Here is a 57,671-nt window from a genome sequence, read left to right as displayed (position 1 = left end):
TCCATTGCGTCTCCCGACCATCCCAGCGAATCCGCGGTTTCTACCTCCGCTGGCGCAAGTCGCGCGCGCAGCATGCGCAGCACTGTCAGGTTGCGGGCGCCGCCGCCGGTGATGATCCAGCTCAGAGGCGGGTTCGGCAGCAATGGCCCGATGCTGGCAATCGCCGCGGCGGTGAACGCGGTCAGCGTGGCGGCACCGTCGGCAGGCGCCATGTTGCGCAATACAAGCGCAGCAAACGCATTGCGGTCGAGCGACTTCGGCGGCGGCGCGGCGAAGAACGGCAATGCCAGCCCGCACGCCACGAATTCCTCATCGACCACGCCCTGCGCCGCCAGCCGGCCCTCGCAATCGAACGGCTCGCCCATGCTGCGGAACATGAAATCGTCGAGCAGCGCGTTGCCGGGACCGGTGTCGCAAGCGATCAGGGTGTCGCCGTCGATATAGGTGATGTTGGAGACGCCGCCGATATTGACCACGGCGACCGCCCCGCCGCGCCCAAGCGCCTGCGCCAGCGCGCGATGATAGACCGGTACCAAAGGCGCGCCCTGCCCGCCGGCCGCGACATCGGCGGCGCGGAAATCGTGCATCACCGGAATATGGATCGCCCGCGCCAGTGCCAAGCCATCGCCGATCTGCACCGTCAGCCGGTCGGCCGGACGATGCAGCACCGTCTGGCCATGGAAGCCGACGATATCGACGTTTTCGCGGGCGATGCGGTTTTGCGTGAGAAAGCCGGCCACAGCCTCGGCATGGGCCGAAGTCACCACCCGCTCGGCCTCGGCCAGGACCCCCGGCCGCGCGTCGCGGTCCGATAGCGCCGCGGCTTCGGCCAGCGCCTGGCGCAGCACGGCTCGCTCGCTTTCCGCATAGGGCCGGTAGCCGGACGGACCGAAGGCTCGCACGGCGCGGCCGTCGGTCTCGATCAAGGCGATGTCGACCCCGTCCAGCGAGGTCCCGCTCATCAGCCCGATCGCGGTCAGCATCAATGCCACGGCCAAAGCCCTCGTCAGGTGAAACTTGTGTCTAATGGCCCGATCTTATAATGCCACACGGCGCCCCGGATGGGCGGTCGCCGGTCCCGGCGCACCGCCAATCTGTCGAGTCAGCGTAAAAATATCATGATCAGAGTCTTCAACAGATGACCGCATTTAAATCAGACTTTCTGAACGTGCTGCAGAGCCGCGGCTTCATCCACCAGATCTCCGATCCGCAGGCGCTGGATGCCGCCTGCGCCAAGGGCCCGGTCACCGCCTATGTCGGCTACGACGCCACCGCGACGTCGCTGCACATCGGCAATTTGATCTCGGTGACCATGCTGCACTGGTTCCAGGAGACCGGGCACCGTCCGATCACCCTGATGGGCGGCGGCACCTCGATGGTCGGCGACCCCTCTTTCCGTGACGACCAGCGACAGTTGCTGACCGTCGAGAAGATCGACGAGAACATCCAGGGCATCAAAAAAATCTTCGGCAAGATGCTGCGCTACGGCGATGGCCTGACCGACGCGATGATGGTCAACAATGCCGACTGGCTGTTGAAGCTGAACTACGTCGAATTCCTGCGCGACGTCGGCCGGCATTTCTCGGTCAACCGCATGCTGGCCTTCGACAGCGTCAAGCTGCGGCTCGACCGCGACCAGTCGCTGTCGTTCCTCGAATTCAACTACATGATCATGCAGGGCTACGACTTCACCGAGCTCAACCGGCGCTATGGCTGCACGCTGCAGATGGGCGGCTCCGACCAGTGGGGCAACATCATCAACGGCGTCGACCTCTCCCACCGCATGGGCGGCCCGCAGCTCTACGCGCTGACCACGCCGCTCTTGACCAAATCGTCCGGCGAGAAGATGGGCAAGTCGGCCACCGGCGCGGTATGGCTGAACGGCGACCTCTTCAGCCCCTATGATTTCTGGCAGTATTTTCGCAATACCGAAGACGACGACGTCGGCAAATTCCTGAAGATCTTCACGCGGCTGCCGCTCGACGAGATCGCCCGGCTCGAGCGCCTCGGCGGCGCCGAGATCAACGAAGCCAAGAAGATCCTCGCGACCGAAGCCACCGCCATCGTGCACGGCCGCGAGGCGGCGGACGCCGCCAACGAGACGGCGCGAAAGACCTTCGAGGAAGGCGCGATCTCGTCGAGCCTGCCGACCATCGATATTCCGCACGGCGAACTCGAGGCCGGCATCGGCGTGCTCGGCATTTTCGTCACTGCCGGCTTCGTCGCTTCCAACGGCGAGGCGCGGCGCCAGATCAAGGGCGGCGGGCTGCGCGTCAACGATGTGCCGGTGACCGACGAGAAGATGCTGCTGACGCCGGCGCAACTCACGCCGGAGGGCGTGATCAAGCTGTCGCTCGGCAAGAAGAAGCACATCCTGCTCAAGCCCGCATAGGGCCATTCGCCGGGCGCACTTGTTCATGCACTGCGAAACGCGCTCCATGGTGGGCCATTCGCAAACGCCGTGAAGAAGAGCCCGATGGACCCCAAAGCCTCCCAGCGCACCGCGCTCGCCGTTCTGGGCGTCTGCTTCACGCTGTCGGTCCTGGGTCGCGGGCTACAGGAGAGCTTTACGGTCTTCCTGCTGCCGATCTCGCAGGCTTTTGACTGGGATCGCGGCGACGTGGTCTCGATCTACTCGCTGACCGCGCTTTGCATCGGGCTTGCCTCGCCGCTGGTCGGTCGGTTGTTCGACCGCTCCGGCCCCCGCGCGGTGTTCGTCACCGGACTGGCGCTGATCGGCGGCGCCTTCCTCGCCGCTTCCTTTGCACAGCAGCTCTGGCAGTTTCAGGTCACCATCGGGATCGCGCTGGGCTGCGGTGTCGCCTGCATCAGCAACGTGCCGAACTCGATCCTGCTCGGCCGCTGGTTCGGCAAAAGGCTGCCGACCGCAATGTCGGTGGTGTATTCCGCGACCGGCGCCGGCGTGCTCATCATGCTGCCCTTCGCGCAAATCCTGATCGACCGCCTGGACTGGCGCGGCGCCTATCAGACCTTCGGCTGGATGGTGCTGGCTTTGCTGCTACCGTTGGTTCTCTTGCCATGGCGTTTCTTTGCAAATGGCTCGGAGCATCTAGAGAAGCCCGAGGGCCACGATCTTGCCGACGAGGGCTGGACGCTGCCGCGGGCCATGCGCCATCACGCGTTCTGGGCGCTGTTCTCGACGTTCTTCTTCACCGCGATCGGCATGTATGCGATCGCGCCGCAGGTCGTGGCCTATCTGATCGATGCCGGCTTTCCGCCGCTGACCTCTGCGACCGCCTGGGGTTTCAGCGGCGTGGTGCTGCTGTTCGGCATGCTCGGCGTGTCGTGGCTCGACGGCGTGATCGGCCGCCGCCCCTCGATCCTGTTCAGCTACACCCTGTCGATCGCAGGCATCGTCATGTTGTGGCTACTGCAATGGTACCCGAACTATTTTCTGCTGACCGGCTTCGTGATCTGCTTCGGCAGCATGATCGGCTCGCGCGGGCCGCTGCTGACGGCGACCGCGATGAAGATATTTCGTGGTCCCCGCGTCGGCACCATCTACGGCACCATCACGATCGGCAGCGGGCTGGGCTCGGCGCTCGGCTCATGGAGCGGCGGACTGCTGCACGACTGGACGCAGAGCTACAATCCACTGATCGCCTTCGCGCTGGTCAGCGTGGTGATCGGCATGATCCCGTTTCTCGTCGTGCCTGCGCTGCGCCGTTAACTTGAAGGTGGGCGCGGTGAACAGCGCCTACCTCAGTTGATGCGCGCTGCAGGACATTACGACTGATTTCTCTATTTTAGCGTGCATGTCACGCCTGTTGCATTGAGATGCGTATTCATATAGCGCACTTTCATCTTTGGTAAGCACCTTGCAGCTACAAACTACCTCAAGTTTTACCGACTGGAGGTCCAGATGAGTCTGCTCAGCCGCTTCACGATCCGCACCAAGCTCGCCAGCATCGTGGTTGTTTCCGCCATATCCGTTTGCGCGATCATCGCGGTGTCCGCCTCGCTGAGCCAGAAGCGCATGCTGGAAGACCGCATGGGCCAGTTGCATACCGCCGTCGACCTGATGGTCGGCATGGCGCAGACGCTGCAGGACGAAGTCGCGGCCGGCAAGCTCACGCTCGCTGACGCGCAGGCCCAGTATCGCCAGCGCGCCAGCGGCATGACGTTCGGAAACAAGCAGGGCTACCTCGTCGCCTATCATTCCGACGGCGTGCTGCTGGTCAATGCCGGCAACCCCAAGCTCGAAGGCAAGTTCACCGGCACCAAGGACTCCAACGGCGTGCTGATCTCCAAGGCGACCATCGATGCTGGTCGCAAGTCGCCGGAAGGCGGCACGACCTCGTATCTCTATCCCCGTCCCGGCCAGACCGTGCCGCTGGAGAAGATGGTCTACGCGCGCTACTACGCGCCGTGGGACCTGACCATGAGCAGCGGCCTCTATGTCGACGATCTCGATGCCGACGTGAATGCGCTGCTCACCAGGCTCGGCCTGCTCGGCGCCGGCGTGCTGGCGCTGATGGCGCTGCTGTCCTGGCTGATCGCCCGCGACGTGCTCGGCGCGCTGCGTCGGCTGCAGGGCCGCATGCACAACATCGCCACCGGCTCGCTCGACACCGCGGTCGACGAGACCGACCGTGGCGACGAAATCGGCCGCATGGCCGAGCAGTTGGAGATGCTGCGGCAGACCTCGATGACCGCGCGTACGCTTGAAGCCGAACAGGCCCGCCTGAAACAGACCGGCGAGGCCGAGAAGCGTGATGCACTGATCCAGCTCGCCAACCGTTTCGACCAGTCGGTCGGCGCGCTGGTCGGGCTGATGGCCTCCGGCTCGACCGAACTCGAAGCCACCGCCCAGTCGATGTCCGGCACCGCGGCGCGCACCAACGACCAAGCAACGATCGTCGCGACCGCCGCCGCCGAAGCCAGCAGCCGCGTCCAGACCGTCGCCGCCGCCGCCGAAGAATTGTCGTCATCGATCGTCGAGATCAGCCGGCAGATGGCGCAGTCCGCAAAGATCACGAGCCATGCGGTCGATAGCGCGCGGCGCACCGATAGCATCGTCCGCGCTTTGGCGGATGGTGCGCAGCAGATCGAGCACGTCGTCGAACTGATCAACAGCATCGCCAGCCAGACCAACCTCTTGGCCCTCAACGCCACCATCGAGGCGGCACGCGCGGGCGAAGCCGGCCGCGGTTTCGCCGTCGTCGCCACCGAAGTGAAGAGCCTGGCCGGCCAGACCGCCGACGCCACCAAGGAGATCGGCACCCGCATCGCGCAGATCCAGGCGGCGACCAGGGAAGCGGTCGATGCGATCCAGGGCATCACCGCGACCATCGAGGAAGTCAGCGCCATCGCCACCACGATCGGCTCGGCGATCGAGGAGCAAGGCGCCGCCACCGCCGAGATCGCCCGCAACGTGACGCAGACCGCGCAGGCGACCCAGGAGGTCACCACCAATATCGGCGGCGTCAGCTCGGCCGCGCATGAAACCGGCGGCGCTGCCAGCATGGTGCTGAGCGCGGCGTCCGGCCTGTCGAAACAGGCCGAGCAATTGTCCGGCGAAGTCAGCACCTTCCTCGCCGGCGTCCGCGCAGCGTAAAGTTCCCTAGCAACAAAAAAGGGCGCGGTCAGCAATGACCGCGCCCTTTTTCTTTAAGCCCGGCATGGACTAGTTGTTCGAGCCGCTCGGGAACTCGACCGGGTTGTTCTGTTTGCCAGTGTTGAACTCGAAGATCTTGCGCACCAGGCCCGGCGCTAGCGCCGAGATAGGGTTGACGCGCATGACGGGCGCGCCGGGCGTGCCGATCACCTCGTAGGTGACGCCGATCAGCCCTTCATTGCTGCCGCCGCCGAGAAACAGCCCGATCACCGGCAACTGGCCGAACATGTTGTTGAGCCCGTACATCGGCACGAAGGTGCCGCTCATCCGCACCGTGTTGGCGGGATAGTCGATGCTGCCTTCGATGGTGGCGCCGACGACCGGGCCTTTCACGACGCCTTCGCGGATGGTGAGCTGGCCGTTCTGCCGGGTGAATTCGGCGCGCAGCCGCGAGAAGGCGATGCTGTTCTGGGTGCCGCCCTGCCCGCCGCCGGCCACGCTGGCGAGCTGCGCTTCGCCCTTGACGGCGAAGTCGCGCAGATTGACCAGACCTTCCTTCGGACGGTTGTCGGAGCTCGGCGTATCCATCGCCAGCGACAACTGGCCGCCGCTGACCTTGGCGTAGGTGTCGGTGACGCGCAGCAGCGCGCCGGCGTCATTGGTCTCGATGTAGATGATATCGCGCGCGGCACCCTGCGCGCGACCGCGCATGTCGCCGGTCAGCGGCGTGTCGCGTCCGAGCTTGCCATTCAGCGTGAAGCTCTTGATCGTCCCCCCGCGCCTGGAGATCTTGACGTCGAGGCTGCGGATGGCCTCGCCGTAGAAGCCCGCGACCGCCCCCAGCTTGACGTCGATGTCGAAATCGATCGCCTTGGTCTTGTTCTTGGGGTCGGTCTCCTTGCCGGAGATCACCGACTTCAGGAAGCCGCGGCCATCAAACACGTCGCCGCGCATCACCACCTTGAGCGTGCCGTCCTGACTGCGATCGGCCTTCAGCGAGGTCTTGTCGCCTTCCGACGGCGAGAAGGTCGGGAAGTTGGCGCTGACCAGATCGCCGCTCTGGTCGACCTCGACCGCGCCCCTGATCGAGGCGCCGGAGCCGTCGACCACGATGTCCTCGAGCCTGGTCGATTGGCCCTTCTGCACCACGTTGAACACCGCGCGGCCGGCCTTGCCCGGCTGCTTGGTCCAGCCCGGGAGGATGTTGTCGATCTTCATCGGCGTCAGATCGGCCTCGATGCCGAACTTGCTCTCGCGGTCTCCGGACCCGATCCGGCCCGCCAGCTTGAGCGGCAACGAGCCGCTGACGGCGGGGCCGAGATCGAAGCCCAGCCGGGCGCGGCTGGCGTCGTCGAGCGTGGCCTGCAGCCGCACGTCGGCATCGCCGTCAGTCGGCTTGCGGTAGTCCAGCGCGGCGGGCTGGCCGTTGATCCGGACGTCGCCCTTGACCTGATAGCCCTGGTTGTTGGCGGTAATCTTCAGGGCGTTGGCTTCCAGCTTCTGGCCCATCACCAGCTTGTCGCCGGCGAAATCCTTGAGGTCGGCATTGATCGTATAGGTGGTGTCGGCCTTGGTCAGTTCGCCCTTGATCGGCATGCCCATGGTGACGAACGCCGAGGCATTGCCCTTGGTGGCGTTGGGATCGAGCGTGTTGCCGGTGACGTCGCTAAGGCGGTCGGAGGCCAGGATTTCCGCTACCGCAGGCACCGGCCCCTCGACCCTGAACTTGACCCGCGCCGGCATAGGCTTCGGCACCATGTCCGGCACCTCGAACACGACGTCGGTGAGATTGAGCTTGCGCCCCGCGGGCGTATCGACACCGGCCTGCCCGATCGTCACCGTGGCGGTGCGGCCGGTGATGCGGGCCTTGAGGTCGGCGTCGCGGATCAGCGGCAGGTCATCGACCGGGCGCAGCGTCACGCCATTGGCGAGGATGGTGACGCTGAGGCCGTCATCGGGGATCGGCGGGCCTCTTCGCGACAAATTGCGTACCGGCGAGTTGAGCGCGATGTCGAGCCGCTGCACCGAGCCGCGCTCGATCCGCTCGATCACCCATTCTCGGACTTCCGGGGTCACCAGGATCGGCCACATCCGCTTCAAGGCAGACGCCGACATCGGCGTGCCGGCAAGCCCGAGCACCAGCCGCGGCTCGCCGGCGTAATCGACCGCGCCGGAACCGGCGATCCCGATCTCGCCATTGCTTATATTGGCCTGCGTCAGCAAAACCCGCTTGTTGTCGGTATCGAAACGCAGCCCGATATCGATCCGGTTGAAGATCAGCGGCGCTTCATTGCCGGTGCCGGGCAGCACGATGGTGCCGCCGCTCAAGCCGGCCTGCCAGTTCGGCACGGCGTCGTTGGGCGGCTCGACATGCGCCAAGAGCGTCACGCGGTTCGGACCGGCAACCACCTTGAACGGTGCCAGCAGCACGCGGCGGCCGGAATCCCATTCGAGATTGACCTCGGCGGAATCGATCAGCATCGGATAATCGGGCGTATCATTGTCGATGATCGGGCCGGCGCCGGCGACGATCTTGCCGCGGAAATAGGTCGGCAGGCCGTCGCGGCCAAGTTCGCCCTTCAACTCGCCGGTCAGCGGCAGGTCGGCGCTGTAGGTCAGGTCCTTCATGCGCAAGGCCAGCAGGATGTTCCGGGTCGGAACCCTGTCTGCTTTGATCTCGACCGAGCGCACGCCGTTAGACGGCGCACCGACCACGACGCCGAACGACCACGGCGTCTTGCCAGCCTCGCCAAAACTCATCGCCACGCCGCCCGTATGCGGGCGGCGCAGGTTCAGCGTGATGTTGTTGAAGGTCGAGGTGTTGCCGCGCTGCTGGTCGTCGATCACCAGCGTGCCGTTCTTGAGGCCGATCTCGTTGAGGTTCTGGCCGTCCAGTCCGGTCAGGCTGAGGCTGTCGAGCCACTCCAGCCCGGCGAGGAGGCCGCTGGGCGACGGTTTCTCGGCCGCCGGAACCGGCGGGGTAGGCAGCGCCTGGACCAGGGGGGCGACCTGACCCGGCGGCAGCGACAGCGACGGGCCGGACGGCACCGGGATGGTCGGCGGAATGACCGGCGGCGCGACCCGCGGCGTCGCCACGCCGGTCGCCAGCGGGCGCGCATTGTCGCCGGTGGAAACGGTGACCTCACCGTCCGGCATGATGCGGACCGCGAGCACGGCATCGACGAGGTTGAGGCTTTCGGCGCGCAGCCGGCCCATCAGCATCGCAGGCACCGACAATTTGACTTCGGCCTTAGGGGCACTGGCGACGATGGCGTGATCGCGGTCGCGCACCACGATGTCGCGGATCCGTACCGCGATCCGGATCCGGCCGGACCGCTCGATCTGGGTGCCGCCAACCTCGACGGTGTTACCCTCGCCGATATTGTCCTGGATCGCGTCAGCCAGCCACGGTGTCGCCATGTCGAAATTGATCGGCCCGGCGCCGAGCCGCCACCACAGCGCGCCGAAGCCGCCGGCCACGACGACCAGCAGCAGGAGCAGCACCCCGAGTGTCCGCTTCAGCCAGCCGCCGCGACGCGGTGGCTCTACGCCGTGCCCGGTGTCCGGATTGGACAGCAGCCGGCGCGCGCGATGATTGCCAACCTCTTGATGGAGCTGATCCCAATCGGAATCGTTCCATTGCGGAGACTGCTGACCGGCGTGCGGAATTGTCGCTTGGGGCGGCTTGTTACTTGGCATTGCCTCTCGGTGCAGGCGCTGATGATGAGAATGATCGCTCCGGGCATCTGCGCATCGATCGCTCGATGGCCCCTGTTCCGGCAATGCGGCTCATTCGCGGGTTAGTCATGACGTTCAGGTCGTGGCGCCGCGTTCAGGCACACGGGATCGGGTGTTGCGTCGAATCCTTTGTAACCATACTCCGGGGGCAGATCATTTGCACCGCGGCGGATTTACCCGGCAGCGCAAAGCACTTCTAATATTCATCACACTGATCCGCTGAAAGCGACGAAAGGAAGGCGTATGTCCAAGAAATCGCGCGAGAATTCCTCCAAAGCCTCGACCGAGAGCGCGGCCAAGAGCGCGGCCAGGCCAGCCGCCAAAAGCGCCGCGAAGCCGGCTGCCAAGAAGGTTGCCAAACCGGTGGTAGCCAAGCCGGTAGCGAAGGCGCGGGCAAAGAAGACCGTTGCCCAGCCCGTGAAGCCCGCCGCCACGGCGGTTGCCAAGGTTGCAGCGAAAGCGAAACCGGCTGCCAAGGCTCCGAAGGCCGTTGCCGCCGCGAAGGCCCGCAAGCCGGCGCCGGCGGCCAAAGCCGTCGCCGCACCGAAGCCGGCGAAGGCAAAGCTCGATCAGGCGCCGGCGCTCGCCGCCGAAGGCAGTCTGGCTCCGGGATTCAACCTGCCGCGCGACGGCGGCGCCACCGTTTCACTCGCCGACTTTGCCGGGCAGAAACTGGTGATCTTCTTCTATCCGCGCGCCAATACGCCAGGCTGCACCAAGGAGGCGATCGATTTCACCCGCCTCGGCCGTGATTTCAAGGCCGCTGACACAATGGTGCTCGGCGTTTCCGCCGATCCCTTGAAGGCGCAGGAATCGTTTCGCGACAAGCACGATCTGACGACGCCGCTGTTGTCCGACGAGACCCAGTCGATGCTCAAGGCCTACGGCGCGTGGGGCGAGAAATCGATGTATGGCAAGGTGTTCGAAGGCGTGCTTCGCACCACGGTTTTGATCGGCAGCGACGGCCGCGTGGCGCGAATCTGGCGCGGTGTGAAAGTCGATGGACATGCTGACGCGGTACTCGAGCAGGCCCGTCAAATTTAGCGGATCCCTTTGCTCAAAATTAACCATGAGAGGGTCAAATCCCCCGGTAATTGAGCCGGCCAGAGCGTATTTCCTGGCCGGCGCCGGGAGTACTGATGTCGAACCGCACCGCGCACCACGCCGAATATCCACAGCACCACGCCCATGATCACCACCGGGCGCAAGCGCGTCGGACCGGCCCGGCCAAGGCCCCGGCGCAGCCGGCCCGCCAGGGCGACTATACGATCGCGCATGCCGGCAAGCAGTTCCGGATCGGCCCCGTGGTGTTCTGGATCGTGGTCGGCACCGTGACCGTGCTGGGCGCCTGGTCGGCGGCGACCGCGACCTATTTCGCGTTCCGCGACGACGTGCTGACCAAGCTGATCGCCCGGCAGGCCGAAATGCAATACGCCTATGAGGACCGCATTTCCGAGCTGCGTGCCAAGGTCGATCGCTCGACCAGCCGGCAGATGCTCGACCAGGAACAGTTCGACCAGAAACTCGCCGAAGTCACCCGCCGCCAGGCCGTGCTGGAAAACCGCGCCGCCATGCTGAGCGCGATCCCCGATAATCTGGCGACCGGTTCGATCGGCAAGCCCCCCGCATCATCCGGCACGCCGAAGCCGTCGCCGATCAATACAACCGTCACGCCAACGGCGCCGCCGGACCGCCAGGCGCGGCTCGGCACCCGCATCCTCAACGCCGTGATGCCCGGCCACTTCGCCAAGATCCAGGGCGTCGATACCGTCATTACAAAATTGCAGGCCTCGCTCGACCAAGTCGAGAGCAAGCAATTATCGACCCTGAGCGTGGCGGAAGAAACGATGAACGCCAAGGTCAACCGGATGCGCGGCGTCGTCAGCGAGCTCGGCCTCAACATGGCGCAGCTCGAAGCCGCAGCACCCCGCGCGCCAATGGGCGGCCCCTACGTTCCCGTCAAGCTGACCGCCGACGCCGGCCCGTTCGAGCGCCAGCTCGTTCGCACCTATACGACGCGCGCGCAGCTCGACAAACTGAACCGCACCATGGCGCTGGTGCCCTATCGCAAGCCGGTGGTCGGGGAAATCGAATACACCTCGACCTTCGGCGTGCGCTCCGATCCGTTCCTCGGCCGCCCGGCGATGCATACCGGCCTCGACTTCCGCGCCGCGACCGGCGATCCGATCCGCGCCACCGCCAACGGCCGCGTGACCTCGGCGGCCTATGCGGGAGGATATGGCAAGATGATCGAGCTCGACCATGGCAACGGCCTCGCCACCCGCTACGGCCATTTGTCGGAGATCAACGTCCGGGTCGGCGACGTCGTCAAGATCGGCCAGGTGATCGGCCTCGCCGGTTCGACCGGCCGCTCCACCGGCTCGCACCTGCACTACGAAACCCGCATCGAGGGCGAAGCCGTCGACCCGCAGAAATTCCTGCGCGCGGGTGCACGGCTCGGTGCGGGCTAGGGATGCCGGGCATTGTTGCCCCGCCCCGAGTGTGATTGAAGCGGCAGTGAAACCCGAGGCTGCCTCTTGAGCTCTCCCCGACGCATCGGCCCGAAATATCCACGCCTCGGCCGCTTCGGCTTCCGAGCGACCCGCCGCGTCACGACCTGGCTGATGGCACTGGCCGGGTTTCACGCCAATGATTCCCGTTTCACGGCAGACCGCATCCAGGCAATCCGCGCCAAGCTTGCACGCGGCGAGACGGTGTATCTCGCCGGCCTCGGCCTGCCCGGCACGCATAATTCCGGCGTCGCCCTGGTCGAAGTGACGCAGGCGCGCGGGCCGCGGCTGATCGTCAACAATGAAGAAGAACGCTTCTCCGGCGACAAGCACACCACGCAATATCCGCGCGGCGCGCTGGATGCGATGCGTGCCACGCTGCGGACGATCGGCCGCGACGTCGGCGATATCGATGCGTGGCTGACGAGCTGGGACTATCCCGACCTGATCGGCTCTCTGCTGCGTAGCGTGATCGAGGAATTCCCAGAGAGCCTGAAACTGCTGCGCACGCAGAATTCCGTCAGCTTCGATGCGAGGCGCTTCGAGCAGATGACGCGCACGCCAAAACTGTTGCGCAAGCAGTTCGGCCTGCCCGCCCGCGTGCCGCTTCTGATGATGCCGCATCACGACAACCACGCCTGGTTTTCCTTCGCAGCCTCGCCCTTCCCCGACAACGAGCCGGTGGCGATCGCGGTGCTGGATGGCACCGGCGACCTCGGCTCGGTATCGACCTATGTCGCGCAGTCAGGCGCGATGCAAAAACTGTTCTGCAATGACAGCGTGTTCGACTCCCTCGGCGCGTTCTACAGCGTGATCGCCTCGACGCAGGGCGGCTGGACCTGGCTGTCCTGCGAAGGCCGCTACATGGGCGCCGCCGCCTGGGGCGACATGAACCGCGCCAGCAATCGGTATTACCCGCGCTTGCGCGAGGTGCTGGAATTTGCCGTGAACGGCGAAGTGCGGCTCAACCGCGCGATGGGCAACTGGTACTGCGACCCGTTCGAACATCCCTACAAGCAGCCTTTGATCGACCTTCTAGGTCAACCGCTGAAGCCCGATCAATTGTGGAATCCCGACGCGGTGCTGCGCGTCGAGGACATCGCGCACCGCGCCGATACGCAGGACCGCCTCGACAAGGCGGCCGCGACGCAACTGGTGTTCGAGGATGCGCTGATCCATATCGTCGATCACCTGCTGCGCACCACCGGGGCACGCCGGCTGGTCCTGACCGGCGGCGTGGCGCTGAATGCGCTCGGCAACATGCGGCTGTTGCAGCATTTCGACGAGACGTGGTTCGCGCAGGCGCAAGGCCGCCGCTCGAAACTGCATCTGTGGGTGCCGCCCGTACCCGGCGATCCCGGCGTCACCATCGGCGCCGCCTGGGTGTTCGCGCATCTGCTCGGCGCGCCGCGCGGAGCACCGATCACGCATGCGTTCTATGGCGGCGACGCGCCGGCCGCGGATGACATCGCGGAGGCGCTGAAGAGCGACGACATCGCCTCGACGCCGGTCGGCTCGATCTCGACGCCCGAGGGCATCGATGCCGTGGCTGATTTGATCGCTTTTATCATCGCGCAAAGCGGCATCGTCGCGTTGTACCAGAGCGCGGCGGAGACCGGCCCGCGCGCGCTCGGCCATCGTTCGATCCTCGCCAACCCCTGCGATCCCGCGACGCGCGAGCGGCTGAATGCGCGGGTAAAATTTCGCGAGGCGATCCGCCCTTTGGCGCCGATGGCGACGCTTGAGGCGGCGCAGGAATATTTCGAGCTGCTGGAAGGCGCCGCTGACGCTGATTACAACGCCTATAATTACATGGTCCTGACCGCGCAATCGAAGCCGCAAGCCCGGATAAAAATTCCGGCCGTGATCCACGCCGACGGCACCGGCCGTATCCAGATCGTCCGCGCCGACGACGACCCCCTGACCTACGCCATCCTGAAAGCGCTCGGCCGCCACATCGGCGTCGAACTTTCGGTCAACACCTCGTTCAATGTCGCAGGACCCATCGCGCAGACGCCGCAACAGGCGGTGGACACGCTGCGCCGCTCGGCCGGACTCGATGTCGTGATGATGGTCGCCTGCGACGGCGCGGTCACCGCCGCCTGGCACGGCGGCACGCGCGACAGCGGCCGGTTTACGGCGTGGCTGTCGGCGTGGCGCCGTCCCTGCGGTTAGGAATCGTAGCTCAGACCTTGCCGATCTTCTTGGCTACCGCGACCAGGCGCGCGCTGTCCTTGGCGACGAATTGCGCGAAGGCGTCGGCGTCCTGATAGGCCGGCATATTGCCGGCGGCCTCGAACGTCCGGGTCACTTCCGGATCGCTCATCGCGGACTTCATCGTTTCGCGCAGCTTTGTCACCACCGGCTGCGGGACACCCTTCGGCACGAACAGGCCGGCCCAGATGTAGAACTCGACATCGGAGTAGCCCAGTTCCTTGAACGTCGGCACGTTCGGGAAGGCGGCCAGGCGCTCGCCGCCGAAATTGGCGAGAACGCGCAGCGTGCCGGCATCGACATGCTGCTTCAGCGTGCCCGGCGCGGAGGCCAGCGCCTGGATCTGGCCGCCCAGGAGATCGCTGATCGCCGGCGAAGCACCACGGTAGGGAACGTGCAGCAGCTTGATGTCGGCGGCGATCGCGAACATTTCCATCGAGACATGCAGCGTGCCGAACGGGCCGGACGAGCCATAGGCGATGGCACCGGGCCGCGCTTTGGCGTCGGCGACGAAGTCCGCAATGGTCTTCCACGGCGCGCTGGCCGGCACGGCGAACAGCGTCGGATCGGCGAGCACGCGCGCGATCGGCTGCAGCTGATCGACTTCATAAGCGACGGGACGCTCATAGATGCGGTCGGCTTCCGGCAGCACGGCGAGCGACGACAGCGTCATCAGCATGGTGTGGCCGTCGGGCTGCGCGCGTGCTGCGGTCGCATTGCCGAGCGAGCCGCCGGCGCCAGAGCGGTTATCGATGATGACCGGCTTGCCGAGCACCTTTTGCATGTACTGGGCGATCGGACGCGCCGCGATGTCGGCCTGCCCGCCGGCCGGAAACGGCACGATCATGGTCATGTTGCGGGTCGGCCAGGCGTCCTGCGCGCGGGCGCTCTGGCCGGTCACGGCGAGAGCCGAAAGGCCGCCAAGGCCCGCGATGAAGTCGCGACGTTTCATGTGATGTCTCCCAATGTGTTTTGTGCGGCGCCATCGATGGGCCGCCGTCTCAAGGACCGACGATTTGACCGCCTTGTATCGTGTATCGCAGCATGCGGTGGCGAAGGACGCCACCGCATGTTGATAGCTCGTTCAGCCGACCGGATTTTCCAGTCTGCCGATGCCGCTGACGTCAATGGCCACCACGTCGCCCTTCTTGAGGAAGCGCGGCGGCTTGAAGCCGAGGCCGACGCCGGCCGGCGTGCCGGTGGCCAACAGATCGCCGGGCTCCAAGGTAATCACGGACGAGATACACTCGATCAGCGTCGGAATGTCGAAGATCAGATCGGCGACCGACGCATCCTGGCGCAGTTCGCCGTTGACGTAGGTCTTGAGCTGCATCTTGGTCGGGTCCGGCATTTCATCGGCCGTCAGAATAGCCGGTCCCATCGGACAGAACCCGTCGATGCCCTTGCCGATGAACCACTGCCGGTGCTTGTGCTGCAGCGTGCGCGCGGTGACGTCGTTGATGATCGTGTAGCCGAACACATGCGCCAGGGCATCCTGCTTGGTGATGCCGCGGCCGCCGCGACCGATGATCACGGTCAGCTCGCCCTCGTAGTCGGTGCTGTCGGTCGGATCCAGATAGTTCGGGATCGACGCGCCCGGCCCGATCACGGTACTCGACGGCTTGGTGAAGATCACCGGCGCTTCCGGCACCACTTCCTTGGCCGAGGAGTCGAAGCCGGAGCCGGCGAATTCCTTGGCGTGTTCGTGATAGTTCTTGCCGACGCAGAACACGTTTCGCGACGGACGCGGGATCGGCGCGAGGAGCTGCAACCCGGCGATCGGCAGCGGCGCGCCTGCGGCAGCGGCCAGCCCGTCCTTCAGGCGATCGTAATTGGCGATCAGGGTCAGCATGTCCGGCGCGATTTCGGCTGGCAGCGGCGAAACCTGCGTGAGCATCTCATCGGCGATGCCGACGGCCTGATGGCCGTTATGAAGGAACGTGACGAGGCGCATTTTCTCTCCAGTGCTCTGGTGCGTTTATTTCCGGCGACGGGTCGCCGGTTCTTCTATAGACACCTATATCTTCGATAGAAGATTTGTTCAAGGCCGCCGGTGTCTTATAACCGTTTGGCGAAGTGACACCGCGGCAAACCATGCCTAAGATCGATCACGGCAATCACGACGGAGCGACACGCGACATGGCGAACCCTGCGGCACGGAAGGTCATCGACGAAGACCCCGTCAGCCGTGACTTCGGCGACCGCGTCCGCACCATGCGCGAGCAGGCCGGCCTGACGCTGGAGGCCTTTTCGAAACTGTCCGGCGTGAGCCGCGCGATGCTGTCGAGCGTCGAGCGCGGCGAGAAGAGCCCGACGATCGGCCTGGCGCGGCGCATTGCACTCGCGCTGAATACGTCATTCTCGACTCTGCTGGGAGACGTCGATGCGCCTCGTCGCGCCTTCGCGGTCGTGCGCAAAGATCAGCGACAGGTGTTTCGCGACGCCAAGACCGGCTTCGAGCGTTTCCTGCTGTCGCCGGTGATGGCCGGCATGGCGGTGGAAGTCGTGCTGCACCATCTGCCGCCGAAGACATCGACCGGCGAACTGCCCGCCTACCCGGCCGGCACGTCCAAGCATGTTCTGGCCACGCATGGCCGCGTGACGGTCCGGACCCGGGATACCGAGACCGTTCTGGAGGAAGGCGACTCGCTGTATTTCGAGGTCGATGTCGAGCACTGGTTCGAGAACCGGACGACGCGCCGCTGCGAGTACTATCTGGTGATCGCGGCGGCGCCGAGCTATGCCCGCCGCAGCGACGCAAAAGCGTAGGAAACTCCTGCCGCTCCTGCGCCGCTGTCGATCCACGCGCGGCCGGCCTCAGCCGACCGGCGCCATCCGCGGAATCATTTCTTCAGGCACAGGCCGACGCTGGGCGGCTTGGCGCAGGCCGCGCCGTCGGGCGCTCCGCCGCTCGGGCAGAACACCGAGACCAGCGTTTCGGTCGCATCGCACGCAGCGGGGCCATCGACCTGTACGGCGCGAACGGCGACCGTCGCCGCTTCGCCCTTGTCGCCTTTTTCACCCTTCTCGCCAGCAGCGCCCGGTGCACCCTGCGGTCCCTGCGGACCCTGTGCGCCAGTCTGCCCCTGAACGCCGGGAATACCCTGAAGGCCCTGGGCGCCTTGCGGACCGGCGGGGCCCTGCGCGCCCTGCTCGCCCTTTGGACCGGCCGGTCCGGGATCGCGACCGCAGCCGGCCAGCATCAGCGCTGCACCGATAGCCAGAATGGGAATGATTTTCACGATGCCCCCCTTTTCAATGATGATGCCGCTTCCTGCGACTCTCGGAAACAAGCCGGAAGACCCCGGCGGGTTCCGGTACCGTCATCATAAGGAAAATGCGGCGGAGGAGAAGTAGTCCGCCAAGGCCGGGGCCTGAAAGTCGCACAAAATATTGAAACGGTGCGACTGCAGTCGCACCGCCTCGAAGCTGGCTTAGTCGACGTCGTCGATCGTGCCGGCGCCCGGCGAGGTGCCGAAAGCGCGCTGCGCCAGCGTCGCCGCCATGAACTCGTCGAGGTCGCCATCGAGCACGCCGGAGGTGTCCGAGGTCTGCACGCCGGTGCGCAGGTCCTTGACCATCTGGTAGGGCTGCAACACGTAGGAGCGGATCTGGTGGCCCCAGCCGATCTCGGTCTTGGCGGCCTGGTCGGCAGCGGCCTGCGCTTCGCGCTTCTTCAGCTCGATCTCGTAGAGTCGCGCGCGCAGCATGTCCCAGGCCTGCGCCTTGTTCTTGTGCTGCGATCGGCCGGCCTGACAGACCACCGCGACGCCCGACGGGATATGCGTCAGACGCACCGCGGATTCGGTCTTGTTGACGTGCTGGCCGCCGGCGCCGCCGGAGCGCATCGTGTCGACGCGGACGTCAGATTCGTTGATGTCGATCTTGATGGTGTTATCGACCACCGGGAAGATCGCCACGCTCGAAAACGAGGTGTGCCGCCGCGCGTTGGAATCGAACGGCGAGATCCGCACCAGGCGATGCACGCCGGCCTCGGTCTTCAGCCAGCCATAGGCGTTGTGGCCGGAGATCTGGATGGTCGCGGATTTGATGCCGGCTTCTTCGCCGGCGGTCTCTTCGAGATATTCGACCTTGAAGCCGTGCTTCTCCGCCCAGCGCGTATACATGCGCAGCAGGATGTTCGCCCAGTCCTGGCTCTCGGTACCGCCGGCGCCGGCGTGGACTTCGAGATAGGAGTCGAAGCGATCGGCCTCGCCGCCGAGCAGCGCTTCCAGCTCGCGGCGCGCGACTTCCTTCTTCAGCGCCTTCAGCGCCTGTTCGGCCTCGACCACGACGCCGTCATCGCCCTCGGCCTCGCCGAGCTCGATCATCTCGACGTTATCGTCGAGTTCACGCATGACCTTGCCGATACCGGTCAGCGAATCCTCCAGCGAGGTCCGCTCCTGCATCAGTTTCTGGGCTTTCTGGGGATCGTTCCAGAGATTGGGGTCTTCGGCGAGCTTGTTCAGCTCTGCGAGGCGTGCCGTGGATGCATCGACGTCAAAGATGCCTCCTCAGCAGCCCGACTGACTGCTTGATCTCTTCAACGAGGCGTTCGAATTCTGGGCGCATGACAAAGTCCGTGATTGCGCTGCCCGTTTAACCGCAGCTCTCGTCAGATGCAACCGCCGTCGCAAGCCTCCAGTGCTAGATCTGCCCTTCGCAAACGTCCGCCGCTTTCGCGATTTAATATTCCGAGCACGCCTTGGCAATACGCGCAGAATTTTCGATCTGCCGCTCGATTACGTGAGGCGCGACGGAGAATTCATCGGCAATGCTCATCAGGTCGTGCTGGTCTGCCTGCATGGAGCGAATTTCGTCTACAGGGGCCAAAAATTCAGCAGCGAAGGCTCGGCCGGCGGCCTGACGGTAGGCATTGTGAAGATCGTTGATAGGCGCAACCTGTTCATCGTCAAGAAAGCAAGCAGCATCGCCGAGCGCACGCGCCATTGCAAACAAGTGTTGCGAGCGCGCCACGTCCGATTCACCGTGGTTCCGCAGATGAATTTGACAACCCCCACTGTGATGAGTTCGCAAAGCTCGAATGCCTTCCGCTTTTGGCGCGACATTAAAGCTTGGGCCTGCACCGAGATGCTTGGCTATGTCTCTAAACGAAGAAAAGCGATCAGCCTGATCCAGATTCAACACCTGACGGACCTGCCTTGCCCGCTTGTAACCGATGGCCCAGGCTTGGGGCGTTAGGTCAGGTAACCTTGTGCCCGCAGCCTCGCGAACAATGGACTCAAGATCCGGCACACGATAATGCGAACTCCTGTCTGCAAGCATTCGCCTCACCCAATCCAGCAGGTCAGGTCGGCGGACTCCAGCAGAGCCTGCAACAAATTCAACAAGCGCCTGCCCCCGGAATACGGACTCAGCGTCCTCGATAAAATCAGCCGTCGGCCCATCGATCTGGTAGGATCATGCCCCGCGGCGTGGTGTAGCTTCTTGATGGCCACCCCGATTGCCGGCCACGGCCGGGCTGGTCAGGTTGCCACTGCGGGCAGCCCGACGATCGGATTATCGCTGATCGGGGCGATGGTTTCCAGCGTCATGTAGCGGGCACGCTGAACCGCCCATTCATCGTTTTGTTCAAGCAGGATGGCACCGACGAGACGTCGGATGGCAGCCTCGTTGGGGAAGATGCCGACGACCTCGGTGCGGCGCTTGATCTCGCCATTGAGGCGCTCGATCGGATTGGTGGAGTGCAGCTTGGCGCGATGCGTCGCCGGAAAGCCCATGAAGGCCAGCACGTCGGGCTCGGCCTCGTGCATCAGTCTGGCCAGCTTCGGGATGGTCGGCTGCAACTGGTCGGCGACCTTGCGCCATTGCACCCTTGCGGCTTCGGCGTCGTCCTGGGCGAAGGCGGTGGCAATGAAGGCGGAGACCACGCGCCGCCCGCTCTTGCCGGCATGGGCCAGCGCATTGCGCATGAAGTGGACGCGGCAGCGCTGCCAGCTGGCGGTCAGCACCTTCGACACCGTGGCCTTGATGCCCTCGTGGGCGTCGGAGATGACCAGCTTGACGCCGCGCAATCCGCGGCGGGCGAGCTTGCGCACGAACGCGGTCCAGAATGTTTCGGCCTCGGAGGGCCCAATGTCCATGCCGAGAATCTCGCGCCGGCCGTCATTGTTGACGCCGACCGCGATGATCGCCGCTACCGGGACGATGCGGCCATTCTGCCGGACCTTCACATAGGTGGCGTCGATCCACAGATACGGCCAGTCGCCCTCGATCGGCCGCTCCAGGAATGCATTGACGCGTTCGTCAATCTCCTCGCACAGCCGCGACACCTGGCTCTTGGAGACGCAGCTCATTCCCATCGCCTTGACCAGGTCATCGACGGAGCGGGTCGAGATGCCCTGGATGTAGGCCTCTTGAATCACGGCAGTAAGCGCCTTCTCGGCCATCCGGCGCGGCTCCAGAAAGCCCGGAAAATATGAGCCCTTGCGCAGCTTCGGGATCCGCAGCTCGACCGTGCCGGCCCGGGTCTCCCAGTCGCGTTCGCGGTAGCCGTTGCGCTGCACCAGCCGCTCCGCGCTCTTCTCGCCGTGGCCGGCACCGGTCAACGCGGCCACCTCCAGTTCCATCAGCCGCTCGGCGGCGAAGCCGATCATCTGGCGCAAAATATCCGCGTCGGGGGTCTTCTCCACGAGCGCACGAAGGTTCATCATCTCGCTGGTCATCGGTGGTTCCTCGGTTGCATTGCGTGTTGCAACCCGATCCTACCGGCGAACCGCCGGTGACCAACACATGCCGCTCGCTCGCTACAGCGCCATTTGAAAGCGCGCTTCGCGAGCGGCATAAGATCAGAAACCTACACCACCACGCGGGACACGATCTCTGGTAGGGGTCAAGCGCCAGCGATCCAGCAGCTTCGCAGAACAACGCCTCCGCGGGATTGTTGAGAGAAGACTTTACGCGTGCCCATCTGGTATGTGCTCCCGACTCCGACATACCGAGACTTTTAAGGCGATCCAGAATTTCCTCGATGAACCGACCAAGGTGGGCCTCGGCCTCCTGACGCGGGATTACTTCGGCAGGCCCCGCCCAGAATCTGACGCCGGGATTGTCATAAACCCTCTGTTCAGCGGCAATTTCAAACGCTGCGCCATCAAAACGTAAACGGATATCGGGAACGACATAACCGCTTCGATAACTGATTAAGGAAACGTCGCCTTCTCGCAGTCCAAAAATCTTCCACCAATCGCGAGCCAGGCCATAAGCGAGGCCGTACATAGCGATTGTAATATGATCTTGTGGTACACGACCGTTGAGGTGTTCGGTAACGTTCACTTGATTCAGGAACAAGCGAACATCAGCCACAGTCGCGGCCTCTTCGGGCACGGCGTTGTTTTGCTGATACAGCCATTCAATCGAATATTTCACGTTTTTCTACCTCATCAACAGGCCAGCCCTTATACTCACCGGACACGCTGTTGATGCATCGTCCGATCCAAAACTGTCCTGTCGCATCCCGATACCAAATATCCTTCGGAAATGTCTTGTCGCCGTCACCGTACCTGAAATATCCGTTGGCAAGAGCCTCTTATACCCATTCCGTCGCCTGCTTCCGTTCAGCTTCGCTTGCAAGTCGGCAGATTGTTGTTTGCTGCCTGCCGGGACGGCTTGCTACTCCGCCAGCGTCCAGCCACGCTTGGGGCAATCCCCCCCACCAGCGTGTTACCTTGTGCTCGCCACTTCCAACGTAAGATGCAGAGCAAATCTCGTGTTCGGTCAGTTCGTCGCGGGTCTGAACCTGACCGGGCTTTGGCATGCTTCATTCCCCGCACTACGAGCTAAATGAAACACGCGGTGGTCCGTGACGTCAATCAATACAGCCCGCCGGTACCCGGCCGCATGAAGCTGCGGTCGGTTTCCGGCGACACCTGCAATGAGCGGCCGTCGGCATCGGCGACGCCGATCACCGAATAATTGTCCGGCGGCGCCGTGCCCGGCTTGAAGGCCTCCAGGATGGTGCGACCGCTTTCCGGACCGGCGCGCATGCCGCTCTTGGCGTCGACGCGGATCAGCTTGATGCCGGCCGGCACGCGGAACGGCACCGCGGGCTTGTCGGCCAGCGCCAGCTTCATGAAATCGCGCGCGATCGGGGCGGCGAGGCCGCCGCCGGTCGCCTTGGCGCCCAGGCTGCGCGGCTTGTCGTAGCCGATATAGAGGCCGATCACGACGTCCGGCGAGAAACCGATGAACCAGGCGTCCTTGGCGTCGTTGGTGGTGCCGGTCTTGCCCGCGATCGGCTTGCCGACATCGCGCATGATGGTGGCGGTGCCGCCCTGCACGACGCCCTCCATCATCGAGGTGATCTGGTACGCCGTCATGGCGTCGAGAACCTGCTCGCGGCGATCGACGAGTTGCGGTTCGGCCTGGTTCTTCCAGCCCTCCGGCGCCTCGCAGCCGCGGCATTCGCGCTGGTCGTGCTTGAAGATGGTATGCCCGTAGCGGTCCTGGATGCGGTCGATCAGCGTCGACTTCACCCGCTTGCCGCCATTGGCGAACATCGAATAGGCCGTGACCATCCGCATCACCGTGGTTTCGCCGGCGCCGAGCGCATAGGACAGATAGTTCGGCAATTCGTCATAGACGCCGAACCGCTTGGCATATTCGCCGATCAGCGGCATGCCGACGTCCTGCGCCAGCCGCACGGTCACGGTGTTGAGCGAGCGCATCAGCGCGTTGCGCAGCGTGGTCGGGCCGTAATACTTGCCGGTCGAATAGTTCTCCGGGCGCCAGACCCCGGCGCCCTGCCCCTGGTCGATCTCCAGAGGCGCGTCGACCACCACGGTCGAGGGCGTGTAGCCATTGTCCATCGCCGCCGAATAGACCAGCGGCTTGAACGACGAGCCGGGCTGCCGATAGGCCTGCGTGGCGCGGTTGAACTGGCTCTGGTCGAACGAGAAGCCGCCGACCATCGCCAGCACGCGTCCGGTCAAGGGGTCCATCGCCACCATCGCGCCGGACACTTCCGGATATTGTCGCAGCCGGAACTGGCCTTCGACCATGCTGCCGTCCTTGGCGAGCAGCGGATCGACATAGATGATGTCGCCGGGCTGCAGGACCTGCGTGACCGAGGTCGGCGTGCGGCCCTTGATCGGGCCCGTGGTGGGCTTGGCCCAGCGCACGCCGTCGAGCGTCAGGATGCCGGTCTGGCGGTCCTTGAGCACGGCGCCGCCAAGTTCACGACCGGGCTGGAAGCCGATCCGCGCCGACTGGTCGCTGACGTCGAGCACGACCGCGAGCTTCCAGGGCGCGATGTCGTTGAGCGCCTTGACCTCGGCCAGCTTGACGCCCCAGTCGCCGGAGATGTCGAGCTTGTTGGCCGCGCCGCGCCAGCCATGGGCCTCGTCGAAATTGACGAGGCCGTTGACCATCGTCTTGCGCGCCATCACCTGCAGCTTCGGATCCAGCGTGGTCCGCACCGACAGGCCGCCCTCATACAGCTTCTTCTCGCCGTAACGCTCGAAGATGTCGCGGCGGACCTCCTCGGCAAAATACTCGCCGGCGAAGATATGCGCGGCATTGGTGCGGCTGGTCACGCTCAGCACGTCCTTGCGCGCCTTCTCGGCGTCGGCCTGCTTGATCCAGCCGTTTTCCAGCAGACGGTCGATCACGTAGTTGCGGCGCTCCAGCGCGCGGTCGCGGTTCTTGACCGGATGCAGCGACGACGGCGCCTTGGGCAGCGCCGCCAGATAGGCCGCTTCCGACACGGTCAGTTCGTTCACCGACTTGTCGAAATACACCAATGAGGCCGCGGCAATGCCGTAGGCGCCCAGGCCCAGATAGATTTCGTTGAGGTACAGTTCGAGGATCTTGTCCTTCGAATAAGCGCGCTCCAGCCGCATCGCCAGCAGCGCTTCGCGGATCTTGCGGGTGAACGACACTTCGTTGGTCAGCAGGAAGTTCTTGGCGACCTGCTGGGTGATGGTGGAGGCGCCCTGCGGTCGCTTGTTGGAGCCGAAATTCTGCGCGTAGAGCACCATGGCGCGCGCCATGCCGGTGTAATCGATGCCGCCATGCTCGTAGAAGTTCTTGTCTTCGGCCGCCAGGAAGGCGTTGATCACCAGCTTCGGCACCGCCTGGATCGGCAGGTACAGCCGACGCTCCTTGGAATATTCCCCGAGCAACGCGCCGTCGGCGGCGTGCACGCGGGTCATCACCGGCGGCTCATAATCCTGCAGCTGCGAATAGTCCGGCAGGTCCTTGGAATAATGCCAGATCATGCCAGCCGCGGCGGCGACGCCGACCAGAAACAGGACGGTTCCGGCGGCGAACAGGAAACCCAAAAACCGCACCAGCAGACGCATTATCGAAGATCCGTTTCCATCAACGTGCCGCAGCCTGAAATGACGCGACGTCCACTACCGCGCAACAATCCTGTTCCGGCGATTGGCCGGTCAGGCAAAGCGGGATCTGACCGATTCTGGCGGCCGTGGTGAAAATTTTATAAAGCTGCCGCTGTGTCGAAACTAGGGCTTTCATTGCCGAAAGCCCTGTCTTTTCAGTTTCCCGGCCGGGTTTCCGGCACTGCCGATACAAGCTTCTTCGTGAAAAACCCGTCGATCGCCTGCGCCACCGCGCCCACCGTCCGGGAGCGCCAGTTTTCCGACAGCAGTTGCTGCAGGTCGTCCTTGTTGGAGACGTAGCCGAGTTCGATCAGCACCGAGGGCACGTCCGGCGCCTTCAGCACCCGGAAGCCGGCCGATTTCAGCGGATGCTTGTGCATCCGCGCCGTGGTCTTCATTTCGGCGGCGACCAGCCGCGCAAAACGGTTGGAAAAGGTCCGGGTCTCGCGCTGCGTCAGCTCGATCAGGATATCGGCGACGTCGGTCGGCTCCTCGGTGAGATTGACGCCGCCGATGGCGTCCGCCTTGTTTTCCGAATCCGCCAGCCGCTGCGCCTCGGCGTCCGACGCCTTGTCGGACAGCGTATAGACCGTGGCGCCATGCGCCTCGCCCTCGCCGCGCGGCAAGGCGTCGGCGTGAATCGACACAAACAGTGCCGCCGACAGGCCACGCGCCATCTTCACGCGGTCGTTCAGCGCGATGAAGGTATCGTCGCTGCGGGTCATCACCACGCGGTACTTGCCGGCCTTTTCCAGCCGGTCGCGCAGCGCCAGGCCAAAGCTGAGCACCAGGCCCTTTTCGCTCTCGCCGCCGGATTGGGTGCCGTTGTCGATACCGCCATGGCCAGGATCCAGCACCACCACCGGGCGGGGATCGTTGGCAGAAGCTGCGGTGCCGGCAGGCGCCGAGCCGGTGACCTCGATCGCCGGCCGCAGTTCGGCGTTGCTCTCGACGGCCAGTGCCTGGCTGAACGCGGCGCGATCGACCGCCTCGAGGTCGATCACCAGCCGGGCCGGCTGGCCGTTGGCCGGATCCAGCGCATAGGCGCTCTTGATTTTGGCCGGACCGGAGAGGTCAAACACGATCCGCGAACCGCCGGGCATCACCAGCCCGTAGCGAAACGCCTTGATCAGCCCGCGCGCGACGGTGCCGCCGCCAGCTTCGAGCTGGAACGAGACCTGGGGGATATCGACCACCACCCGGTACGGATCGGCCAGCGCGAAGGCACGCAGCGGGATCTTCTTGTCAAGATCGAGGATAAAGCGGGTCTGCTTGTCGTCGCCGGCGATCCGCACGTCGGAGGCGACCGGAAACGGGCTGACATTCCCAGCGGGCGCCGACTCAGCCTGGGCACGGCCGGGCGCCGGCCACCCGCAGCCGATCACGACGCCCGAAAGCGCCATCCAAAGCCCGATGAGTTGGTTTGCGCGGCCCGACAACGAATCCAGTGCCTCCGTTACAGCCCCGTTTAACGCAATAGAACCGCAGGGTTAATCGAAGCTTAACCGGGTCGCGCCGATTAGTCGGGAGTGTTGCAGCGCTGTGACGCTTCCCTTGCATGGGGCCGCCAATCGACGTATGACCGAAGGGCTGACGGTTTAACTCCCGATTGTGTCGTTTCAGCCTCCCGGTGCAGCGCCGGTTTCCTCAGGTAAATATCTGGCGGAACCAGCGTTTTTCCGATCTCCCTTCACCAGCCCGCGCAGCGCGCGGCTGATCAGAGGGGCGGTTCTAGCCCGAGCGGCGTCCGTTCCCCGGCCATCTTGTTCAGGGGCGGCTTTGAGACACGTCACGACCGATTATCCCGCTTTTACGCGCGGGATAGGCGAGAGCCGGCGACCTCTTTCGCCGGACGCCAGCAATAAAGGCGGCGCCATTGCCGCCGAGATTTAGACGGGCCGACGCTTGATGCGCCAGACTGTGATGCCGACGAAGACCTATACGGGACCTGCGCCGATGCGAAGCCTCAGCTTCGCGCGTCGCCCTGCACTGGGTCTGCGATCGGCACGGCGCCCCGGGTTGCGTTTCGGCCTTCCTTTCACCCCCGAATCAGGTGGACCGTTGCGTCACCCGGCTGCGCCCTTCGCGCTTGCCGCCACGCGCGCCCTCCGCCGCCATGAGCCCCCAAATGCCCAACAAAATGTTGATCGATGCCACCCACGCGGAAGAGACCCGGGTCGTCGTGATCCGCGGCAATCGCGTCGAGGAATTTGATTTCGAGACCGCGCAGCGCAAGCAGCTTCGCGGCAACATCTACCTTGCCAAAGTCACCCGCGTAGAGCCCTCGCTGCAGGCCGCTTTCATCGAATATGGCGGCAACCGCCACGGCTTCCTCGCCTTCAGCGAAATCCACCCCGATTACTACCAGATCCCGGTCGCCGACCGTCTGGCGCTGATCGAGGCCGACGAACGCGCCCATCGCGAGGCCGAAGAAGAGACCGACAACCGTTCCAGCCGCGGCAGCAAGCGCCCGCGTCATCGCAACTCGCGCCGCCGCAGCGGCGGCGAGCGCGTGCAGAGCGACGTCGTCGCGCAGGATCCGTCACAGGCCGAGCAGCCGCGCGATCCCGCTTTCGACGCGCCCGCCGGCGAACACGTTCATGCCCATGACGAAGGCCACCATGCCGGCGAGCATCACGAGCATGACCACGACGGTCAGCCGCACAGCCACGCCCATGACCATGCCGAGGGTGACCATTCCCACGGCGAGCCCGCTGTAACCGGCGAAGCCTTCGGCGACCACCATCACGAGAGCCACGCTGCGCCGATCGATGCCGAGGCACCCGTCGCCGAGGTTCCTGTGTCCGAGACTTCGATCGCCGAGGCGCCCGCTGCCGCGACGCCGGCCGTTGAAGCCGTGACGTCCGAGACCCCCGCTTCCGAGACCCCCGCTTCCGAAATCCACCCGGACCAGCCGGTGGCCGAAACCGCCGCGCCGGAAACGGCCGCCGAACTGGCCGAACCGGTGGCTGCCGTTGCGACCGAAGCGCATGATCACGGTCACGACGACCACGCCCATGAAGACCATCATGACGCCGCCTACGCCGCCGCGAAGAACCTGGCGCATGCCGACGACGCCGTGCACCACGACGAGCACGCGGCCGTAGAAGCCGACGAGCATGACGACGAGGAAGACGAGGAAGAAGAAGCCGAAGAGGATCAGGTCGAATCCGTCGGCGGCGACGACGTTCTGGAAGAAGTGCCCGAGCGCGCCTTCCGGCCGCGCCGCCAGTACAAGATCCAGGAAGTCATCAAGCGCCGCCAGGTGATGCTGGTGCAGGTCGTCAAGGAAGAGCGCGGCAACAAGGGCGCCGCGCTGACCACCTACCTGTCGCTGGCCGGCCGCTATGCCGTCTTGATGCCGAACACCGCGCGCGGTGGCGGCATCTCGCGCAAGATCACCTCGGCGCAGGATCGCTCCCGCCTCAAGGAAGTGGTCTCCGACCTCGACGTGCCGGAAGGCATGGGGATCATCCTGCGCACCGCAGGCGCCTCCCGCACCAAGCCGGAAATCAAGCGCGACTTCGAATATCTGATCCGGATGTGGGAAACCGTCCGCGACATGACGCTGAAGTCGCAGGCGCCCACCCTCGTCTACGAGGAAGGCTCGCTGATCAAGCGTTCGCTGCGCGACCTCTACAACAAGGAAATCGACGAGATCCAGGTCGCCGGCGAAGCTGGCTATCAGGAAGCCCGCGACTTCATGCACATGCTGATGCCGTCGAACGTTCGCGCGGTGAAGCTGTATCGCGACGGCCAGCCGCTGTTCTCGCGGATGGGTGTCGAGAGCCAGTTGGACGCAATGTTCTCGCCGACCGTGCAGCTGAAGTCCGGCGGCTACATCGTCATCAACCAGACCGAAGCGCTGGTCTCGATCGACGTCAACTCCGGCCGCTCCACCAAGGAGCATCACATCGAGGACACCGCGCTCAAGACCAATCTTGAAGCCGCGGAAGAAGTTGCGCGTCAGCTCCGGTTGCGCGATCTCGCCGGCCTGATCGTCATCGACTTCATCGACATGGATGAGAAGCGCAACAACCGCTCCGTCGAGCGCAAGATGAGCGACTGCCTGCGGCAGGATCGCGCACGCATCCAGGTCGGACGCATCTCGCATTTCGGCCTGCTCGAAATGTCGCGCCAGCGCATCCGCGCCAGCGTGCTGGAAAGCTCCACCGAGGTCTGCACGCATTGCGGCGGCAGCGGCCACGTCCGTTCGGTCTCCTCCGTTGCGCTGCAGCTGCTGCGCGGCATGGAAGAGATCCTGATGAAGGGTGCCACCCATAACATGGTGGTTCGCACCCGCACCGACGTCGCGCTCTATGTGCTCAATCACAAGCGCGGCCATCTGCGGGATCTCGAAAGCTCCTTCAAGGTCACGCTCGCCGTGATCGCCGACGCCAGCATCACCGGTCAGCAGTCCTTCGTGATCGACCGCGGCGACCAGGTGCATACGCTGGAAGCCGCCAAGGGCATCCTTGCCGCCCAGGTCGCCGCCTTCCCGCCACCGCTGGAAGAAGAGCCGTTCGACGATGAAGACCTGTTCGAGGTCGAAGCCGAAATCGAGACCGAGGAGACCGAAGGTCTGGTCGATGGTCCGGCCGATGGGTCGGCCGACGACGACAACGCCGCCGAGAGCGCCGGCAGCGACACCGATGCCGATGGCCGCAAGCGCAAGCGCCGCCGGCGTCGTCGTGGCCGTGCCGGCGAGACCCGCGAAGGCGGGCCGGTGGCCGAGCGTGACGTGAATGAAGCCGCCGCCTTCGCCAGCGAAGGTCTCGTGGAGGCCGTCGGTGACGACGCCGAAGGCGACGACGAGGAATCCGAGGACGTGCCCGGCGAAGCCCGTGCCGAGCCGGTCGATGGCGAGCGCCGTCCGCGCCGCCGCGGCCGTCGCGGTGGTCGTCGCCGGCGTGGCGGTCCGGAAGACGGTGTCGTCGGCTCGATCGCCGACGAACTCGGTCCGCTGCAGGCTTCCGAAGCCTCTGAGGCGGTCGCCGACCTCGAAGGCGGTCCGGTGCCGCACGACGGCAGCTCGCTGCGGCCGCATGACTCGACGCTGACGGAAGCGATCGCCGGACAGGCCGAGCCGGCGCAGCCGGCGTCGTTCAATGCCGAACCCGCGACCGCCCCGCCGCAGCCCGTCGCTACGCCGGAGCCGGAGCCGGCCCCGGAAGCCGTTGCGCAGGACGACGACAAGGCTGCCGCCCGCCGCCGTTCGACGGTCCGCGAGAAGGTCAGCTTCGGCTCCTCCGCTGCGCCCGTCGCCGCCCCGGTCGCTGCGGCGCCTGAACCGGTCGCTGCGGCACCTGAGCCTGTCGCAGCGCCAGCGCCCGTCCCAGCGCCGGAGCCCGCCAAGCCGGACGCCGGTACCGACACCGCGCCCCGCAAGGCCGGATGGTGGTCCCGCGCATTCGGCAACGGCGAGTAGACTCGACCCAAACGAACAATAAAAAGCCGCCCGGCCAAACCGGGCGGCTTTTTGCTGACCGGGTTAAACGATGCGTCCGTGCTCTCGCGCCGATGGCCATCCACCAATGACGGCGCGAAGAAAAGCGAGAAAGATTTTATCGCGCGGCGGGGCTCCGGCCACCACGCCTTGCACGGCAAGACCTGACCACAGCGCATAGAGCCCCATGGTGATCTGCAACGGCGGCAAGGCCGGCGCCAGGTCGTGACGCCGGACGATGTCATCGACCAGCGACGCGAACTCGGCGAAATAGCCGGTGTTGGCGTCATCATAGGCTTCTGCGAAACCGGGGTCGCGCCGGGCATGAAGCTGCAGTTCAATGGCCAGCAGCGACCATCTGGTCTGCTCTGCGAGATCAGCCAGATGCACGGCAAGCGCCGCGAGAAAATCGTCCAGCGAGTGGGTGCGGGTAACCTCAACAAGGCCGCGAAGCACTTCCACCTCGCCATGAATGTGGCTCTCCATCAGCGCAATCAACAGATCGTCGCGGCCGGCGAAGTTCGAGTAGAAGGCGCCCTGCGAAAAACCGGCCTCCTCGCATAGTCCGCGCAACGACAACGCCCCCACGCCATCGCGCACGATCGCGGCGCGCGCCGATGCGAGCAGGCGCTGACGCGTCTCCAATCGGCTTTGCTCTCTCGTCTTCCGCATTTTCCCGATCTCGATCGTGTGTACCGTGAAGGGGAAGCGGCGCGCTCCGCTTCCCCCGTCCGACGCTTTTCTACTACCGAACCTTTTTGCAGGCCCTTCGCTATTTGGACTTGCTCCGCGGCCCGTCGCGCAGCTGGTCGAACCAGCCGAACACCGCTGCGAGCGCATGACTTCCTTTGCCCAGAAGCGTCGCCATCTCGGCTTCCACACGCTCGCCGAGCTCTCCGTCTCGCTCCGGCAATGGCGGGAGGATATGGGCGAAATAGGTCTTATCGAGCAGGCGATGCAGCAGCCGTTCGCCCATGAACGGCTCGTTATTGTTGAGCACGCGGGCTGCCTTCATCAGATTGCGGATATCATATTGCGTCGGACTGATATCGGCGACCTGCCTGGGCAGCCCCAGCAGCGTGTAGACGCCGATCCGCGCCGTTCGCACCGAACATTCCATCGTGAAGATGATGTCGTTGCTGGTTTCCACGAACTGCCCCATCAAGGCGAGGTTGGTGCAGCCCGCAGGCACGACGCGGGGGCGATCGCCTGCCGCGCGCGGCATGAACTGCGCTGTAATGAACGGCATCAGCGCGATGCGGACCTTGGTGTTGGCGGCGACGGCGTCAAGCTGGTCGACGATGCCGAGATGGTAGCAAAGCTCAGCCAGGATCTCGCGGCCGTTGCAGGCCGGCATCGGCTTCTTGACGTAGTTGCCATCCTTGTCCATCAGCAGCGCATAGACCCACAGCACCAGCACGTCGTCAGGCTGTGTCGGGAAGTGCGGCTGGCGGTTGCAGGTGAAGCTCAGCACCCAGTTGGAATCCGTAAAGGTGATCACGCCACCGGTCACGGTCTTTCCCGAATAGGGATCGTTGACCGACAATTCCTTCAGCCTGTCTACCAGCGGTGAGGGCTTGCAGGTCAGCGTCGCCGATTCCCACGTCGATGCCGCGGCATTGCCGCAGAATTTTTCCGGCTTGCCGAATATCGGCGATTTGCTGGCGAGGTTCTTCCACAGCATCCAGTCGCTGTCCTCGCCCGGCTTGGCATCGCGGGCCAGAACCGGGGCCGTGTCCATGTCGCCATAGGCCGTGCCCTCGGTCATCGATCCCGTAAGCGCGAACACCATGTCGTCCGGACCGATGGCGATGCTCTCGTCGTTACCGCCGACCTTGCAGCGGATCGCGGTGACGGTGCGCTGGCCCTGCTGTTCCAACATGTCGAGGTCATAGGCCCTTGTGTCGAACTGCACCTTGACGCCCTTGTCCTTCAGCAGGCGGAGCAACGGCACGACGAAGCTGTCATATTGATTGTACTTCGGGAAAACGCAGGTCGACATGTCGGCCATCCCGTCGAGCGCATCGAGGAAGCGATGCATGTAGAGCTTCATCTCTAGCAGGCTCTGCCAGTTCTCGAAGGCAAACATCGATCGCCACAGATACCAGAAGTTGGTCTCGAAGAAGCTCTTGCTGAAATATTGCTCGATCGTGACGTCGTCGAGCTCTTCCTTGCGCTTGAGCAGAAGCTTGATGAGCTCCCACTGATGCGACTTGCTGAGGCCCAGCGTCGAAAAATCCCGGATTTTTCCCTGCTGGTGCATCAACCGGGCCTTGGACCAGTTCAGGTCGTTGTCGTTCACCAGCCGGTATTCGTCGAGCACGCTGTAGCCTTCGGCCAATTCCAGCGCCGGCACATCCTGGAACACGTCCCAGAAATTATCGTAATTGAAGTTCATCTCGCGGCCGCCGCGGACGATGTAGCCGGTTTCGGCGTCGCCGGCGCCATCGAGCGAGCCGCCGGCGATGTCCATCGAGTCGAGGATCGTGATGTCCTCGCCCTTCATGCCGCCATCCCGGATCATGTAAAAGGCGGCCGACAGACCGGCGATGCCGCTGCCGATGATCCAGGCCTTGCGTCCTTTGACCGGCCGTGTCGGCACGGCCCGGCCGCGCATGTAGGGACCCATCATATCGGGCGGCGGCAGCGGCTCGTTCGGGCCCTTGCGCCAGAAGCCTTCACCCACATTGGTTTCGATCAGGGGCATGCCGGGAGCCGGCGCGTTGGGGCAAGGGATATTGTGGGTCATGTGCATTTCCTTGGTCGGCAGCGGATATCGAAATTCGGCCTTCAAGATGTCACACGATATTCGAATATCGTTTGATATCGATCAATTCTACCGCGATGCGTTGCATGATCGAACCGCCGGAGAACACCGTCGCGGGCACCGCTGCTCGTATGAAAGAAGCGGCCCGGCCAAACAAGGCAGCTGTTTGCTGATCACAAACTGTCATTCCGGGATGCAGCAGGCGGCGAAGCCGGCTGATGGCGACCCGGAATCCCGGCATGTTCATCTTCCCACATCCAGATTCCGGGTTCGCTCACGCTGGCGCGTTCGCGCCCCGGAATGACAGCGATGGGTCAGCAAAAAGCCGCCCGGCGAACCGGGCGGCTTTTGTGCTGACAGCCATAGAGCCGAACGGTCAGCCCGTCGTCACGCCCGTCTCCAGATCCGACGGATCGATGGTCTTGTTGAGGTTGGCGTGCATCACGTCGTGATCGAGTTCGCCTTCCCACCACGACACGAACACCGCGGCGACGCCGTTGCCGGTGATGTTGGTCAGCGCACGCACTTCGCTCATGAACTTGTCGATCGAGAACACGATCGCCATGCCCGGCACCAGACGGGGATCGACGACGCTGAGCGTCGCGGCCAGCGTGATGAAGCCGGCGCCGGTGACGCCGGAGGCGCCCTTCGAGGTCAGCATCGCCACCAGCAGGATGGTGAGCTGCTGGCCGAACGTCAGATCGACGCCGAGCGCCTGCGCGATGAACAGCGTCGCCAGCGTCATGTAGATGTTGGTGCCGTCGAGGTTGAACGAGTAGCCGGTCGGGACCACCAGGCCGACGACCGACTTCGAGCAGCCGAGCCGCTCCAGCTTGGCCATCAGCTGCGGCAGCGCGCTCTCCGACGAACTGGTGCCGAGCACGATCAAGAGCTCATCCTTGATGTAGGCGATGAACTTGAAAATGCTGAAGCCGACCATTCTCGCGATCAGGCCGAGCACGACGATCACGAACAGCAGCGCCGTGCCGTAGAACAGCGCGATCAGGCTGACCAGATTGGTCAGCGCCGCCGGACCGAACTTGCCGATCGTATAGGCCATCGCGCCGAACGCGCCGACCGGCGCCGCCTTCATGACGATGGCGATGACGCCGAAGATCGCGTGCGAAACATCGTCGATCGTGTCACGCAGCGTGTGGCCGCGCTCGCCGAGCGCCATCAGCGCGAAGCCGAACAGGATGGCGAACAGCAGCACCTGCAGGATGTCGCCCTTGGCAAAGGCACCGACAACGCTGTCGGGGATGATGTTGAGCACGAAGTCGACCGACTTCTGCGCTTCCGCCTGCTTGACGTAATTCGCAACCGCCGCATTGGTGCCATCGACCTTGGTGACCAGGCCGTGGCCGACCTGGAACACGTTGCCCATGATCATGCCGAGGATCAGCGCGAAGGACGACACGATCTCGAAGTAGATCAGCGCCTTGATACCGACGCGGCCGACCTTGCGGGCGTCCTGGATGTGGGCGATGCCCGACACCACGGTGCAGAAGATGATCGGCGCGATCACCATCTTGATCAGCTTGATGAAGCCGTCGCCGAGCGCCTTGATCCAGTCGTTGGTGGCGAAGTTCGGAAAGAACGATCCGACGATGACGCCCAGCACGATCGCGACCAGCACCTGGAGATAGAGAACCTTGTACCAGGGCTGCTTGATTGCGGGCGCTGGCACGCCCGTCGTTGCGATCACTGCCGCCATTGTCGTCACTCCGAAGTAGAACTGCGGGGTGGATACACAGAACGGCCTGTACTCGGCAAGCCACCGGGCGGAATTTAGTTGAACAATTAATCAGCGAAATACCTTCGCAGCGCCATTGATACCGTTGTCACGGCTTTTGGCGGCGATCAGCCACCACGCGCAGGCCGGGCACCAGCAGCGCCCCGAGCAGAGTTTTCACCACGGCGCCCGCGAGAAACGGCCCGACGCCGACCGTCCAGGCCTTCTCCAGCCCGAGCTGGCGGCCATAGGCCAGCCAGACGAGGCCCATCGCCAGGATCACGACGTGCCCGATGGTCATCGCGACGAACATCTGGATAATCGAACGGTCCCAGCCGCGCTCGCCGAGCCAGCCGCTGATGAAGGCAGCCACCACGAAGCCGAACAGGAACCCTGCCGTCGCCCCGAACAGCGGCGCGAGCCCGCCGGTTGGGCCGGCAAATACCGCCAGGCCGGCCGCACCGACCGCGAGATAGCCAACGACCGTTGCAACGCCGAGCCGCCAGCCGTAGGCGGCCCCGATCACCAGCACGACCAGCGTCTGTAGCGTCATCGGCACCATCGGCAGCGGCACGTTGGTCTTGGCGGACAGCGCCAGCAGCGCGATGCCGAGCGCGACCAGCGCCGTCGCGCGGATGCCCTCGGCAAGCGTGCTGCCGCGTGGCGGCCACAGCACGGCGACGATCGGCGCCTGCGCTTTGCTCTTATCGTTCATCATTTGGGGCCGCCCTGCCCGAGCCATTTGCCGATCCGCGCTACCGCCTCGTGCATGTCGGCCGCGGACTGTGCATAGGAGAACCGCACATAGGACCGGCCATGGATCGGGTCGAAATCATTGCCGGGCGTCGCGGCGACGTGGGTCTGCTCCAGCATCTGCTTTGCGAAATCGAAACTGTCCGAGGTGAATTTCGAGACGTCGGAATAGAGATAGAACGCGCCGTCGGCCGGCAGGAAGTCGGTGAGCCCGGCCTGCGGCAGGCCGGCGGCGAGGATCGCGCGGTTGTCCTGGTAACCGTGCTTGATCGCCTCCATCTCGGCACGGCCCTCGAAAGCCGCCTCCGCCGCGATCTGCGACAATGTCGGCACCGAGATCGACATGTTCTGCTGCAGCCGTTCGATCGGCCGCACCAACGGCTTCGGCACCACCATCCAGCCGACCCGCCAGCCGGTCATGCAGAAGTACTTCGAGAACGAGTTGATCACCAGCGCGTCGTCGGACAGCGCCGCGGCAGTCACGGCCGGAAAGGCGTAGTCGAGACCATGATAGATCTCGTCGGAGATGAAGCGGATGCCGGCGCCATCGGCGGCCTGCATCAGCCCGGTCAGCGCCTCCTTCGACATCATCGTTCCCGTGGGATTGGCGGGGCTGGCGACCAGCACGCCCTTCAGCGGTGTCTTGCGATGCGCCTCGAGCAGCGCCTCGCCGGTCAGCGCATGGCGGGTGTCGGCATGGGTTTCGATCAGCACGGGCTCGCAACCCAGCGCCTTCAGGATATGGCGGTACGGCGGATAGCCAGGCACCGTGACGGCGACGCGGTCGCCGGGTTCGAACAGCGCCAGGAACGCCAGGATGAACGCGCCGGACGAGCCGGTCGTCACCACGATCCGCTCCGGATCGACCGCGCAGCCATAGACGTCGCGGTAATGCCGGGCGATTCGCGCCCGCAGCGACGGTGTGCCCAGCGCTGAGGTGTATTCGATCCGGCGCTGCACCAGCGCCGCCTGGGCGGCTTCGATCGCCACCTGCGGCGCCGGCGCGGCGGGCTGGCCGACTTCCATGTGGATGACGTGGCCACCCGCGGCCTCGATCCGCGCCGCAGCCGCCATCACATCCATCACCATGAACGGCGGCACGTCGCTGCGGGCCGAAGGTGTCAACAGCGACCGCGCGCGAGCGATCGAGCCAGTTCCCGGAATCGTATTGGACATCAGAATCTGCTATCTCCGCGGCGCTGCGTGACCCGGTGCGGCTGTGCCGCGCTCCTGCCGCAATATCGGGCTTGTTGGGCCCCTCTCGCGTATCCGAACCCGGCCGATGATGAAAGACCTGCGAAGGCCCTTCCGGGCCGTGTCCCGGATCCTCTCCAAGCTGACCGCGCTGGGCGCGGCAGCGGCGCTGCTGGTCGTGCCGGTTGCGGCGTCCGCGCAGAACCGCGGCCCACCGCTGCTGCGCGACGCCGAGATCGAGCAGCTGCTGCGCGAATATACCCGTCCGATCCTGCGCGCCGCCGGGCTCGAAAAGCAGAATATCCAGGTCGTCATCATCAACAACGGCACCTTTAATGCCTTTGTCGCCGACGGCCGCCGCATCTTCGTCAATTACGGCGCGCTGATGCAATCGCAGACGCCGAACCAGCTGATCGGCGTGCTGGCGCACGAGACCGGCCATCTTGCCGGCGGCCACCTGTCGAAGATGCGGCAGCAGATGGCGCAGGCCCAGACCTCGATGATCGTGGCGATGCTGCTCGGCGTCGGCGCGATGGTGGCGGGCTCGCGCAGCAACGCCGGCGGCGGCTCGAGCGCCAGCAATATCGGCGCGGCGGCACTGAGCGCCCCGCAGGCGCTGTTCCAGAGCACCATGCTGTCCTATGTCCGACAGCAGGAAGAGAACGCCGACCGCGCCGGCGTCAAGTACCTGACCGCCACCCAGCAGTCGCCGAAGGGCATGTGGGAGACCTTCCAGCGGTTCTCCAGCGACAGCCTGTTCGCCGCGCGCGGCGCCGACCCCTACCAGCAGTCGCACCCGATGCCGCGGGAACGCGTCGCCGCCCTCGAGGAGTTCGCCAGGACCAGCCCGTACTGGGACAAGAAGGACGACCCGGCGCTGCAGCTTCGTCATGACCTGATGCGCGCCAAGACCGCGGGCTTCATGGAGCAGCGCGACACCGTGATGCGGCGCTACCCGCCGTCCGACACCACTTTGCCCGCGCGCTACGCCCGGGCGATTGCCACCTACCGTCACGGCGACCTGCGCGACGCCGTGGCGCAGGTCGATGGATTGCTCGCCGTGCAGCCAGCCAACGCCTATTTCCATGAACTGAAGGGCCAGGCGCTGCTCGAAGGCGGTAAGCCGGCCGAGGCGGTGGCGCCGCTGCGCCGCGCCGTGCAGCTCTCGAACAACGCGCCGCTGATCGAGATGCTGCTCGGGCAGGCGATGGTGGCCTCCGACAACAAGGCCAGCCTCGACGAGGCGATCCGGATCCTGCGCGCCGCGGTGGCCCGCGAGAGCGAGGCGCCGAGCGGCTATGTCCAGCTCGCGCTGGCCTATGGCCGCAAGGGGGATTACGCCGAGGCGGACCTCGCCTCGGCGCAAGCCGCGTTCCTGCGCGGCGACAACAAGACCGCGCGGGATCTCGCCTCGCGCGCCAAGTCGCGCTTTGCCATCGGCTCCCCCGGCTGGGTCAAGGCCGACGATATTATCGCGGCGAAGGGGCCGGGATCGAAGGATTGAAGTCGGACGCCGGGGCCGCGTAACGGCCTGCCCTTGCGCCGCAACCTTCCAGCATCCTCGCGCTTCGTGTCACCCCGGGGAAGCAACAAGCGCCACGCCGTCGAGACCGTCTTGCGGCAGGCCGAGGTGCCGCAAGGCGGTGGGGGCGAGGTCGATGATGCGGCTTTGCATCGTCACCACGCTGCCCGCAGCAAAGCCGTTGCCGACGGCGATCAGCGTGGGATTTGTCTCGTAGCGGCCGAGCCCGCCATGCATGCCGCAATCGCGGCGCACCGCATCCTCGGTTTCGGAGAAGCGTACCGCCATCGCGGTCAGCCCGGGCACGCCGTTGCGATTGCTGCCCGGCGACTTCGCCATGTCGAGGGCGAGAACGTCGGAGGCTGGAATCTGCCCAAGGGCGGCGAGGTCTTCGCCGCGCATGATCCGCCCGGCCCAGGATTGCTGGCCGAGCCAGTCGGCCACTTCGTCGCGCCGCGCCAGCGCGTCGCCGCCGAAATGGATGAAGGCCGACGTTCCCTGGCAGGCTACGACCACGTCCGGGCTCTCCAACTCGGCCTTGAAGCCCGCTTCGAACAACCGCCGTTCGACCGGCACGGTCTCGGTGACCGATTCATGGCCATGGTCGGAGCCGACCATCAGCAGCACCTCGTGGCCGCGATCGCGTAGCCGTTCGACGGCTTCAGCCACCGCGCCGACATGGCCATCCACCACGCGCAAAGCCGCCAGATGCTGCGGCGAGCCGAGCGGAAAGGCGTGCATGGTCTTGTCGGGTTCGGACAGCCACAACGTCGCCACCGAAGGCGGCCGCTCCAGCAGCGTCGTGATAAATTGTTCGGTGAGCACGGCGTCCCCTTTGGCGCCCGCCGGCGCGTCGATCGCCGGCAACGGCTCCCTGCCCGGCCGGTAGCTCAGCTCGCGGTGATACAATTCAGCATGGCCGTCGGCATCGTGAAACCAGGCCGCGCCCGGCGAGACGTTGGAACACAGCAGCGCGCCGTGCAGGCCGCTCACCCGTGCCGACAGCGACGGCCGCATCAGCAGCCGGCCGAAATGCTGGCGATAGGTGTCGAAAAATTCCGGCATGCCGGCGTCGTGCACGTGATGACCGCCGGCGCTCGGCAATGCGACCGAATTGCCGCGGAGTCCGTGCGAGACCGGCCAGCAGCCGGTAGCGATCGACGCTGACGACGCCCGCGTCGCCGAGGGGAAAATCCCGCGGTGGTCTGCGAACCAGGTGCCTGCCTGGCGCAACCTGGCCATCTGCGGCGTCGTCGCCTCGGAGACGAAATCCGGCCGGTGACCATCGCAGATCATCGTGACCACGATCGGGTGTGACATGGGGGGGGTCCTTTACGAGCTAGTCGTCGAGCGTGGGATCGAGGCGGTCGCGCAGCCAGTCGCCGATAAGCGACACCGCCAGCGTGGTCAGCGTGATGGTCACCGCTGGCGCCAGCATGATCCACGGCGCGCTGCCGACATAGTCGCGACCATAGCCGACCATGTTGCCGAGGCTGGTCATCGGCGGCTGCACGCCGAGGCCGAGGAACGACAGGCCGGATTCCAGCAGGATGACTTCGGGAAACACCAGGGTCATCGACACGATCAGCGTGGAGACGATGTTGGGCAGAATATGGCGCAGATAGATCCGCGACGGCGTCGCGCCGAGCTGCCGGACCGCGGCGGCATAGCCCTGCTTGTTGGCGGAGATCGCCAGGCCGCGGGCGATACGCGCATAGCGCTCCCAGCCGTAGCAACCCATCAGCCCGATCAGCAGCGGCAACGAGGTACCGAAGAAAGCAAGCACGGCCAGCGCGAGAATCAGAAACGGCATGCTGGCCTGAAAGTCGGCCAGCATCAGCACCGCCTGCTCCACGAACCCGCGAAAATGCGCGGCGAGGAATCCCAGCAGCGTGCCGACCACGGCGGAGATCGCGGTCGCCCCGAAGGCGATCAACAGGGAGATGCGGATCGAATACATCAGGCGCGACAGCACATCGCGGCCGAGCTCATCGGTGCCCAGCCAGTGCAGCGTATGGCCGGGCGGCGCCAGACGATTGCGTAGGTCCATCTTGGTCATGCCATAGGGCGCCAGCGTATCGGCCAGCAGCCCCACCGCCAGCATGGCGACCAGCCAGACAATGGCGATCACCACTGCAGCCGGAATTTTCGGCCACGCCATCCCCGGCTTCGCCGTGCGTTCCTCGGGGAGCGACAGATCCGCCATTTCAATGCGCTCCGGCTGCTTGAGGGCTGCGCAGCCGCGGGTCGAGGAAGCCGTAGAGGAAATCGACGATCATGTTGGACGTCACCATGGTGGCGGCGACCAGCAGCAGGATGCATTGCACGACGGCGAGATCGCGGTTGGCGACCGCTACGACGAGCAGTCGCCCTACCCCGGGCCATGAAAACACACTCTCGACCACCACGGCGCCTGCGATCAGGCTGCCGACCATGAAGCCGACGATGGTAACCGTCGGAATCGCCGCGTTGGGCAAAGCATGCGACAGCACCACTGTGCGCCACGACAGGCCCTTGGCCGAAGCGGTGCGGATGTAGGAATGACCCAGCACTTCGAGCATGGCGCTGCGGGTGAAGCGCGCCAACACCGCCGCGCCGCCAATTCCGAGCGTGGCGATCGGCAGGATCGCGTGCCGCCAGCTTTCCTGTCCGCCCGACGGCAGCCAGCCGAGCTGCACGGCAAAGATCAGCACCAGCACCAGGCCGAGCACGAAGCTCGGAACGGTGAAGCCGATGACGGCGCTGACCATCACCACGCGATCGATCCAGCTGCCGCGATGCAGCGCGGCGGAAATTCCGGCGGGAATGCCGATCGCGAGCTTGATAAGCAATGCCGGGATCGTCAGCGCCAGCGTGGCGGGAATGCGCTCCAGCACCAGTTCGATCGCCGAACGGCCGTCGCGCATCGAGCGCCCCAACTCGCCCTGGGCGATGGCGCCGAAATAATGGATGTATTGAACCCAGATCGGATCGTCCAATCCCCACGCCTTGCGGAACGCTGCGATCACTTCGGGCGGCGCCTCCGGACCGAGAATGATCAGCGCCGGGTCGCCGGACATCCGCAACACCACGAACACGAAGGTGACGACCAGCACGATGGTGATCAGCGCCCGCAACAGCCGGATCGCGAAATAGCGGGCCATCAGTGGATCACTCCGGCGCCAGCAGGCGCCCCCGGCACGACCAGATGGCAGGCCACGCTGCGGCCAGGCGCGACCTCGGCGAGGTCCGGCGCTTCGACGCGACAGCGCGCGAATACGACCGGGCAGCGCGGGTGGAAACTGCAACCGGCAGGTTTCGCCGCAGGATTCGGCGGCTCGCCCGACAGCACGATACGCTCGGTCTTGCGCCGTCCCGGCGTCGGCGAGGCCGACACCAGCGCACGCGTGTACGGGTGCTGCGGCGAGGCGAACAGATCGTCGGCGTCGCCGAGTTCGACCACGCGCCCGAGATACATCACCGCGACCCGTTCGCTGATCTGGCGCACCACCCGCAAATCATGGCTGATGAACAGCATGGTCAGATTCAACTCGGCTTGCAGATCGGCCAGTAGATTGACCACCTGAGCCTGGATCGAGACGTCCAGCGCACTGACCGGCTCGTCGCAGACCAGAAAATCCGGTTTGGTCGTCAATGCGCGCGCCAGCACGGCACGCTGCCTTTGCCCGCCCGACAATTCGTGCGGATAACGCTGTCCGATGTCGCGGGACAATCCGACCCTGCGCATCAGATCCGCAACCCGCGCGGTGCGCGATGCCGCGTCGCCGATGCGGTGGACATCGAGCGGCTCACGCAATTGGGTGGCAATCGGCAGCAACCGGTCGAGGGCACCGAGCGGATTCTGGAAGATCATCTGCATGCGCGCCCGAGACGTTCGCCACGCCGCGCTGTCCACGGCCGCCAGCGGCGCGCCGTCAAAACCGACCGCTCCCGCATCGGGGTTCTCCAGACCGAGCACCAGCCGCCCGGTGGTCGATTTTGCCCGAGCCGGATTCTCCGACCAGGCCAAGTGTTTTGCCGCGACCGATGGCAAAGCTCACCCCGTCGACCGCACGAACCTCACGCGCATGACCGAACATGCCGGCCTTCATGCGATAGCTGCGCACCAGTCCGTCGACACTCACCAACGGCGTCATTCGGCAGCCTGGCCGAAACGAATGGTCGCGGCCGCGTACCGGTCAGTGACACAGGCGATCCGCCGGTTGTCGCCGATCACACGAAGCGGCGGCGTGGTCCGGCACGCGGCGCCGGCCAAACCGCAGCGCGGCGCGAACGCACAGCCCGGCGGCATGGCCTTGGGATCAGGCACGGTGCCGGCGATAGCCGTCAGCCGGCGCCGCGGGCCGTCCATGGTCGGCAGCGATCCGACGAGGCCCGCGGCATAAGGATGAAGGGGATCGTCGAATAGCTCCGCCGCCGGCGCTTCCTCGACGATGCGCCCGGCATACATCACGGCGACGCGGTCGCAGTTTTCCGCCACCACGCCGAGATCATGGCTGATCAGCACGATGGCCATGCCGGTCTCGCGGCGCACGCGCCAGATCAATTCGAGGATCTGCGCCTGGATCGTCGCGTCCAGCGCCGTCGTCGGCTCGTCGGCGATCAGCAGATCGGGATTCCCCGCCAGCGCCATGGCGATCATGATGCGCTGGCTCTGGCCGCCGGAGAATTCATGCGGATAGGCCGACAACCTGCGTTCCGCATCGGGAATACCGACCAGATCGAGCAGCCGTTTGGCTTCGGCGTGGATCGCCGTTCCCGACAAGCCGCCATGCAGCGCAAGGGTTTCGCTGATCTGCCGGCGGATGCTGAGCACCGGATTGAGGGCACTCGCCGGATCCTGAAAGATCATGGCGACCTTGCCGCCGCGGACCTTGGCCAGGGCGGCGGGCGATGCGCCGACAAGTTCGGCGCCTTCCAGTTTAACGCTGCCACTTACGGTGGCGGTGTTCGGCAGCAGGCCGAGCGCCGCCAGCCAGGTCACCGACTTGCCGGAGCCGGACTCGCCGACGAGACCAATGGCCTCGCCGCGACGCACTTCAAGGCTGACGCCGTCCAGCACCTTCACGCCCCTGAAGGCGACGGTCAGCGCATCGATCGCGATCAGCGGCTGCATCGCTCAGCTCCCGAAATTGCCGGGACGGAAATCCATCGCAAAGGCCGGAGAGGCCTTCCATTTGATGGATTTCGGCTTCGCGGTGAAGGTGGCGTTCTGGTGCAGCACCGTATAGGCGGGATCTTCGCGCTCGAGAATTTCGAGCATGCGGCGGAACGCAAGGCGGCGCTTCGGGCGATCGGTCGAGGTCTCCAGTAATTCGCACAGCGCATTGGCTTCGACGTTAGCGTACTCGCCGATCTGCTGCTGCTGTCCATTTGGACCGTGCTGAGCCAGGATCGACGACACCGGATCGTTGAACGGCCCCGAATTCGACCAGTCGCGCACCGCGCGCGTCGGCGTACGCTCCATGATCTGGGTCCAGTTTTCCTTGGTCTCGATCTGGACGTTGAGGCCGACGGCCTTCCACATTTCCACCAGCACCTGCGAGGTCGGCACCTGGTTAGTGTAGTAGTTGTTGAGCAGCCGGTACGGGATCGGGTCGCCTTTGTAGTTGGCCTGCTTCAGCAGATCCTGCGCCAGCTTCGGGTTGTATTCCGGGACTGTCCAGTCGGCATGGAACATGTCGCCGTAGAATTCCCACTGCAACCCGTTCGGCACCCGGGTGCGGCCGGCCCACAGGCTATCGACGATCGCCTGCCGGTCGATCGCATGGGTGAAAGCGCGGCGCACCAGCGGATTGGCCAGTTGCGCATGGTTCTTGTCGAACACCGTGAGGCGGTGGTTGGCGATGGTGCCGCCCTGCACCTCGAAGCCGGCGTTCTTTTCGATGCCGGCAATCTGGTCCGGTGGAATATCGCAGGCGAACTGGTACTGGCCGGACACCAGTCCGTTCACCCGGCTCGACACTTCTGGGACCTCGACAAAGCGGATCTGCTTGATCGGCGGGCGACCGCCCCAGTATTCGTCATGCGCCACCAGCGTCAGCGATACGTCGGGTCTGTACTCCGCCACCATGTAGGGTCCGGTGGTGATCGGCTTGCGCGCCCAATCGAGATAGCTCGCCGCATCGTCCCAGCCGCGACGGCTCATGATGTTGGATCCGGACCGCGACAGCCGGCCTTCCAGCGTGACGTCGGGCGTCGCATTAATGAAACGCACAGTGTACTTGTCGATCGCCTCGACGCGTATCAAGTCGGGCCAGATTCGGCGCGCTACTGCCGGCAGATCGCCGGGCAATTCCTTGCCGGGCCGCGGCGTCGGGATCTGTTCGCTGGCGCGGATGGTGCTGCGGTTCTTGGCTTCGGTGTTGGCGAACATGCGCTCGCGGCTGAAGCTGAACACCACATCGTCGGCGGTCATCTCGTCGCCGTTGTGGAACTTGACGCCCTGGCGAAGTTTCAACTCGACGATCTGGTCGTCGATGCGGCGCCATTCTGTGGCGAGTCCGGGCGTGATGCCGAGATCGCCGCGCCAGTCCTTGCCGATCAGCGCTTCCCACAGCGAGGAGAAGAACACCCGCTCGCCGACATTGGACTGCTCGCGCAGCACGTCGAGCGTGTTGGAATTGGCAACCTTCTGTACGGCGATGGTGATCGACGGACGGTTATCGGCCTGCGCAATCGAGATACGCGGCAGGATGAATGCACCGGCGGCGGCGGCGCCAAGGCTGAGAATCGAACGGCGGTTGGGACGAATCATGATGCGTTCCTTTGGCATCGGACAAAAACAGACGAACAGACAGGGACGACGACAGGATCAGCCTACAAAGCGAGACCGAGCGCCTCCAGATGCGCGGCGCCGCGCCGAATATTGGCCTGGTCCTTGACCTCGATCAGCAGTCGCGGCCGGTGCGACAGGCGGCCGAGCGCCTTGAACACAGCGTTCCAGTTCAAGGTGCCGTCGCCCGGCAACCAGTGACGATCCGAATAGCCGTCGGCATCCTGGATGTGCACGTGGGCAAGATCTGCACCGGCGGCATCGACATAATAATCGACCGGCGGCGCGCCGGTGGACAAGTGCGCGTAGTACGCGTGCCCGGTGTCGATCGAGACACGAACGGCGGCGCTGTCGAAACTCCGGGCCAGCAGCACGCGCGCCATCGGGTCGATGTCCTCGATGTTCTCGATCACCAGCTCGCAACCGATGCCTTCGGCGCGTTGCACCACGTCCCTGAGAGTCTGATGCACGCGTTCGGCTAGAGCCTCGCGCGCACCGGGATTGATATCCAGATTATTGTAGTCCCAGGTCGTGAACGGCGAATGGATCACCATCTGCGTCGCCCCGATCGCCTCGCAGGCATCGAGCCCCTGCAGCAGCCTTTTGGTGACGACGGCGCGAATCAGAGGGTCCTGGCTGTCGATCTTGAAACCCCAGAACGGACCGTGCATGCCGAGCCGGCCAGTATAGCCGTCAAGCAGGCGACGAACACCATCGGCCACCGCACGCCAATCGCCATCCAGTGTTTCGCTTCTGAAAAAGTCCTGGATCTCCAGATCGCGCTGCTTCTCGAGAATCCAGTCGCGATGAATGGCAAGCGTTGCCATCGACAGCGCGGCGCCAACAACTGGCAGATCTGATTTTGCGATCATGAATGTCCTCGAACCAAATCTCACTGCATCTCTCGACGCAGTAGCTAGTCTCGCGACGTGACGACCTCATGAATTCAACGTGTCACCTTGTTGATCTTGCGCTCACCGTCGCATTGCCGCGAAACCGGCGGCGAAACCATCGGGCCGCGACAGCGACGATCGCTTCGACGGCGAAAACCAGGTGCATGCAACATGGGAACGTGCCTCGATATTTTCTCCACTCAGCCTGGGGTAGCGGCAGCAAATTGCCGTTGAAGACCTTGAAGGCAGTCCGCCAGTCTGGAATGTTCTCGATTTCCAAAAGCAGCCCTCACCGCAACGCGCGACCGGCGACCGGCCATGACGGGCGAATCGCCCGTTGGCAGGTGATGCGGGTGCAGGTTAAGACGCTGCCGCTTGGCCGCGGACGGCCCGCGCACGGGCGGACTGCCCAGAGACCGGCGGATCACGGGGATTTGCGGCGATGGCATCCGTCGCCTGTTCACAAATCGAGCGTATTTCGTCTGCAAAATGCTAAATAGCTCTCTGGATATCCGCCAGCATCCTGGCTCGCTTTGCCCCAAAGGAATTTTTCCATGTTTTCGTTCCGCTTTCTTGCCCCCGCCGCCCTGGCGCTCGCTTTGTGCGGCGCGCCGGCCGTGGCCTCGGCGCAGAGCTTCAACGACGCCCAGCGCGGCGAAATCCAGAAGATCATGAAGGACTATCTGCTGACGCATCCCGAAGTCCTCGAGGAAGTCTCCGCCGAGCTGACCAAGCGGCAGGCTGCTGCCGAGGCCGAGAAGCACGCCGCGGCCGTGACCGCCAACGCCAATCTGATCTTCAATTCGCCGCGCGGCGTCACCGTCGGCAACAAGGACGGCGACGTCACCTTCGTCGAGTTCTTCGATTACAATTGCGGTTACTGCAAGAAGGCCATGACCGACATGGTCGAGATCATGAAGGACGATCCGAAGCTCAAGGTCGTGCTGAAGGAGTTCCCGGTGCTCGGACCGGGCTCGGTCGAGGCCGCGCAGGTCGCCGTCGCCGTCCGCATGCAGGACCCGACCGGCAAGAAGTACCTCGACTTCCACCAGAAGCTGCTCGGCGGTCGCGGCCAGGCCGACAAGGCCCGCTCGATGGCGGCGGCCAAGGAAGCCGGACTCGACATGGCCCGGCTGGAGAAGGATTTCTCAAGCCCGGAAGTTCGCGCCACGATCGAGGAGAACTTCAAGCTCGCCGAATCGATGGGCATGAACGGCACGCCGAGCTATGTGATCGGCAAGCAGGTCGTGATCGGAGCGGTCGGCATCGACGCGCTGAAGGAAAAAATCAGCAATGCGCGCTGCGGCAAGGCGATGTGCTGAACCGGCAACGCGTAGTCTTCAACAGAAACCGGCTGCTCTGCGGCCGGTTTTTTCGTGGGGCTGCACGATGCAGCGATCAGCTGGTTTTCGTATCCGAGTTCCTGACCGTGACCGACCGGTCGGTTGCCGTTGCCGGCGCGTCGGCAACGCGGCGTGTGCCTGCTACCAGCGGAGCTTCGGTAAACCTGAGAACAATCTTTTCCAGCAACGCCGTCATCGCCCGCACTCTAAAATTTCGTCGGTGCAAGTCGCAATTGCCGGGAATCGTTCCGCCGAACTGTCCGCAGATCCACCCGGAACATTCCGCGCGTGGCCCGCATTACCCCTGCGGAGGACGCGCATGCCCAAGTATCATTTCGAAATCGTCGACGATTACCGGCTCGAAGATCCCATTGGCCAGGAGCTGCACGACGCCGATCAGGCCATGACCGTCGCCAACGACATCGCCAAGCAGATCGCGACGGACGTTGTCAGCGAGAGCGCGCGGAACGTTGTGGTGATCGACGATTCCGGCACCGAGGTCTACCAGACACCGATCAGCTGCGAAGGCAAAGCCTGAGACCGGGTTTGTTCTTCTGGAACGAACAGGGGACGCCAAATCACCGCCGCGCGAATATTAATTTATTCCTAACGCCGACTTGATCGGTGGACCGGCCTGCCCTTCTGCAGCGGCGCCGCTCGACCGCTTCTCATCACAGGACTGCCCATGAATCACAGGCTCCTTATCGCTGTCGCCGCCGTTATAATGGCCGCCAGTGCTCCGATGCAGGCGCAAACCCCGGCAAGCGGTTCGGGCACGACGCTACCCAGCAGTGCCCCAGCGGCAGCGGCGGCTGAGACGATTCCATCGGCGGATCCCGCCGCCCCCGTCGAGCGAGCAACCCCGGTCAACCGCGACGAGGCCACCGACACCTCTGCTCCCCCGGAAGCCGGCGCCGGCATCAAGCCCGTCGCGTCCGACGACAAGGTGCAGCGCGACAATGGCGACGTGCGCGCCAGCGACGTATTGCCGGGCGGCAAGTGAGATCTTAGCGGCCCGAAAAACGGCCGTATGATCGTCGATAACGTCAGGTCGTTCGGGCCGGAAGCGACGGACGGACGGCCACGGTTAAGCCTTGAAGGCCCCTAACGCCTGCCGACATCCGGTCTGCGATTGGTTTTTCTGAACGCAATGAGGTATTTGGCTGGGGGAACTGGGCTCGTTCAGGCTTCCCCTCGCCCCCAACTCTACTTATAAACCGGGACGTTCGCGCTTGTGCGCCTGCCGGGACACCCTGATGGCAAAAATTGTTTACGTGCTCAACGGCCCCAACCTCAATCTGCTGGGAATCCGCGAGCCGGAAACCTATGGCCACGCCACGCTGGCGGATGTCGAGAGACTCTGCGTCGAGGCAGCCGCGCGCTACGGCCTGTCGGCGGATTGCCGGCAGTCGAACCACGAGGGCGAACTGATCGACTTCATCCACGAGGCCCGCAAAAATGGCGCGGTCGGCATCGTCATCAATGCCGGCGGCTATTCGCACACCTCGATCGCGCTGCACGACGCTCTGGTCGGCGTGCAAATTCCGACCGTCGAAGTCCACGTCAGCAACGTCCACGCCCGTGAAAATTTCCGCCACCACTCGTTCACCGCTCGCGCCGCCTTTGCCAGCCTGTGCGGCTTCGGCATCGAAGGCTATCGCCTCGCCATCAGCGGCCTGGCCGCGAAAATCGGCGCCACGGCGATTGCCTGACGCTCCTCTCACCTTCTTGAATTTGGATTGCACCCATGGCCCGCAAGCCTGACGAAACTTCCACTGCGACTTCGACCGCCAGCAATGACAGCGCGATGATCCGGGAACTGGCGCTGCTGCTCGACGAAACCAATTTGACCGAGATAGAGGTTGAACGCGCCGGCCTGCGCGTCCGCGTAGCCCGCAGTATCAGCGTCAACGCGGCGATGCCGGCGCAGTACCAGCCGGCGCCGCAATATGCCCCGGCTCCGGTGGCCGTCGCCGCCGCTCCGGTGGAAACCGCCAAACATCCCGGTGCGGTCCCCTCGCCAATGGTTGGTACGGTGTATTGGGCCTCGGAGCCCGGCGCCCGGCCGTTCATCGAGGTCGGTACCAAGGTCGCCGTCGGGCAGACCCTGGTCATCATCGAGGCCATGAAGACGATGAACCAGATCCCGGCGCCGCGCGCCGGCACGGTCACGCAGATCCTGGTCGAAGACGGCGCGCCCGTCGAATTCGGCGAGCCGCTGGTCATCATCGAGTAACAACGCAGCCGTCATCCTGAGGTGCTCGCCCAATTGAGCGAGCCTCGAAGGATGAGAGCCATGCGCATGCGGCCATCCTGCGAGGCGCGCAACAGCGCGCACCTCCAGCCGAAACAATCGCGTTTCGGCGGGGATGACGACGGAGCAAGACTGACATGTTCGAGAAAATCCTGATTGCCAACCGTGGCGAGATCGCGCTGCGCATCCTGCGGGCCTGCAAGGAACTCGGCATCGCCACCGTGGCGGTGCACTCCACGGCGGATGCCGACGCGATGCATGTGCGCCTGGCCGACGAGAGCGTCTGCATCGGCCCGCCGTCGTCCAAGGACAGCTATCTCAACATTCCTTCGCTGCTGGCGGCCTGCGAGATCACCGGTGCCGACGCCGTGCATCCCGGCTACGGATTCCTGTCGGAGAACGCGCGCTTTGCGGAAATTCTCAAAGACCATAATTTGCACTTCATCGGCCCGAAGTCCGAGCATATCCGGCTGATGGGCGACAAGATCGAAGCCAAGAAAACCGCGAAACGGCTCGGCATCCCCGTGGTGCCCGGCTCCGAGGGCGGCGTCGGCCCCGAAGACGACGCGATGGCGATCGCCCGCGAGATCGGCTTCCCGGTGCTGGTCAAGGCGGCCTCCGGCGGCGGCGGTCGCGGCATGAAGGTGGCGCAGACCGAAGCCGACCTGATGCTGGCGCTGTCGACCGCGGCGACGGAAGCCAAGGCGGCGTTTGGCGACGCCTCGGTCTATCTCGAAAAATATCTGCAGAAGCCGCGCCACATCGAGATCCAGGTGCTGGGCGACGGCCGCGGCGGCGCCATCCATCTCGGCGAACGCGACTGCTCGCTGCAGCGCCGCCACCAGAAGATCTGGGAAGAAGGACCGTCCCCGATCCTCACTGCCGCCGCGCGTGCCAAGATCGGCGAGACCTGCGCCAAGGCGATGCAGGAGATGCAGTATCTCGGCGTCGGCACCATCGAATTCCTCTACGAGGACGGCGAGTTCTACTTCATCGAGATGAACACCCGGATCCAGGTCGAGCATCCCGTCACCGAGATGATTACCGACATCGATCTGGTTCTGGAGCAGATCCGCATCGCCGCCGGCGGCGACCTGCCCTGCACCCAGGAAGAAGTCATCATCAACGGCCACTCGATCGAGTGCCGCATCAATGCCGAGAACCCGCAGACCTTCCGGCCCTCGCCCGGCAAGATCACGCAATATCACCCGCCCGGCGGCCTCGGCGTCCGCATCGATTCCGCCGTGTACCAGGGTTATGTGATCCCGCCTTATTACGACTCGCTGGTCGGCAAGCTGATCGTGCGCGGCAAGAACCGGCCGGAATGCCTGATGCGGCTGCGCCGCGCGCTCGACGAGATCGTGGTCGAGGGCATCGAAACCACACTGCCGCTGTTCCGCGCGCTGGCGCGCGAGACCGACATCATCGACGGCGACTATCACATTCACTGGCTCGAGCAGTATCTGGCGGGCAAGCCGCCTAGCTGATGCGTTCCGGACGCGGGGGTTGCCCCGCGTCCACTTCGTGGCGGTTCGTTTTACAGTTCGATTTCCATCAGATCGCGGCCGACCACGATCGGCCCTGAATAGTGCTTGCGTGCGCCTTCCGCCCACATTTCGTCGGTGATCGACGGATCGTCGCCCGGCACGAAGTGGGTCATCAGCAGCTTCTTGACGCCGGCCTCTTTGGCGATCCGACCGACATCTTCCGTCGTGGTGTGCGACGCCAGCAGATGCTCCTTCAGCGTCGCGGCATTCTTGACGCGGGCAACCATCGCATCGACGCCCGGCACGTAGAGCGCCTCGTGCACCAGCAGATCCGCACCCTCGGCGAACTTCGCCAGTCCCGGATTGTAAGCGGTGTCGCAGGCGTAGACGATCACGCCATCCGGCGTCTCGAAGCGATAGGCGAAGTTGTCGTTGATCGGCGGATGCGGCGTGCGGAAGGCGGTCACCTTGACCTTGTCGTTGCTCATGACCAGGCCGTTCTCGACGATGTCCTTGGCGACCAGCAGCTTGCGCGGATCCGGCTTGCTCTCGTCGATGATGCGGGTATCGACGTCGAACTTGATGCTTTCCCAATAGGCCTTGGTCAGCGCTTCCATGCCGGCCGGCGCGAACGCCTCGACCTTGTGATTGAGGCCGGCCGACCAGCCGCCATAGACCATGTTGCCGTATTCCAGCACATGGTCGGAATGCAGATGGGTCACGAACACGTAGCGCACGTCGGGCAGCGCCACCTTGGCTTCGACCAGACGCTTGCTGACGCCGGGACCGCAATCGACGACGTAAGGCACGTTATCGACGATCAGGACGTTGGCCGGATTGGACCGGCCGAGACCGACGCGCGGACCGCCCTTGGTGCCCAGGCAGATCCAGCGCGCGCGCTTCTTGGCGGCGGGGGCGACGACGGGCTGCGCCATCGCAGCAGGTATCGCGAGATTGCCGGCAACAGCTCCCAGCATGGAGAGTTTCAGGAGGGCACGGCGGTTGATCGTCATGGGTCGTTCCTCAGAAGATAGTGAGATCGGCGCTGGCGCACGCATGCGGACAGAGCCGTCGGGGGATCGTCACGCGCCACGCGATCCTGCGTGACGCGCCTTCGTGTCAGGCGGCGCGGACGCTGCTCAGAAAGCTGGAGATACGCTCGGTGAGATCGCCGCTGCGGACCGAAAGATCGTCGGCCTTGGCGATCATGCGCAACGCGGCGGCCTCGGCTTCCGTCATGGCCGTGCTGACCGCACCGACATTGGCCGAGACGTCCTTGGTGCCGGAGGCTGCCTGCTGCGCGTTGGCCGCGATCTCGCTGGTGGCCTGGCGCTGCTGGATCACCGACGCCGCGATATCCGCTGTGACCGCATCGACCCGGCCGATGGTCGCCGAGATCAGCTTGATGGCCTCGACGGCAGCGGCGGCTTCCATCTCGATATGACCGATCTGCGCGGTGATGTCGTCGGTTGCCTTGGCGGTCTGCGTCGCCAGCGCCTTGACCTCGCCGGCGACGACCGCAAAGCCCCTACCCGCATCGCCGGCGCGCGCCGCTTCGATGGTGGCATTGAGGGCCAAAAGGTTGGTCTGGCTGGCGATGTCCTGGATGAACTTGATGATGCTGCCGATCCGCTTCACCGCCAGGTCGAGGCCGCCGATACGCCGGTCGGCGTCGCCGACTTCACGCACCGCGTCGGCCGCAATGGCGGCGCAGGTTTCCAGCCGCTCGGCGATGCCGGACACTGCGACGCTCATTTCCTCGGCGGCGCTGGCGATGGTCCCGACATTGACCGAAGCCTCTTCGGCGCCGGCCGCGACGCTGGTGGCACGCGCCGAGGTGCCGGTGGCCAGTCGCGAGCTGGCTTCGGCGTCACGACGAACGGCTTCGCCGGCGGCGCCGACGCCGTCGATCGCCTGGCTGCTGGCCGTGTCGAAGTCCAGTGTCAATTCTTCGATTCGCGCAGCGCGCGCTTCGCGCGCCCGCTGCTGCAGCCGATGTTCGGCTTCGAGGCGCGCCGCCTCGATGGCATTGAGGCGCAAGGTTTCCAGTGCGCCGGCGATGGCCCCGATCTCGTCGCGGCGGCCGCGCGCCGGCACTTCAGCGTCGCGGTCGCCTTCGGCGAGCCGCGTGATCGCGACGGTCATGCCGACCAACGGCTGCACCACGCGGCGGTCGAACAGCACGGTGACACCGATCACCAGAACGACCACCGCCACGAGCAACAAGGCCGCCATCGACAGCCGCGTCAGCGCTTCGGTTTTCGCCGTCTCGGCCAGCACCAGAGCTTGCTGCATCGCGGCATCGCGCACGGCGAGCGCGGACTGTGCCGGCCCGACCAGACGCTTCAGCACGTCCTGAAAACCCACGCCGTAATAGGTCCCGACCAGGCCCTTTGCCGTCATGTCGGCGATGAACTTGTCGGTGTCGCCGAAGAACCTTGCTTCCGCGTCCTTGATGGCCGTTGCCAGCGGCGAGCTCTCGCCCAGCTGGGAAGCCGTCGCCTGCAGCCGGGCCCAGGCATGCCGGATCTCGCCGGTCAGTTCGGAAGCCCCCTGGATGTCCGCGACCATCAACATCTTGTTGCCGCCGGCAGCACGGGTGAAGAAGCTGGCGCGGCGGCCGGCCGCGTCGCGCATGTCCCACGACAGGCGCGCGATCTCGATCAGGCTGCCGACGCCGCCATGCGCGGAGCTGGCGCTGCGTTCGAGCCCGTTGGCAATGCCGGCCACGAGCTCGTTCAGCTCGAGCATCCGCGGCACGAACTCCCGGGCCAGGGCTTGGTCGCGCTGCGCGCGCGGCAGCTTGAAGGCGGTGTCCAGCCGGGCGTAGATCGCCACCAGATCGCGGCGCGATCGGTCGAGATTGGCGACCGCCACGTCGCGCTCCGGATAGGACGCGAGAAGGAAGGCGGCACGGGCGCCGGTGACTTCGTCGGCGAGCACGCCGCGGGCCTTGGCGATCGCCGCAAGTGCGGCCGGGCTGGCCGGATCGTCCGCCAGCAAGGCGGCACTGTCCGGACCGCGGCTGACAGCGAGCTGCTCTGTGGTCCGCAACAGCGCGGTCATGGCCGAAACCAGATGAGCGGCTTCGCTCGAATCCCGGTAGTCGCGCCACTGCTGGACAAGAAAGACGGTGGCAGCGATGGCGATGATGCCGGCCATCGCAGAAACGCATGATAGAAATAGAACACGAACGCGCATGTTGGCCCCTTTTGACGTCTCCATACGGCTCCCGCGTTAAGTCATGTCTAAAATTGGTAATAAGATGCCTCCTATCCATCGCAATATTGAAACTGTCATGTCCATGCCGACAGAACGCCCTTCGGAACCAATGAAGCAGTTCGACGTTGACGCGCTGCCCGGGAGCTTGCCGGTGCGGGGGACGTCTTGATTCAATCTTCAGTGCAAAAAACCGTTCCGGGAACCGCCGCAAGCGCCCGGCGTCGTTCGATCGGCCAGATTCTGCTGTTGGCCGCCGGCTTCGTCGTGCTGGTCGCGATCAGCGCGTCGTCGGTGATCCTGGTCAACCAGGCGCGGGAGGATTCCGGCTGGGTCGTCCACACCGTCGAGGTCGAGAACCAGCTTGCGACGTTGTTGCTGGAGATTCGCCGCGCCGAGAGCGCCGCCCGGGCATTTCTGCTGAACGGACAGGCGAACTTCCTCACCGAGCACGAAACGGCCGTGGCGGCGATCCTTCCCGGGCTGGACAAGCTGGCCAGGCTGACCGACGACAATCCGCTGCAGACCGAAAACATGAAGAAACTCCGCCCGGCAGTCGAAGCGCGGATGGGGGAATTTGCAAAGGCCGTTGGGCTCGTCAAGCAGAACGATACGCCAAGCGCCGTGGCCATGCTGCCGCAGACCGGCAACGGCGCCGCGGTGCAGGCGATCGGCGAGACCGCGCGGGCCATGCGCGCCGTGGAAGAAAAACTCTTCCTTGAGCGCACCCGCACCGCCGACCAGACCCAGCAACTGGCCTCGATCGTCACCGTCGCCGGCTCCGGCCTGGTGATTGCGCTGGCCGGCCTGTCGATCTTCCTGGTCCAGCGCTCGTCGCGCGCCCGCGATGACGCCGAGGCGCAACTGCGCGAGAACAACCTCAATCTGGAAACCACGGTGCAGGAGCGCACCGCAGATCTCATCGAGGCCAATGAGGAAATCCAGCGCTTCGCCTACATCGTCAGCCATGACCTGCGCTCGCCACTCGTCAACATCATGGGCTTCACCAGCGAACTCGAAGAACTACGTGGTGACATCTTCCGTCGCATTGCTACACTCGGCAACGACACGCCGCTGGTGCCGGACGTCAATGGCGAATTGCCCGAGCCGGCGCTGGCCGAGCAGGACAGGCAGCTATCAACCGACTTCACCGAGGCGCTCGGCTTCATCAAGTCGTCGATCGGCAAAATGGACCGGCTGATCAGCGCCATCCTCAATCTGACGCGCGAGGGCCGCCGCGAGTTCAAGCCCGTCAAGATCGACACCCGCGAACTGATCGAGAACATCGCCTCCACCGTTGCGCATCAGGCCGCAGAGACCGAAACGACGATCCGCGTCGAGCCGCTGCCCGACATCACCAGCGATCGCCTCGCAATGGAGCAGATTTTCGGCAATTTGATCGATAATGCGCTGAAATATCTCAGGCCCGGCATTCCCGGCGATATCCTGATCAAGGGTCGCAGCAAGATGGGCTTTGTGATTTTCGAGGTGATCGACAACGGGCGCGGCATCGACCCGAAAGACCACCAGCGGATCTTTGATCTTTTCCGGCGGGCGGGTACACAGGACAAGCCGGGACAGGGTATCGGTCTGGCCCATGTCCGAGCTCTGGTCCGGCGAATGGGCGGCACCATGTCGGTGGCGTCGGAACTGGGCAATGGCAGCAATTTCACCGTTACGCTTCCGGCGAAGTGGACGGGCAAGAACCGGGACAAGCAATCATGAGCAAGCCAGTCACCATCATCATGATCGAGGATGACGAGGGCCACGCCCGCCTGATCGAACGCAACATCCGGCGCTCCGGCGTCAACAACGAAATCATTCCGTTCACCAACGGTACAGATGCGCTGGCCTACCTGTTCGGCAAGGATGCCGGCGGCGAGGACCACAAGGGCGAGGCGCTGCTGATCCTGCTCGACCTCAATCTGCCCGACATGACGGGCATCGACATCCTGCGCAAGGTCAAGGAAAGCAACCTGCTGAAATGTGCGCCGGTCGTGGTGCTCACCACCACCGACGACGCCCAAGAGATCAAGCGTTGCTACGAACTTGGTTGTAACGTCTACATCACCAAGCCGGTGAACTACGAAAGCTTCGCCAACGCGATTCGTCAGCTCGGGCTGTTCTTCTCCGTAATTCAGGTACCGCAAGCCAACTCATGACATCGAAGCCTGCCCCCACGCTGCTCTATATCGACGACGACGCCGGTCTGGCCCGGCTGGTGCAGCGTGGCCTGACGCGCCAGGGCTTTACCGTCGAGCATTGCGACAATGGCGAAGCCGGTCTGGCGCGGATCCGGCAGGGTGGCATCGACGTGATCGCGCTCGACCAGTACATGCCGGGGCTCGACGGTCTGGAGACGCTGGCGCAGATCCAGGCCATCCTCGGCGCGCCGCCCGTCGTGTTCGTCACCGCGTCGCAGGATTCCAAGATCGCCATTACCGCGCTGAAAGCCGGTGCGGTCGATTACATCGTTAAGGACACCCAGGGTGATTTCGTGCCGCTGCTGCACGTCGCCTGCACCACCGCCATCAAGCAGGCGATGATCTCGAAGGCGCGCGACGACGCCGAGGCCGAAGTCCACGCCTCGCGCGATCGCTACGCCGCGCTCGCCGCCGAGCGCGAAATGCTACTGCGCGAGGTCAACCATCGCGTCGGCAATTCGCTGCAGATCATCGCATCGCTGCTGCATCTGCAGGCCAATTCGTCGGGCGACGAACACGTCAAGGCGGCGCTGACCAATGCGATGGGCCGCGTCGCCGCCGTGGCCCAGGTGCATCGCCGGCTCTATACGTCTCACGACCTCAAGAGCGTGCTGCTCAACCAGTATCTCGAAGCCTTGCTTGAAGACCTCAGGCGCTCCGCCGAGGGCAACCGGATGTCGCGCCTGACGCTCAAGGCAACGGCTGTCGAGATCGACCCCGATCGCGCGGTGGCGATCGGCATCATCGTCAACGAGCTGGTGATGAACGCCGTCAAATACGCCTATCCCGATGGCGCCGGACCGATCCATGTCGTGCTGACCGCCCAGGGCGACGCGCTCGAACTGTCGATCACCGACGATGGCGTCGGCCTCAACGTCAAGGCCGATCCGCGCTCCACCGGCATGGGCCAGCGCATCGTCAGCGCGATGGCTAACAAGCTCGAGGCCACCGTCGAGCGCGATCCCAACCACAGCGGCACCCGCATCATCCTGCGGTTCTGTGCCGTCTCCAAACCGGCCGTCGCACCGCCAATGAGCGCGGCAGGCTAAGCGGCTCGCCTATGCGGCCCCGCCCTGCTATCGTACGATGATGAGCTCGCGCGATACCGCCTCTTCCGAAGTCACGCCCGACTTGCTGCTGCGGGCCTATGCCTGCGGCATTTTTCCGATGTCGGAAAGCGCCGACGATCCCGGCCTGTTCTGGGTCGAGCCGGAAGAGCGCGGCGTGATTCCACTGGACGATTTTCGCGTCGCCTCGCGGCTCGCCCGCACGGTGCGCTCGGACGTCTATACCGTCACCGTCAACACCGCCTTCAAGCGGGTGATCGCGGAATGCGCCGCGCCAAAACCCGGCCGTGACGACACCTGGATCAACCAGCGGATCCGCGACCTCTACACGGCACTGCATGGCATGGGGCATGCCCACAGCGTCGAGGTCTGGGAAAATGACGAGCTGGTCGGCGGGCTGTACGGCGTCAGTCTCGGCCGCGCGTTTTTCGGCGAAAGCATGTTCCACCACGCCCGCGACGCCTCGAAAGTGGCTTTGGTGCATCTGGTCGCGCGGCTGATCGCGGGCGGCTTCAAGCTGCTCGACACGCAATATGTCACCGAGCACCTGCGCAGCTTCGGCGCCACCGAAGTGCCGCGGCGGCGTTACCGGCAATTGCTCGACGCCGCACTCG

Annotated in this window: 43 protein-coding genes and 1 pseudogene (2 of these 44 only partly in view); 20 read left to right on the top strand and 24 right to left on the bottom strand. The window is 64.7% G+C overall.

Annotation, left to right across the window (positions count from 1 at the left end; all coding sequences use genetic code 11):
• Positions 1-986: the 5' portion of an anhydro-N-acetylmuramic acid kinase gene (locus FNL56_RS15435; RefSeq protein WP_143576182.1), read on the bottom strand. 118 nt of this gene lie to the left of the window's left edge; 986 of the gene's 1,104 nt are visible here — the first part of the coding sequence; its start codon is at positions 984-986; its stop codon lies beyond the left edge, outside the window.
• Between the two features lie 152 nt (positions 987-1,138).
• Here FNL56_RS15435 and tyrS point away from each other — a divergent pair, with 152 nt between their 5' ends.
• From tyrS to FNL56_RS15420, 3 genes are all read left to right on the top strand, one after another.
• Positions 1,139-2,392 carry a tyrosine--tRNA ligase gene (tyrS, locus tag FNL56_RS15430; RefSeq protein WP_143573755.1) on the top strand — a complete coding sequence of 418 codons (1,254 nt, stop codon included), beginning with the start codon at positions 1,139-1,141 and terminating at the stop codon, positions 2,390-2,392.
• A gap of 84 nt (positions 2,393-2,476) precedes the next feature.
• Positions 2,477-3,691: an MFS transporter gene (locus FNL56_RS15425; RefSeq protein WP_143573753.1), complete on the top strand. Its 1,215-nt coding sequence runs from the start codon at positions 2,477-2,479 to the stop codon at positions 3,689-3,691.
• Between the two features lie 192 nt (positions 3,692-3,883).
• Positions 3,884-5,578, top strand: coding sequence for a methyl-accepting chemotaxis protein (locus tag FNL56_RS15420; protein ID WP_143573751.1), 1,695 nt, complete (start codon positions 3,884-3,886; stop codon positions 5,576-5,578).
• Positions 5,579-5,647: 69 nt separating this feature from the next.
• Here FNL56_RS15420 and FNL56_RS15415 read toward each other — a convergent pair whose 3' ends face one another.
• Positions 5,648-9,277, bottom strand: coding sequence for a DUF3971 domain-containing protein (locus FNL56_RS15415; protein WP_143573750.1), 3,630 nt, complete (start codon positions 9,275-9,277; stop codon positions 5,648-5,650).
• A 282-nt stretch (positions 9,278-9,559) separates the two neighbouring features.
• On the opposite strand from FNL56_RS15415, the gene FNL56_RS15410 reads away from it, so the two are divergent.
• The 3 genes from FNL56_RS15410 to FNL56_RS15400 all read left to right on the top strand — a co-directional run bounded on the left by FNL56_RS15410 (position 9,560) and on the right by FNL56_RS15400 (position 14,001).
• Positions 9,560-10,360, top strand: coding sequence for a peroxiredoxin (locus FNL56_RS15410; protein ID WP_143582123.1), 801 nt, complete (start codon positions 9,560-9,562; stop codon positions 10,358-10,360).
• 95 nt (positions 10,361-10,455) lie between these two features.
• Positions 10,456-11,787 (top strand): peptidoglycan DD-metalloendopeptidase family protein, encoded by a 1,332-nt coding sequence (locus tag FNL56_RS15405; protein WP_143573746.1) that lies wholly within the window; start codon positions 10,456-10,458, stop codon positions 11,785-11,787.
• Positions 11,788-11,853: 66 nt separating this feature from the next.
• Complete coding sequence (locus tag FNL56_RS15400) at positions 11,854-14,001, top strand: carbamoyltransferase C-terminal domain-containing protein (protein WP_246660673.1); 2,148 nt, start codon at positions 11,854-11,856, stop codon at positions 13,999-14,001.
• Between the two features lie 10 nt (positions 14,002-14,011).
• Here FNL56_RS15400 and FNL56_RS15395 read toward each other — a convergent pair whose 3' ends face one another.
• Together FNL56_RS15395 and FNL56_RS15390 are read right to left on the bottom strand one after the other, a co-directional pair.
• On the bottom strand, positions 14,012-14,992 hold the full coding sequence (locus FNL56_RS15395) for a tripartite tricarboxylate transporter substrate binding protein (RefSeq protein WP_143573744.1): 981 nt from the start codon (positions 14,990-14,992) through the stop codon (positions 14,012-14,014).
• 132 nt (positions 14,993-15,124) lie between these two features.
• Positions 15,125-15,994, bottom strand: a complete 870-nt coding sequence (locus FNL56_RS15390; RefSeq protein WP_143573742.1) for a fumarylacetoacetate hydrolase family protein — start codon at positions 15,992-15,994, stop codon at positions 15,125-15,127.
• A gap of 140 nt (positions 15,995-16,134) precedes the next feature.
• Here FNL56_RS15390 and FNL56_RS15385 point away from each other — a divergent pair, with 140 nt between their 5' ends.
• Positions 16,135-16,809 (top strand): helix-turn-helix domain-containing protein, encoded by a 675-nt coding sequence (locus tag FNL56_RS15385; protein ID WP_210245398.1) that lies wholly within the window; start codon positions 16,135-16,137, stop codon positions 16,807-16,809.
• A gap of 74 nt (positions 16,810-16,883) precedes the next feature.
• Here the strand turns inward: FNL56_RS15385 and FNL56_RS28685 are convergent, their stop codons facing one another.
• The gene (locus tag FNL56_RS28685) at positions 16,884-17,282 is read right to left on the bottom strand and encodes a hypothetical protein (RefSeq protein ID WP_302466839.1); all 399 of its coding nucleotides are present in this window, start codon (positions 17,280-17,282) and stop codon (positions 16,884-16,886) included.
• Between the two features lie 192 nt (positions 17,283-17,474).
• A protein-coding gene (gene prfB, locus FNL56_RS15375; RefSeq protein WP_143573740.1) for a peptide chain release factor 2 occupies positions 17,475-18,612 on the bottom strand; the annotation gives its coding sequence in 2 pieces (ribosomal slippage) (positions 17,475-18,542 and positions 18,544-18,612; 1,137 coding nt in all).
• Between the two features lie 72 nt (positions 18,613-18,684).
• Here prfB and FNL56_RS15370 point away from each other — a divergent pair.
• Positions 18,685-19,242: a hypothetical protein gene (locus FNL56_RS15370; protein ID WP_143577969.1), complete on the top strand. Its 558-nt coding sequence runs from the start codon at positions 18,685-18,687 to the stop codon at positions 19,240-19,242.
• Positions 19,243-19,526: 284 nt separating this feature from the next.
• On the opposite strand, the gene FNL56_RS15365 is transcribed toward FNL56_RS15370, so the two are convergent.
• The 3 genes from FNL56_RS15365 to FNL56_RS15355 all read right to left on the bottom strand — a co-directional run bounded on the left by FNL56_RS15365 (position 19,527) and on the right by FNL56_RS15355 (position 25,840).
• Positions 19,527-20,726 carry an IS256 family transposase gene (locus FNL56_RS15365; protein WP_143581715.1) on the bottom strand — a complete coding sequence of 400 codons (1,200 nt, stop codon included), beginning with the start codon at positions 20,724-20,726 and terminating at the stop codon, positions 19,527-19,529.
• Between the two features lie 1,146 nt (positions 20,727-21,872).
• On the bottom strand, positions 21,873-24,362 hold the full coding sequence (locus tag FNL56_RS15360) for a penicillin-binding protein 1A (RefSeq protein ID WP_143573737.1): 2,490 nt from the start codon (positions 24,360-24,362) through the stop codon (positions 21,873-21,875).
• A 194-nt stretch (positions 24,363-24,556) separates the two neighbouring features.
• Complete coding sequence (locus FNL56_RS15355) at positions 24,557-25,840, bottom strand: N-acetylmuramoyl-L-alanine amidase (RefSeq protein ID WP_441351229.1); 1,284 nt, start codon at positions 25,838-25,840, stop codon at positions 24,557-24,559.
• 689 nt (positions 25,841-26,529) lie between these two features.
• Here FNL56_RS15355 and FNL56_RS15350 point away from each other — a divergent pair.
• Complete coding sequence (locus FNL56_RS15350) at positions 26,530-29,829, top strand: Rne/Rng family ribonuclease (RefSeq protein ID WP_143582122.1); 3,300 nt, start codon at positions 26,530-26,532, stop codon at positions 29,827-29,829.
• 63 nt (positions 29,830-29,892) lie between these two features.
• On the opposite strand, the gene FNL56_RS15345 is transcribed toward FNL56_RS15350, so the two are convergent.
• From FNL56_RS15345 to FNL56_RS15320, 6 genes are all read right to left on the bottom strand, one after another.
• Entirely contained in the window at positions 29,893-30,519 is a 627-nt protein-coding gene (locus tag FNL56_RS15345; protein WP_143576179.1) for a TetR/AcrR family transcriptional regulator, read from the bottom strand.
• 100 nt (positions 30,520-30,619) lie between these two features.
• The gene (locus FNL56_RS15340) at positions 30,620-32,554 is read right to left on the bottom strand and encodes an oleate hydratase (protein WP_210245525.1); all 1,935 of its coding nucleotides are present in this window, start codon (positions 32,552-32,554) and stop codon (positions 30,620-30,622) included.
• Positions 32,555-32,645: 91 nt separating this feature from the next.
• Positions 32,646-32,861, bottom strand: coding sequence for a hypothetical protein (locus FNL56_RS15335; protein ID WP_143573729.1), 216 nt, complete (start codon positions 32,859-32,861; stop codon positions 32,646-32,648).
• Positions 32,862-32,990: 129 nt separating this feature from the next.
• Positions 32,991-34,328 (bottom strand): dicarboxylate/amino acid:cation symporter, encoded by a 1,338-nt coding sequence (locus FNL56_RS15330; RefSeq protein WP_143573727.1) that lies wholly within the window; start codon positions 34,326-34,328, stop codon positions 32,991-32,993.
• Between the two features lie 127 nt (positions 34,329-34,455).
• A complete protein-coding gene (locus tag FNL56_RS15325; protein ID WP_143576178.1) occupies positions 34,456-35,061 on the bottom strand; it encodes a biotin transporter BioY in 606 nt (201 codons plus the stop codon).
• Positions 35,061-36,275, bottom strand: a complete 1,215-nt coding sequence (locus FNL56_RS15320; RefSeq protein WP_143573725.1) for a pyridoxal phosphate-dependent aminotransferase — start codon at positions 36,273-36,275, stop codon at positions 35,061-35,063. Before FNL56_RS15320 ends, FNL56_RS15325 begins: the two co-directional genes overlap by 1 nt.
• 106 nt (positions 36,276-36,381) lie before the next feature.
• Here FNL56_RS15320 and FNL56_RS15315 point away from each other — a divergent pair, with 106 nt between their 5' ends.
• Positions 36,382-37,797: a M48 family metalloprotease gene (locus FNL56_RS15315; RefSeq protein ID WP_143573723.1), complete on the top strand. Its 1,416-nt coding sequence runs from the start codon at positions 36,382-36,384 to the stop codon at positions 37,795-37,797.
• A 69-nt stretch (positions 37,798-37,866) separates the two neighbouring features.
• On the opposite strand, the gene FNL56_RS15310 is transcribed toward FNL56_RS15315, so the two are convergent.
• The 7 genes and pseudogenes from FNL56_RS15310 to FNL56_RS15280 all read right to left on the bottom strand — a co-directional run bounded on the left by FNL56_RS15310 (position 37,867) and on the right by FNL56_RS15280 (position 45,462).
• On the bottom strand, positions 37,867-39,135 hold the full coding sequence (locus FNL56_RS15310; RefSeq protein ID WP_143573721.1) for an alkaline phosphatase family protein: 1,269 nt from the start codon (positions 39,133-39,135) through the stop codon (positions 37,867-37,869).
• A 19-nt stretch (positions 39,136-39,154) separates the two neighbouring features.
• Positions 39,155-40,021, bottom strand: a complete 867-nt coding sequence (locus tag FNL56_RS15305) for an ABC transporter permease (RefSeq protein ID WP_143573720.1) — start codon at positions 40,019-40,021, stop codon at positions 39,155-39,157.
• A gap of 1 nt (position 40,022) precedes the next feature.
• Positions 40,023-40,958 carry an ABC transporter permease gene (locus tag FNL56_RS15300; RefSeq protein ID WP_168202945.1) on the bottom strand — a complete coding sequence of 312 codons (936 nt, stop codon included), beginning with the start codon at positions 40,956-40,958 and terminating at the stop codon, positions 40,023-40,025.
• A pseudogene (locus tag FNL56_RS15295) lies at positions 40,958-41,951 on the bottom strand (ABC transporter ATP-binding protein). Before FNL56_RS15295 ends, FNL56_RS15300 begins: the two are co-directional and overlap by 1 nt.
• A complete protein-coding gene (locus FNL56_RS15290) occupies positions 41,948-42,931 on the bottom strand; it encodes an ABC transporter ATP-binding protein (protein WP_143573718.1) in 984 nt (327 codons plus the stop codon). Before FNL56_RS15290 ends, FNL56_RS15295 begins: the two are co-directional and overlap by 4 nt.
• Before the next feature lie 3 nt (positions 42,932-42,934).
• Entirely contained in the window at positions 42,935-44,572 is a 1,638-nt protein-coding gene (locus FNL56_RS15285) for an ABC transporter substrate-binding protein (RefSeq protein ID WP_143582121.1), read from the bottom strand.
• Positions 44,573-44,634: 62 nt separating this feature from the next.
• On the bottom strand, positions 44,635-45,462 hold the full coding sequence (locus FNL56_RS15280; RefSeq protein ID WP_143577964.1) for a sugar phosphate isomerase/epimerase family protein: 828 nt from the start codon (positions 45,460-45,462) through the stop codon (positions 44,635-44,637).
• A 575-nt stretch (positions 45,463-46,037) separates the two neighbouring features.
• On the opposite strand from FNL56_RS15280, the gene FNL56_RS15275 reads away from it, so the two are divergent.
• The 6 genes from FNL56_RS15275 to accC all read left to right on the top strand — a co-directional run bounded on the left by FNL56_RS15275 (position 46,038) and on the right by accC (position 50,567).
• Positions 46,038-46,805, top strand: coding sequence for a DsbA family protein (locus FNL56_RS15275; protein ID WP_143577963.1), 768 nt, complete (start codon positions 46,038-46,040; stop codon positions 46,803-46,805).
• Between the two features lie 340 nt (positions 46,806-47,145).
• Entirely contained in the window at positions 47,146-47,364 is a 219-nt protein-coding gene (locus FNL56_RS15270) for a DUF6894 family protein (RefSeq protein ID WP_143573712.1), read from the top strand.
• Positions 47,365-47,511: 147 nt separating this feature from the next.
• Positions 47,512-47,829, top strand: coding sequence for a hypothetical protein (locus FNL56_RS15265; RefSeq protein WP_143573711.1), 318 nt, complete (start codon positions 47,512-47,514; stop codon positions 47,827-47,829).
• A 253-nt stretch (positions 47,830-48,082) separates the two neighbouring features.
• Positions 48,083-48,538, top strand: coding sequence for a type II 3-dehydroquinate dehydratase (gene aroQ, locus FNL56_RS15260; protein ID WP_143573709.1), 456 nt, complete (start codon positions 48,083-48,085; stop codon positions 48,536-48,538).
• 35 nt (positions 48,539-48,573) lie between these two features.
• On the top strand, positions 48,574-49,062 hold the full coding sequence (accB, locus tag FNL56_RS15255) for an acetyl-CoA carboxylase biotin carboxyl carrier protein (RefSeq protein ID WP_143573708.1): 489 nt from the start codon (positions 48,574-48,576) through the stop codon (positions 49,060-49,062).
• A gap of 155 nt (positions 49,063-49,217) precedes the next feature.
• Positions 49,218-50,567: an acetyl-CoA carboxylase biotin carboxylase subunit gene (gene accC, locus FNL56_RS15250; protein WP_143573706.1), complete on the top strand. Its 1,350-nt coding sequence runs from the start codon at positions 49,218-49,220 to the stop codon at positions 50,565-50,567.
• A gap of 50 nt (positions 50,568-50,617) precedes the next feature.
• On the opposite strand, the gene FNL56_RS15245 is transcribed toward accC, so the two are convergent.
• Positions 50,618-51,580, bottom strand: a complete 963-nt coding sequence (locus tag FNL56_RS15245) for an MBL fold metallo-hydrolase (RefSeq protein WP_143573704.1) — start codon at positions 51,578-51,580, stop codon at positions 50,618-50,620.
• A gap of 106 nt (positions 51,581-51,686) precedes the next feature.
• Entirely contained in the window at positions 51,687-53,729 is a 2,043-nt protein-coding gene (locus FNL56_RS15240) for a methyl-accepting chemotaxis protein (protein WP_168202944.1), read from the bottom strand.
• Positions 53,730-53,969: 240 nt separating this feature from the next.
• On the opposite strand from FNL56_RS15240, the gene FNL56_RS15235 reads away from it, so the two are divergent.
• The 4 genes in view from FNL56_RS15235 to aat are tightly spaced (at most 40 nt apart) and all read left to right on the top strand, a layout consistent with a single transcriptional unit that may run on beyond the window.
• A complete protein-coding gene (locus FNL56_RS15235) occupies positions 53,970-55,511 on the top strand; it encodes a sensor histidine kinase (protein ID WP_246661576.1) in 1,542 nt (513 codons plus the stop codon).
• The gene (locus FNL56_RS15230; protein WP_143573700.1) at positions 55,508-55,948 is read left to right on the top strand and encodes a response regulator; all 441 of its coding nucleotides are present in this window, start codon (positions 55,508-55,510) and stop codon (positions 55,946-55,948) included. Before FNL56_RS15235 ends, FNL56_RS15230 begins: the two co-directional genes overlap by 4 nt.
• Entirely contained in the window at positions 55,945-57,039 is a 1,095-nt protein-coding gene (locus tag FNL56_RS15225) for a sensor histidine kinase (protein WP_143573698.1), read from the top strand. Before FNL56_RS15230 ends, FNL56_RS15225 begins: the two co-directional genes overlap by 4 nt.
• A gap of 40 nt (positions 57,040-57,079) precedes the next feature.
• On the top strand, positions 57,080-57,671 hold the 5' portion of the coding sequence (gene aat / locus FNL56_RS15220; RefSeq protein ID WP_143576175.1) for a leucyl/phenylalanyl-tRNA--protein transferase. 92 nt of this gene lie beyond the right edge of the window; the window shows 592 of its 684 coding nt (coding positions 1-592); it begins with the start codon at positions 57,080-57,082; the stop codon falls past the right edge of the window.

The organism is Tardiphaga sp. vice304, assembly GCF_007018905.1.
In the GTDB taxonomy this organism is placed as follows: Bacteria; Pseudomonadota; Alphaproteobacteria; order Rhizobiales; family Xanthobacteraceae; genus Tardiphaga.
The sequence above is the reverse complement of the archived record's forward strand: the minus strand, read 5'-3'. Positions and strand labels throughout refer to the sequence as shown.

Coding starts and splice junctions, on each gene's coding strand:
- tyrS (WP_143573755.1), top strand. CDS start 1,139: ATGACCGCATTTAAATCAGACTTTCTGAACGTGCTGCAGAGCCGCGGC.
- FNL56_RS15425 (WP_143573753.1), top strand. CDS start 2,477: ATGGACCCCAAAGCCTCCCAGCGCACCGCGCTCGCCGTTCTGGGCGTC.
- FNL56_RS15420 (WP_143573751.1), top strand. CDS start 3,884: ATGAGTCTGCTCAGCCGCTTCACGATCCGCACCAAGCTCGCCAGCATC.
- FNL56_RS15415 (WP_143573750.1), bottom strand. CDS start 9,277: ATGCCAAGTAACAAGCCGCCCCAAGCGACAATTCCGCACGCCGGTCAG.
- FNL56_RS15410 (WP_143582123.1), top strand. CDS start 9,560: ATGTCCAAGAAATCGCGCGAGAATTCCTCCAAAGCCTCGACCGAGAGC.
- FNL56_RS15405 (WP_143573746.1), top strand. CDS start 10,456: ATGTCGAACCGCACCGCGCACCACGCCGAATATCCACAGCACCACGCC.
- FNL56_RS15395 (WP_143573744.1), bottom strand. CDS start 14,992: ATGAAACGTCGCGACTTCATCGCGGGCCTTGGCGGCCTTTCGGCTCTC.
- FNL56_RS15390 (WP_143573742.1), bottom strand. CDS start 15,994: ATGCGCCTCGTCACGTTCCTTCATAACGGCCATCAGGCCGTCGGCATC.
- FNL56_RS15385 (WP_210245398.1), top strand. CDS start 16,135: ATGCCTAAGATCGATCACGGCAATCACGACGGAGCGACACGCGACATG.
- FNL56_RS15365 (WP_143581715.1), bottom strand. CDS start 20,726: ATGACCAGCGAGATGATGAACCTTCGTGCGCTCGTGGAGAAGACCCCC.
- FNL56_RS15360 (WP_143573737.1), bottom strand. CDS start 24,362: ATGCGTCTGCTGGTGCGGTTTTTGGGTTTCCTGTTCGCCGCCGGAACC.
- FNL56_RS15350 (WP_143582122.1), top strand. CDS start 26,530: ATGCCCAACAAAATGTTGATCGATGCCACCCACGCGGAAGAGACCCGG.
- FNL56_RS15345 (WP_143576179.1), bottom strand. CDS start 30,519: ATGCGGAAGACGAGAGAGCAAAGCCGATTGGAGACGCGTCAGCGCCTG.
- FNL56_RS15340 (WP_210245525.1), bottom strand. CDS start 32,554: ATGCCCCTGATCGAAACCAATGTGGGTGAAGGCTTCTGGCGCAAGGGC.
- FNL56_RS15335 (WP_143573729.1), bottom strand. CDS start 32,861: ATGAACATGCCGGGATTCCGGGTCGCCATCAGCCGGCTTCGCCGCCTG.
- FNL56_RS15330 (WP_143573727.1), bottom strand. CDS start 34,328: ATGGCGGCAGTGATCGCAACGACGGGCGTGCCAGCGCCCGCAATCAAG.
- FNL56_RS15325 (WP_143576178.1), bottom strand. CDS start 35,061: ATGAACGATAAGAGCAAAGCGCAGGCGCCGATCGTCGCCGTGCTGTGG.
- FNL56_RS15320 (WP_143573725.1), bottom strand. CDS start 36,275: ATGTCCAATACGATTCCGGGAACTGGCTCGATCGCTCGCGCGCGGTCG.
- FNL56_RS15315 (WP_143573723.1), top strand. CDS start 36,382: ATGATGAAAGACCTGCGAAGGCCCTTCCGGGCCGTGTCCCGGATCCTC.
- FNL56_RS15310 (WP_143573721.1), bottom strand. CDS start 39,135: ATGTCACACCCGATCGTGGTCACGATGATCTGCGATGGTCACCGGCCG.
- FNL56_RS15305 (WP_143573720.1), bottom strand. CDS start 40,021: ATGGCGGATCTGTCGCTCCCCGAGGAACGCACGGCGAAGCCGGGGATG.
- FNL56_RS15300 (WP_168202945.1), bottom strand. CDS start 40,958: ATGGCCCGCTATTTCGCGATCCGGCTGTTGCGGGCGCTGATCACCATC.
- FNL56_RS15290 (WP_143573718.1), bottom strand. CDS start 42,931: ATGCAGCCGCTGATCGCGATCGATGCGCTGACCGTCGCCTTCAGGGGC.
- FNL56_RS15285 (WP_143582121.1), bottom strand. CDS start 44,572: ATGATTCGTCCCAACCGCCGTTCGATTCTCAGCCTTGGCGCCGCCGCC.
- FNL56_RS15280 (WP_143577964.1), bottom strand. CDS start 45,462: ATGATCGCAAAATCAGATCTGCCAGTTGTTGGCGCCGCGCTGTCGATG.
- FNL56_RS15275 (WP_143577963.1), top strand. CDS start 46,038: ATGTTTTCGTTCCGCTTTCTTGCCCCCGCCGCCCTGGCGCTCGCTTTG.
- FNL56_RS15270 (WP_143573712.1), top strand. CDS start 47,146: ATGCCCAAGTATCATTTCGAAATCGTCGACGATTACCGGCTCGAAGAT.
- FNL56_RS15265 (WP_143573711.1), top strand. CDS start 47,512: ATGAATCACAGGCTCCTTATCGCTGTCGCCGCCGTTATAATGGCCGCC.
- aroQ (WP_143573709.1), top strand. CDS start 48,083: ATGGCAAAAATTGTTTACGTGCTCAACGGCCCCAACCTCAATCTGCTG.
- accB (WP_143573708.1), top strand. CDS start 48,574: ATGGCCCGCAAGCCTGACGAAACTTCCACTGCGACTTCGACCGCCAGC.
- accC (WP_143573706.1), top strand. CDS start 49,218: ATGTTCGAGAAAATCCTGATTGCCAACCGTGGCGAGATCGCGCTGCGC.
- FNL56_RS15245 (WP_143573704.1), bottom strand. CDS start 51,580: ATGACGATCAACCGCCGTGCCCTCCTGAAACTCTCCATGCTGGGAGCT.
- FNL56_RS15240 (WP_168202944.1), bottom strand. CDS start 53,729: ATGGCCGGCATCATCGCCATCGCTGCCACCGTCTTTCTTGTCCAGCAG.
- FNL56_RS15230 (WP_143573700.1), top strand. CDS start 55,508: ATGAGCAAGCCAGTCACCATCATCATGATCGAGGATGACGAGGGCCAC.
- FNL56_RS15225 (WP_143573698.1), top strand. CDS start 55,945: ATGACATCGAAGCCTGCCCCCACGCTGCTCTATATCGACGACGACGCC.